58 protein-coding genes (1 of these 58 running past the window's edge) are annotated in these 54,944 nt (G+C 71.3%); 30 read left to right on the forward strand and 28 right to left on the reverse strand.

Features of this window, described 5'->3' with window-relative positions:
* The first annotated feature begins 629 nt into the window (after positions 1–629).
* A complete protein-coding gene (locus G472_RS0117645; RefSeq protein WP_029009432.1) occupies positions 630–2,147 on the forward strand; it encodes a M23 family metallopeptidase in 1,518 nt (505 codons plus the stop codon).
* 24 nt (positions 2,148–2,171) lie between these two features.
* Here the strand turns inward: G472_RS0117645 and G472_RS39490 are convergent, their stop codons facing one another.
* The 6 genes from G472_RS39490 to G472_RS33955 all read right to left on the reverse strand — a co-directional run bounded on the left by G472_RS39490 (position 2,172) and on the right by G472_RS33955 (position 9,463).
* Complete coding sequence (locus G472_RS39490) at positions 2,172–2,345, reverse strand: hypothetical protein (RefSeq protein WP_169732828.1); 174 nt, start codon at positions 2,343–2,345, stop codon at positions 2,172–2,174.
* Between the two features lie 78 nt (positions 2,346–2,423).
* Positions 2,424–3,374: a lipid II:glycine glycyltransferase FemX gene (locus G472_RS0117655; protein WP_029009433.1), complete on the reverse strand. Its 951-nt coding sequence runs from the start codon at positions 3,372–3,374 to the stop codon at positions 2,424–2,426.
* Between the two features lie 5 nt (positions 3,375–3,379).
* Positions 3,380–4,240, reverse strand: coding sequence for a flagellar motor stator protein MotA (gene motA, locus G472_RS0117660; RefSeq protein ID WP_029009434.1), 861 nt, complete (start codon positions 4,238–4,240; stop codon positions 3,380–3,382).
* 192 nt (positions 4,241–4,432) lie between these two features.
* Positions 4,433–6,403: an ABC transporter substrate-binding protein gene (locus G472_RS0117665; RefSeq protein WP_169732829.1), complete on the reverse strand. Its 1,971-nt coding sequence runs from the start codon at positions 6,401–6,403 to the stop codon at positions 4,433–4,435.
* Positions 6,404–6,611: 208 nt separating this feature from the next.
* Positions 6,612–8,435, reverse strand: coding sequence for a phosphoenolpyruvate carboxykinase (GTP) (locus G472_RS0117670; RefSeq protein ID WP_029009436.1), 1,824 nt, complete (start codon positions 8,433–8,435; stop codon positions 6,612–6,614).
* 299 nt (positions 8,436–8,734) lie between these two features.
* Positions 8,735–9,463: a pyridoxamine 5'-phosphate oxidase family protein gene (locus G472_RS33955; protein WP_051340963.1), complete on the reverse strand. Its 729-nt coding sequence runs from the start codon at positions 9,461–9,463 to the stop codon at positions 8,735–8,737.
* Positions 9,464–9,710: 247 nt separating this feature from the next.
* Between G472_RS33955 and G472_RS0117680 the strand changes: the two genes are divergently transcribed.
* The 3 genes from G472_RS0117680 (at position 9,711) to G472_RS33965 (ending at position 12,578) form a co-directional block, all read left to right on the forward strand.
* Entirely contained in the window at positions 9,711–10,412 is a 702-nt protein-coding gene (locus G472_RS0117680; RefSeq protein WP_029009437.1) for a response regulator transcription factor, read from the forward strand.
* Positions 10,381–12,081: a stimulus-sensing domain-containing protein gene (locus G472_RS33960; protein WP_051340964.1), complete on the forward strand. Its 1,701-nt coding sequence runs from the start codon at positions 10,381–10,383 to the stop codon at positions 12,079–12,081. Before G472_RS0117680 ends, G472_RS33960 begins: the two co-directional genes overlap by 32 nt.
* 128 nt (positions 12,082–12,209) lie before the next feature.
* The gene (locus G472_RS33965) at positions 12,210–12,578 is read left to right on the forward strand and encodes a hypothetical protein (protein WP_245593520.1); all 369 of its coding nucleotides are present in this window, start codon (positions 12,210–12,212) and stop codon (positions 12,576–12,578) included.
* Between the two features lie 8 nt (positions 12,579–12,586).
* Here the strand turns inward: G472_RS33965 and G472_RS0117695 are convergent, their stop codons facing one another.
* The 3 genes from G472_RS0117695 to G472_RS0117705 form a co-directional block, all read right to left on the reverse strand.
* Positions 12,587–13,780, reverse strand: a complete 1,194-nt coding sequence (locus tag G472_RS0117695; protein ID WP_035692888.1) for a cyclic nucleotide-binding domain-containing protein — start codon at positions 13,778–13,780, stop codon at positions 12,587–12,589.
* A gap of 118 nt (positions 13,781–13,898) precedes the next feature.
* Positions 13,899–14,753, reverse strand: a complete 855-nt coding sequence (locus tag G472_RS0117700) for a fructosamine kinase family protein (protein ID WP_156927164.1) — start codon at positions 14,751–14,753, stop codon at positions 13,899–13,901.
* 4 nt (positions 14,754–14,757) lie between these two features.
* Complete coding sequence (locus G472_RS0117705; RefSeq protein WP_029009440.1) at positions 14,758–15,231, reverse strand: low molecular weight protein-tyrosine-phosphatase; 474 nt, start codon at positions 15,229–15,231, stop codon at positions 14,758–14,760.
* Positions 15,232–15,299: 68 nt separating this feature from the next.
* Between G472_RS0117705 and cobB the strand changes: the two genes are divergently transcribed.
* The 3 genes from cobB (at position 15,300) to G472_RS0117720 (ending at position 17,125) form a co-directional block, all read left to right on the forward strand.
* The gene (gene cobB, locus G472_RS0117710; RefSeq protein WP_035692891.1) at positions 15,300–16,025 is read left to right on the forward strand and encodes a Sir2 family NAD+-dependent deacetylase; all 726 of its coding nucleotides are present in this window, start codon (positions 15,300–15,302) and stop codon (positions 16,023–16,025) included.
* Between the two features lie 86 nt (positions 16,026–16,111).
* On the forward strand, positions 16,112–16,669 hold the full coding sequence (locus G472_RS0117715; RefSeq protein ID WP_029009442.1) for a hypothetical protein: 558 nt from the start codon (positions 16,112–16,114) through the stop codon (positions 16,667–16,669).
* A 153-nt stretch (positions 16,670–16,822) separates the two neighbouring features.
* Positions 16,823–17,125: a hypothetical protein gene (locus tag G472_RS0117720; RefSeq protein ID WP_029009443.1), complete on the forward strand. Its 303-nt coding sequence runs from the start codon at positions 16,823–16,825 to the stop codon at positions 17,123–17,125.
* Between the two features lie 86 nt (positions 17,126–17,211).
* On the opposite strand, the gene acs is transcribed toward G472_RS0117720, so the two are convergent.
* Positions 17,212–19,155: an acetate--CoA ligase gene (gene acs / locus G472_RS0117725; RefSeq protein WP_029009444.1), complete on the reverse strand. Its 1,944-nt coding sequence runs from the start codon at positions 19,153–19,155 to the stop codon at positions 17,212–17,214.
* Between the two features lie 334 nt (positions 19,156–19,489).
* Between acs and G472_RS0117730 the strand changes: the two genes are divergently transcribed.
* Positions 19,490–19,750 carry a hypothetical protein gene (locus G472_RS0117730; protein WP_029009445.1) on the forward strand — a complete coding sequence of 87 codons (261 nt, stop codon included), beginning with the start codon at positions 19,490–19,492 and terminating at the stop codon, positions 19,748–19,750.
* Positions 19,751–19,825: 75 nt separating this feature from the next.
* On the opposite strand, the gene G472_RS0117735 is transcribed toward G472_RS0117730, so the two are convergent.
* The 4 genes from G472_RS0117735 to G472_RS0117750 form a co-directional block, all read right to left on the reverse strand.
* Positions 19,826–20,239, reverse strand: coding sequence for an EVE domain-containing protein (locus G472_RS0117735; RefSeq protein WP_029009446.1), 414 nt, complete (start codon positions 20,237–20,239; stop codon positions 19,826–19,828).
* Positions 20,240–20,256: 17 nt separating this feature from the next.
* Positions 20,257–20,541 carry a YciI family protein gene (locus G472_RS0117740; RefSeq protein WP_029009447.1) on the reverse strand — a complete coding sequence of 95 codons (285 nt, stop codon included), beginning with the start codon at positions 20,539–20,541 and terminating at the stop codon, positions 20,257–20,259.
* 93 nt (positions 20,542–20,634) lie between these two features.
* Complete coding sequence (locus G472_RS0117745; protein WP_029009448.1) at positions 20,635–21,048, reverse strand: hypothetical protein; 414 nt, start codon at positions 21,046–21,048, stop codon at positions 20,635–20,637.
* 3 nt (positions 21,049–21,051) lie between these two features.
* Complete coding sequence (locus G472_RS0117750; protein WP_029009449.1) at positions 21,052–22,059, reverse strand: NAD(P)H-dependent glycerol-3-phosphate dehydrogenase; 1,008 nt, start codon at positions 22,057–22,059, stop codon at positions 21,052–21,054.
* A gap of 158 nt (positions 22,060–22,217) precedes the next feature.
* Between G472_RS0117750 and G472_RS0117755 the strand changes: the two genes are divergently transcribed.
* Positions 22,218–22,895 carry a YiaD family glycine zipper/OmpA-like lipoprotein gene (locus G472_RS0117755; protein WP_029009450.1) on the forward strand — a complete coding sequence of 226 codons (678 nt, stop codon included), beginning with the start codon at positions 22,218–22,220 and terminating at the stop codon, positions 22,893–22,895.
* Positions 22,896–22,908: 13 nt separating this feature from the next.
* Here the strand turns inward: G472_RS0117755 and tsaD are convergent, their stop codons facing one another.
* Positions 22,909–23,982: a tRNA (adenosine(37)-N6)-threonylcarbamoyltransferase complex transferase subunit TsaD gene (gene tsaD, locus G472_RS0117760; protein WP_029009451.1), complete on the reverse strand. Its 1,074-nt coding sequence runs from the start codon at positions 23,980–23,982 to the stop codon at positions 22,909–22,911.
* Positions 23,983–24,147: 165 nt separating this feature from the next.
* Here tsaD and G472_RS37360 point away from each other — a divergent pair, with 165 nt between their 5' ends.
* The gene (locus tag G472_RS37360; protein WP_029009452.1) at positions 24,148–25,062 is read left to right on the forward strand and encodes a class I SAM-dependent methyltransferase; all 915 of its coding nucleotides are present in this window, start codon (positions 24,148–24,150) and stop codon (positions 25,060–25,062) included.
* Here G472_RS37360 and G472_RS0117770 read toward each other — a convergent pair.
* Together G472_RS0117770 and G472_RS0117775 are read right to left on the reverse strand one after the other, a co-directional pair.
* Positions 25,029–25,244, reverse strand: a complete 216-nt coding sequence (locus G472_RS0117770; protein WP_029009453.1) for a hypothetical protein — start codon at positions 25,242–25,244, stop codon at positions 25,029–25,031. The two genes, G472_RS37360 and G472_RS0117770, sit on opposite strands and share 34 nt — an antisense overlap.
* Positions 25,245–25,364: 120 nt before the next feature.
* On the reverse strand, positions 25,365–25,625 hold the full coding sequence (locus G472_RS0117775; protein ID WP_029009454.1) for an usg protein: 261 nt from the start codon (positions 25,623–25,625) through the stop codon (positions 25,365–25,367).
* Positions 25,626–25,951: 326 nt separating this feature from the next.
* On the opposite strand from G472_RS0117775, the gene groES reads away from it, so the two are divergent.
* The 10 genes from groES to G472_RS0117825 all read left to right on the forward strand — a co-directional run bounded on the left by groES (position 25,952) and on the right by G472_RS0117825 (position 37,608).
* Positions 25,952–26,242, forward strand: a complete 291-nt coding sequence (groES, locus tag G472_RS0117780; protein WP_029009455.1) for a co-chaperone GroES — start codon at positions 25,952–25,954, stop codon at positions 26,240–26,242.
* 57 nt (positions 26,243–26,299) lie between these two features.
* Complete coding sequence (gene groL, locus G472_RS0117785) at positions 26,300–27,949, forward strand: chaperonin GroEL (protein WP_029009456.1); 1,650 nt, start codon at positions 26,300–26,302, stop codon at positions 27,947–27,949.
* A gap of 177 nt (positions 27,950–28,126) precedes the next feature.
* The gene (locus G472_RS0117790; protein WP_029009457.1) at positions 28,127–28,531 is read left to right on the forward strand and encodes a HEPN domain-containing protein; all 405 of its coding nucleotides are present in this window, start codon (positions 28,127–28,129) and stop codon (positions 28,529–28,531) included.
* Complete coding sequence (locus G472_RS33975) at positions 28,515–28,892, forward strand: nucleotidyltransferase domain-containing protein (protein WP_035692893.1); 378 nt, start codon at positions 28,515–28,517, stop codon at positions 28,890–28,892. Before G472_RS0117790 ends, G472_RS33975 begins: the two co-directional genes overlap by 17 nt.
* A gap of 395 nt (positions 28,893–29,287) precedes the next feature.
* The gene (locus tag G472_RS33980; RefSeq protein ID WP_029009458.1) at positions 29,288–32,248 is read left to right on the forward strand and encodes a beta strand repeat-containing protein; all 2,961 of its coding nucleotides are present in this window, start codon (positions 29,288–29,290) and stop codon (positions 32,246–32,248) included.
* 143 nt (positions 32,249–32,391) lie between these two features.
* Positions 32,392–33,651, forward strand: a complete 1,260-nt coding sequence (locus G472_RS0117805) for a BaiN/RdsA family NAD(P)/FAD-dependent oxidoreductase (protein WP_425387992.1) — start codon at positions 32,392–32,394, stop codon at positions 33,649–33,651.
* Positions 33,648–34,316, forward strand: a complete 669-nt coding sequence (locus G472_RS0117810; protein ID WP_029009460.1) for a sulfite oxidase-like oxidoreductase — start codon at positions 33,648–33,650, stop codon at positions 34,314–34,316. The genes G472_RS0117805 and G472_RS0117810 overlap by 4 nt, the downstream gene beginning before the upstream one ends.
* Before the next feature lie 175 nt (positions 34,317–34,491).
* Complete coding sequence (locus tag G472_RS0117815; protein WP_029009461.1) at positions 34,492–36,210, forward strand: 2-oxoacid:acceptor oxidoreductase subunit alpha; 1,719 nt, start codon at positions 34,492–34,494, stop codon at positions 36,208–36,210.
* 19 nt (positions 36,211–36,229) lie between these two features.
* Positions 36,230–37,078 carry a 2-oxoacid:ferredoxin oxidoreductase subunit beta gene (locus G472_RS0117820; RefSeq protein ID WP_051340965.1) on the forward strand — a complete coding sequence of 283 codons (849 nt, stop codon included), beginning with the start codon at positions 36,230–36,232 and terminating at the stop codon, positions 37,076–37,078.
* Positions 37,075–37,608: a ferritin-like domain-containing protein gene (locus G472_RS0117825; protein ID WP_035692895.1), complete on the forward strand. Its 534-nt coding sequence runs from the start codon at positions 37,075–37,077 to the stop codon at positions 37,606–37,608. Before G472_RS0117820 ends, G472_RS0117825 begins: the two co-directional genes overlap by 4 nt.
* Positions 37,609–37,618: 10 nt before the next feature.
* Here the strand turns inward: G472_RS0117825 and G472_RS37365 are convergent, their stop codons facing one another.
* A complete protein-coding gene (locus G472_RS37365; protein ID WP_156927165.1) occupies positions 37,619–38,542 on the reverse strand; it encodes a helix-turn-helix domain-containing protein in 924 nt (307 codons plus the stop codon).
* A gap of 171 nt (positions 38,543–38,713) precedes the next feature.
* On the opposite strand from G472_RS37365, the gene G472_RS33990 reads away from it, so the two are divergent.
* Genes G472_RS33990 through G472_RS38895 form a run of 6 tightly spaced genes read left to right on the forward strand, consistent with a single transcriptional unit; the run spans position 38,714 to position 42,565 of the window.
* The gene (locus tag G472_RS33990) at positions 38,714–39,859 is read left to right on the forward strand and encodes an amine dehydrogenase large subunit (protein WP_051340966.1); all 1,146 of its coding nucleotides are present in this window, start codon (positions 38,714–38,716) and stop codon (positions 39,857–39,859) included.
* On the forward strand, positions 39,856–40,389 hold the full coding sequence (locus G472_RS33995; RefSeq protein ID WP_035692896.1) for a MauE/DoxX family redox-associated membrane protein: 534 nt from the start codon (positions 39,856–39,858) through the stop codon (positions 40,387–40,389). Before G472_RS33990 ends, G472_RS33995 begins: the two co-directional genes overlap by 4 nt.
* 30 nt (positions 40,390–40,419) lie before the next feature.
* Positions 40,420–41,028 (forward strand): methylamine dehydrogenase accessory protein MauD, encoded by a 609-nt coding sequence (gene mauD / locus G472_RS34000; RefSeq protein ID WP_035692898.1) that lies wholly within the window; start codon positions 40,420–40,422, stop codon positions 41,026–41,028.
* Positions 41,029–41,053: 25 nt separating this feature from the next.
* Positions 41,054–41,596 carry a methylamine dehydrogenase light chain gene (locus G472_RS0117850; protein ID WP_051340967.1) on the forward strand — a complete coding sequence of 181 codons (543 nt, stop codon included), beginning with the start codon at positions 41,054–41,056 and terminating at the stop codon, positions 41,594–41,596.
* Positions 41,593–42,048: a c-type cytochrome gene (locus G472_RS0117855; RefSeq protein ID WP_084536736.1), complete on the forward strand. Its 456-nt coding sequence runs from the start codon at positions 41,593–41,595 to the stop codon at positions 42,046–42,048. Before G472_RS0117850 ends, G472_RS0117855 begins: the two co-directional genes overlap by 4 nt.
* A gap of 1 nt (position 42,049) precedes the next feature.
* Positions 42,050–42,565, forward strand: coding sequence for a c-type cytochrome (locus G472_RS38895; RefSeq protein ID WP_029009467.1), 516 nt, complete (start codon positions 42,050–42,052; stop codon positions 42,563–42,565).
* A gap of 11 nt (positions 42,566–42,576) precedes the next feature.
* On the opposite strand, the gene G472_RS37370 is transcribed toward G472_RS38895, so the two are convergent.
* Entirely contained in the window at positions 42,577–43,161 is a 585-nt protein-coding gene (locus G472_RS37370; RefSeq protein WP_051340968.1) for a vitamin K epoxide reductase family protein, read from the reverse strand.
* Between the two features lie 184 nt (positions 43,162–43,345).
* Here G472_RS37370 and G472_RS37375 point away from each other — a divergent pair, with 184 nt between their 5' ends.
* Positions 43,346–45,691, forward strand: a complete 2,346-nt coding sequence (locus G472_RS37375) for a PAS domain-containing sensor histidine kinase (RefSeq protein WP_051340969.1) — start codon at positions 43,346–43,348, stop codon at positions 45,689–45,691.
* A 71-nt stretch (positions 45,692–45,762) separates the two neighbouring features.
* Here G472_RS37375 and G472_RS0117875 read toward each other — a convergent pair whose 3' ends face one another.
* From G472_RS0117875 to G472_RS34020, 5 genes are all read right to left on the reverse strand, one after another.
* Complete coding sequence (locus G472_RS0117875; protein ID WP_156927166.1) at positions 45,763–46,164, reverse strand: hypothetical protein; 402 nt, start codon at positions 46,162–46,164, stop codon at positions 45,763–45,765.
* 217 nt (positions 46,165–46,381) lie between these two features.
* Positions 46,382–46,519, reverse strand: coding sequence for a DUF1289 domain-containing protein (locus G472_RS38195; RefSeq protein ID WP_084536739.1), 138 nt, complete (start codon positions 46,517–46,519; stop codon positions 46,382–46,384).
* Between the two features lie 65 nt (positions 46,520–46,584).
* Positions 46,585–47,925, reverse strand: coding sequence for a methyl-accepting chemotaxis protein (locus tag G472_RS34015; RefSeq protein ID WP_156927167.1), 1,341 nt, complete (start codon positions 47,923–47,925; stop codon positions 46,585–46,587).
* A gap of 116 nt (positions 47,926–48,041) precedes the next feature.
* A complete protein-coding gene (locus G472_RS0117890; RefSeq protein ID WP_035692904.1) occupies positions 48,042–48,815 on the reverse strand; it encodes an OmpA family protein in 774 nt (257 codons plus the stop codon).
* Complete coding sequence (locus G472_RS34020; RefSeq protein ID WP_051340970.1) at positions 48,806–49,225, reverse strand: DUF4398 domain-containing protein; 420 nt, start codon at positions 49,223–49,225, stop codon at positions 48,806–48,808. Before G472_RS34020 ends, G472_RS0117890 begins: the two co-directional genes overlap by 10 nt.
* A gap of 178 nt (positions 49,226–49,403) precedes the next feature.
* Here G472_RS34020 and G472_RS0117900 point away from each other — a divergent pair, with 178 nt between their 5' ends.
* The gene (locus tag G472_RS0117900; protein WP_029009470.1) at positions 49,404–50,081 is read left to right on the forward strand and encodes an NnrU family protein; all 678 of its coding nucleotides are present in this window, start codon (positions 49,404–49,406) and stop codon (positions 50,079–50,081) included.
* A gap of 10 nt (positions 50,082–50,091) precedes the next feature.
* Positions 50,092–50,652: a DUF2249 domain-containing protein gene (locus tag G472_RS34025; protein ID WP_051340971.1), complete on the forward strand. Its 561-nt coding sequence runs from the start codon at positions 50,092–50,094 to the stop codon at positions 50,650–50,652.
* 27 nt (positions 50,653–50,679) lie between these two features.
* On the opposite strand, the gene bluB is transcribed toward G472_RS34025, so the two are convergent.
* Positions 50,680–51,396, reverse strand: coding sequence for a 5,6-dimethylbenzimidazole synthase (gene bluB / locus G472_RS34030; protein WP_035692906.1), 717 nt, complete (start codon positions 51,394–51,396; stop codon positions 50,680–50,682).
* A gap of 128 nt (positions 51,397–51,524) precedes the next feature.
* On the opposite strand from bluB, the gene G472_RS0117915 reads away from it, so the two are divergent.
* A complete protein-coding gene (locus tag G472_RS0117915; protein ID WP_029009471.1) occupies positions 51,525–52,610 on the forward strand; it encodes a COX15/CtaA family protein in 1,086 nt (361 codons plus the stop codon).
* 403 nt (positions 52,611–53,013) lie between these two features.
* Here G472_RS0117915 and G472_RS0117920 read toward each other — a convergent pair whose 3' ends face one another.
* The 3 genes from G472_RS0117920 to G472_RS34035 form a co-directional block, all read right to left on the reverse strand.
* On the reverse strand, positions 53,014–53,265 hold the full coding sequence (locus tag G472_RS0117920) for a type II toxin-antitoxin system Phd/YefM family antitoxin (RefSeq protein WP_029009472.1): 252 nt from the start codon (positions 53,263–53,265) through the stop codon (positions 53,014–53,016).
* A gap of 69 nt (positions 53,266–53,334) precedes the next feature.
* On the reverse strand, positions 53,335–54,147 hold the full coding sequence (locus G472_RS0117925; protein ID WP_029009473.1) for an endonuclease/exonuclease/phosphatase family protein: 813 nt from the start codon (positions 54,145–54,147) through the stop codon (positions 53,335–53,337).
* On the reverse strand, positions 54,144–54,944 hold the 3' portion of the coding sequence (locus G472_RS34035; protein ID WP_051340972.1) for a VTT domain-containing protein. The gene runs 1,407 nt beyond the window's last position; only the last 801 of its 2,208 coding nucleotides appear in the window; the start codon falls outside the window, past its right edge — the gene reads right to left on this strand; its stop codon occupies positions 54,144–54,146. Before G472_RS34035 ends, G472_RS0117925 begins: the two co-directional genes overlap by 4 nt.

Genomic DNA, 54,944 nt, shown 5'->3' on the forward strand with positions numbered 1-54,944 from the left:
TCAAGATGCGACTTGCGAACGACCCGACAATCCAATCCACTCCCGTGAACCGGACCACAGTGCCCATCCGCCTGCGCATCCCTTCTCACAACACGGTATTCAGTTTTCAAAGATCCCGCAGCCCCGCAACCGGAACCGCAACGGCCTCGCCCGCCTCGCAGAGAGGCCGGCAGCGCGCCGTGATGTCATCTGGTGCGGTTCGGAGACAAAAAGCGCAACGCCGAACCGGCGTTGCTTCGTCGACCTCGCGGCCGCCGCATCACCTCTCGAACCTCTGGGCTCATCACCCGTCCAACCCGCCGGCCAACCGGCCACCGCGTCGGTGGAGCGGTTTATAGGTCCCTCCCCACCGACCGCGCAAGCGCTTTTTTGCCGTGGGGTGAAGAATTTTTGACGGGCACCCGGCGCGTCGATGGTGGTAGGGAGTCGGCAGCACCGCCCGCAAGGTCAGAAACGGGTCTTGTGGATGGTACTTACAGTCCGCCGTTCGCATGCGGCGCCGTTGTCGGTTGACTCCGTCAATACCGGCGCGCATGGTCCATCGAAGAGACGCTGAACAAGGATGCACCGGCCGGGCGTTGCGCGCGACGGTTCTGCATGGTTTGAGCACGAAGATAGGGAGGAAGCCGGTGCGATTGAGGGACGTCTGCCTTCCCGCTCTTGCGTTGTGTGCCGCCGGAGCTGCCGGCTTCCTGGTACCCGCCGCTTTTCCGTCCGCCAGCGCGGCGGACCGCTCCGCCGCCCCTCCCGCCTTCATCCTGCCCCCGGTCAAGCCGGAGATCCCCGGCTCGTCGGCCGACGGTCCCGCCGCTGTCGGCGGCGGTGAGGAGGCTGCCGCCGGCGGTGAGGAGATCGCCGCCGAGGTGGTGCCGGCGGCGGCCGTACCGGACGGCGACGACACACCCGTCACTCCGGCGGTGCTGGTCACCGCCGACCCGCCTGCCGCCACCGTATCCGGCGAAGACGCCGACAGCGACGCAGAATCCAATCTCGACCGCCGGGTGTTCCTGGTCAGCCGGGGCGACACGCTGCTGAACCTCCTGGTCGGCGCCTCCGTGCCGCGCACCGAGGCGGCGGGGGCCATCCGGGCGTTGCGGGAGGTGTACGACCCCCGCAGCCTCCAGGTGGGCCAGCAGGTCACCGTGCTGTTCGAGCCGCGCCGCGGCGGTGCCCGGCAGTTCGTCGGGCTGGAGCTGGAGCCGGACGTGGTCCGCTCGGTCACCGTGGCACGAACCGGCGATTCGGGCTTCGAATCGGCCGAGGTGGAACGGGCGGTGGAGCGGCGCCGGGTCGGTGCGGCGGCCGAGGTCCGCTCCAGCCTGTTCGAGGCCGGTTCCGCCGCCGGAGTCCCGGTATCCGTGATGATGGCGGTGATCCGTCTCTATTCCCACGAGATCGATTTCCAGCGCGACCTGCAGCCCGGCGACCGCTTCGAGGTGCTGTTCGAACGGATGGTGACCGACGACGGCCGCGTCGCCGGGGACGGGGACGTGCTGTACGCCTCGCTGGTGCTGAGCGGCAAGGAAAGGCCGATGTACCGGTTCAAGACGCGGGACGGCCGCGTCGATTATTATGACCGCGACGGGGCCAGCATCCGCCGGGCCCTGCTGCGCACACCCATTGACGGCGCCCGGATTACCTCCGGCTTCGGCATGCGCCGGCATCCGATCCTGGGCTTCAGCAAGATGCACCAGGGGATGGACTTCGGCGCCCCGACGGGCACCCCCATTTACGCCGCCGGCAACGGGGTGGTGGAGGAGGTCGGTGTCAAGGGCGCCTACGGCAACTATATCCGCATCCGCCACAATTCCGAGATGGCCACCGCCTATGCCCATCTCAGCCGGTTCGCCGGCAACGTCCGGCGCGGCGGGCGGGTGCAGCAGGGCGAGGTGATCGGCTATGTGGGCTCGACCGGCCGGTCGACGGGACCGCACCTGCACTATGAGGTGCTGCGCCACAACCGGCAGGTCAATCCGGCCAGCGTCGACCTGCCGACCGGCGAGAAGCTGGACGGCCGCGACCTGCGCGATTTCCTGCAAACGGCGAAGGCGCTCGACCGGGCGTTCGAGGAGTCGAAGCAGGGTCTCCAGCTCGCCCGCACCCCGGCGGTCGAGGACAAGGGCTGCACCAACGAGACCGCCTGCTGACCGTCACCCTTACGGGTGCAGCGTTTATTGGCGCAGCATCCGCCGGATGGCGTCGGCAAGGATCTGAAGCCCCTTGTCGTCGTCCTGCGCCAGTTTCTGCAGGCGTTCGCGCATGCGCTGCACGTTGGAACTCTTGGCAGAGGCGCGCTCGATGGCGAGGTTCGCCTCCTCGGGCTTCATCATCTCATCGTCGGCCATGGCGGTCTCCCTGCTGAACGCCCCATCGTGATCCTTCCCGCCGCCGCCCGCAACGGGCGCCGGCGCGGCCCGTCGGTGTTACCGGTACAGGCCGACGGTTTCCGTCGCCTCGCCGCCGGTGCCCAGCTTGAACTCGGTCACGCCGGGGGCGGTGTCCGGATTGATGCCGCCGAGGTCGAGCCAGCGGAAGCCCCGCTGGCGCAGAGCCCCCATCGATTCCCAGAGAACCAGGCGCATGGCGCTGGTCTTGCGCCCGACGTCGTCGGACCAGCCGAGCTGATAGGTGGCGGTGGTCCCGTGCCCCAGGAACAGCGCCGACGACACCGGCTTGCCACCCTTCAGGGCCGCCGTCATCAGCACCCCGTCGTCGGTGTGCAGGGCGTTGCGCAGCCGCACCACAAGGGGGCCGGACATCTCGCGGTACTGCTTGACGCGCGCCTGGTCGTGCTCCTGCTTGACCAGCCAGGGCAGGTTCTTCGCCTCCGGGTCAAGGTCGAGGGTCAGCCCCGCCTTGCGGGCGCCCTTCAGCGCCTGCCGCCACCCGCGGGACAGGGCCGCGCCCAGTTCCTCGTCGCTGCGGGTCAGATCGATCCACACCGTGCGGTAGCCGGGCCCCACCTTGCGGAAGCCGCAGCGCACCATCAGCTCCGCCGTCATGTCCGACGCCGGCAGTTCCGGCAGGAAGCTCAGGCGGCTCAACGGGTTGTCCGGGCATTCCCGGCGCAGCAGCCGCAGCACCGCCTCCAGGACCGCCGGCTCCGGCGGGCCGTCGAACCACAGAGGGCCGCGGTGAAGCCGGCGCTGCACGAACAGCTTCAGGGCGCGGCGTTCCAGGACCTGCAGCATGCCGATGGGGGTGCCGTCGCGCTCGATCATCCCCAGGCGCGGCACATGGCCATGGGTCCGGCCCATGGCCCGGGCGTAGCCGAAGCACTGGGTCAGGGTCGAACGCTCGATCCGCGCGAAGGCGGCGCTCCAATCGCCGAGCGTGCCGTCGTTCCAGACGATGCGGACGGAGGGTGCGGTCATCACGCCTACGCCGGCGGCAGGGCCGCCGTCGCCTCTTCCACCTGGGCGAACGTTGGTCGGTATTCCGGTTCCAGCACGTTTCGTGCGTATTCCACGGAAATCGCCGGTGCGTAGCCCGAGAGGTGGGCGAGAAGACCGGTCTTCATGCACTGATAGTATTTGGTCTCGGCGTGGTACACGGCCTTCAGGCCGGCGGCCATCGGGCCGAAGAAGCCATACGCGAACAGCACGCCGGAGAAGGTCCCCACGAGGGCGGCGCCGATCAGCTTGCCCAGCACTTCCGGCGGTTCGGTGATGGAGCCCATGGTGTGGATCACGCCCAGCACGGCGGCGACAATGCCCAGCGCCGGCACGCCGTCGGCGACGGTCTGAATGGCGTCGGAGACGCGCTGGTGCTCGTGGTGGATGGTTTCGATGTCCTCCTCCATCAGATCGACCAGCTCGTGCGGGTTGTCGGCCCCCAGCGACATCAGGCGGAGATACGTGCACAGGAAGGTGATGGCGTGATGATCGCTGTAGAATTTCGGGAACTGCTGGAACAGGGGTGAGTCCTCGGGCTTCTCGATGTGCTGCTCGAGCGCCAGCAAACCCTTGGTCTTCGCGATCTTGAAGACCTGGTACATCATGGTGAGCAGTTCGAGAAAATCATCCTTCTTGTACTTCGGTCCCTTGAACAGGTGGCCGATTTCCTTGCCGGTGTGGCTGATGACGCCCTTGGGGTTGGCGATGAAGAAGGCACCGGCGGCGGCGCCGAGGATGATCAGGTATTCGAACGGCTGCCACAGCACCCCCAGGTGACCGCCGGCCATCGCGTACCCGCCGAACACGCTGAAGATCACGATGCCGAAGCCGATCATGACGAACATGGTAGAGAACTCCCAGCGGCTTGCTCCGGCTCGACGGTGTCGCACACGCAACCCCGCACCCGCGGCACCATGGACCACAAAACCCTAAGATTTGTGTAAACTTGGCAGGACATCGGGCCCGCCGACCGGCGGGCGCGGCGGATTCTAGCCACCGCGCGGGGGGCTGTCACGAAAGGAGTAGGCGGCCCCGCCCTACCGGGCGAAGAAATACTGGAACGGGTTGGTCGGTCCGGGCGTCGGATAGATCCAGGCATCCATCATGAAGGACGGCACGTTGCGAAAGTCCTCGCGGACCAGGCCATAGCCGGCGGGTGGCAGGGAGAAGCCGATCAGGAAGAACTCGTCGGCGGCGATGTCGAGAATGCCGTGCATCAGCCGGACCTGCTCGTCCGGATCCATGGTCTGCCGGATGCGGCGGTAGAGGTCGATTTGCCGCAGCACCGGCTCCGGCGGGGTTTCGGCCAGGCCGCTGCCCCGCCCTTCCAGCCAGTGCACCCACGCCAGCCCGAACACCGAATCGTCGGTCGCGGGCATGAAGGGGTGCGGTTCGATCAGGGGGTCGATGCCGCCGTCGGTGGCGGCCGTGGTCATGTCGAAGGCGATCTCCTCGCGCGCATGGTTGACGACGCCGCGCTCGCGCGCGGTCACCCGCGCGTCGATGCCGATGGCGCGCCAGTCGGCGGCGGCCAGGGTGGCGATCTCCACGAAACGGGCGCGGTCGCTGCGCACCAGGATCTCGAACCCCACCCGCTCGCCGTCGGGGCGCAGTCGGAACCCCTCGGCGTCGCGCCGGGCCAGGCCCAGGGCGTCCAGGGCGGCACCGGCCGCCGCGGGGTCGTAGGCAAGATGCTGGCGTGCCAGCCGCTCGTGATAGAAACGGGATTCCGGCCGGGGCGCCGGCTGATAGGCCTCCCCGTCGCCGCCGAAGACCCCGGCGACGATGGCAGCGCGGTCGACCGCCTGCGACAGGGCGACACGGAAGGCGCGCTCGCCGAACAGCGCCCGCTTCGCCGGGTCGCGGTGGGTGAGGTTGAGCCCCAGGGCCAGCGTGTTGTTCTCCGCCGACAGGGTCCGGAACGTGCGGTACCCGCCCGCCTCCAGGATGGCCGGCAGGGCGTCGCGCGGGATGCTCGCCTGTATGTTGCGGGTCTGCATGTCGATGCGCCCCTGTTCCACCAGCGCCCGCAGGCCGGCGGGCTTGTCGACGTGCTGCACCACCAGCTCGTCCACATAGGGCAGTTGCTGGCCGGCCGGATCGATCTTCCAGTAATAGGGGTTCCGGCGCAGCACGAAGCGCGGCGGCTGCCCGTCCTCCCAGCGGTCGATCACCCAGGCGGCCAGCGTCGGCACCGGCTCCGCCGCCAGGCTCTGCGCGCCCGCCTCGACCGGCCGGCGCAGCATGGCCGCGGTGCTCGACACGTAATGGTCCACATGGGCCTTCAGCCGGAACAGTTCCGCCGCGGTGCGCACGCCGGCGGCGGCGATCTCCCCCGCGATGCCGTCGGGGTTGTGGCGGGGATGGAACCGCGCCAGCGCATGCCGGGGGAAATCGGTCGGCCCCTTGGTGTCGTAGGCCGAGGCAAGGCGCGCCAGGAAGGTGCTGTGCGGCGTCCGGAAGACGAAGCGCACGGTGTGGGGATCGGGCGCCGTCACCCGGCCGACCTCGCCGCCGCTGGACATCCAGCCCATGTGGCGGGGAGACAGGTCGGGATCGGTCAGCACGTCCTCGTACCAGAACAGCACGTCGGCCGCCGTGAAGGGATGGCCGTCGGACCAGCGCATGCCGGGGCGCAGGCGAAAGGTGAACTCGGTGGCGTCGGCGTTCACCTCGAAGGACTGGGCGATGTTGGGCACCACCCGGCGCCAGGCGGGGTCCCAGCGGACCAGATGCTCGTACCCGACGGTGCGGTAGATCAGCAGGGCGTCGCCGTTGCCGATCATGCCCATCCGCCAGGAGCCGCCGTAACGGCCGATCTCCTCCACCGGCTGCACCAGCAGCGGCGTACGCGGAAGCCGCTCGGCCACCGGCGGCAGCGTGCCGTCCGCCACCGCGCCGGCCAGCACCGGCGAATCCTTGTAGAGGGGCTGCGCCGCGGCGGTCCCGCACCACACGGCCGCGGCGATGGCCAGCACCAACGACACTCCGCGGCTCGCCCGATGCATGCTTTCCCCCTCCATACGGTGCCGACCGTACGCCCGGCCGGTGCGGTTGCAGAACGGCCCGCCGTACGGCACATACGGGAGTATAGGGGTAACACGAACGGCGCTCGAAGGGAAACACCGCCGTCACGGACAACGGCGGGCCACCCGAAGATGGCCCGCCGTGCCGTTGAGCGTGGTATCGCCCTGCGTGAAGCGGTGCGTGGTGCCGTCAGCCGGCCCGCACCACTTCGGGCGCCGTCTCCAGCCGGGCCAGCAGCGCCGTGCGCTCCTGCTCGAACTCATCGGGCAGGTGCTTGCCGAACCGGGCGAAGAAGTCGGCCTGGTCTTCGGCCTCGGCCCTCGCCTCGTCGGTGTTGATGTCCATGATGCGATGGAACTGGTCTTCCGTGAAGTCCAGACCGTTCCAGTTGATGTCCCGGTAATGGGGCATGTAGCCGAACGGACTTTCCACCGGCGCGGCGGCGCGGCCGCGCACGCGGTCGACGATCCACTTCAGGACCCGCATGTTGTCGCCGAATCCCGGCCAGGCGAATTTGCCGTTCTCGTCCCGGCGGAACCAGTTGACGCGATAGATCCGGGGCAGGTCCTTCACCTTGCCCTCGAAGCTCAGCCAATGGTTCCAGTAATCGCCCATGTTGTAGCCGCAGAACGGCAGCATGGCGAAGGGATCACGGCGGATGGCGGCCTGGCCGACGGCGGCGGCGGTGGCTTCCGAACCCATGGTGGCCGCCCAGTACACGCCCTCGCGCCAGGTCTTCGCCTCGAACACCAGGGGGAAGGTCCGGGACAGCCGGCCGCCGAAGATGAAGGCCGAAATCGGCACGCCGGCCGGGTCCTCCCACGCGGGGTCGATGGACGGGCACTGGCTGGCCGGCGCGGTGAAGCGCGAGTTGGGATGCGCCGCGGGGCGGCCGCTGGCGGGCGTCCAGTCGTTGCCCTGCCAGTCGATCAGGTGCGCCGGCGGCTCGTCGGTCAGGCCCTCCCACCAGACGTCGCCGTCATCGGTCAGCGCCACATTGGTGAAGATGCAGTTGGCGTGCAGCGTCTTCAGGGCGTTGGGGTTGGACTTCAGGCCGGTGCCCGGCGCCACGCCGAAGAAGCCGGCCTCCGGGTTGATGGCGCGCAGGGTGCCGTCGGGCTGCGGCTTGATCCAGGCGATGTCGTCGCCGATGGTGCGGACCTTCCAGCCCTCGAAGCCCTCGGGCGGCACCAGCATGGCGAAGTTGGTCTTGCCGCAGGCGGACGGAAAGGCGGCGCCGACGTAGGTCTTCTCGCCCTCCGGGCTCTCGACGCCGAGGATCAGCATGTGCTCGGCCAGCCAGCCCTGCTCGCGGCCCATGGAGGAGGCGATGCGCAGGGCGAAGCACTTCTTGCCGAGCAGGGCGTTGCCGCCGTAACCCGAACCGTAGGAGACGATGGCGTGCTCCTCGGGGAAGTGGACGATGTACTTGTGCTCGGCGTTGCACGGCCAGGCCACGTCCTTCTGCCCCTCGGCCAGCGGCATGCCAACCGAGTGCAGGCACGGGACGAAATCGGAATCACCCAGCTCGTCCAGCACCTTCTGGCCCATGCGGGTCATCAGGCGCATGTTGACCGCGACATAGGGGCTGTCGGAGATCTGCACGCCGATGTGCGAGATGGGCGAGCCCAGCGGCCCCATGCTGAAGGGCACCACGTACATGGTGCGGCCGCGCATGCACCCGTCGAAGAGGCCGTCCAGCTTGGCCTTCATCTCCGCCGGGTCCATCCAGTTGTTGGTGGGGCCGGCCTCTTCCTTCGTCTTCGTGCAGATGAAGGTGCGGTCCTCGACCCGCGCCACGTCACCGGCGTCGGAGCGGCAGAGGAACGAGTTCGGCCGCTTCGCCGCGTTCAGCCGGATGAAGGTGCCGGAGGCCACCATCTCGGCGCACAGGCGGTCGTATTCCTCCTGCGAGCCGTCGCACCAGTGAACCCGCTCCGGCTTGCATTTGGTCGCGATCTCCTCGACCCAGTCCAGGAGCTTCTTGTTCCTCGTGCGAGTCAGTCCAGTCATAGCGTCCTCTTCCACGTGTCCCGCCGGCTCCGGCGCGCCCCGTCCCGTGGGCGTCCCGGTTGCCCGGGTGCAGCCGGGCGGGATTCTTGCTTGGTTGCGCGGCCCCGTCCGGGACCGCCTCGGTCGACCCGATCCGGCGTGCGCCACGCCGGACCGAACATCACACCCCGGCGCGGACTCGCGACGGTGGCGGCGCCGCGGGCGCTGCCCTCGGAAGGCGCCGCCCGGCGCGGGCTTGCCGCGGGCGGATCATGGTCGGTCCGGAATGCTGCACGGTCAGTTCTCCTGGTTGCTTCTTGTTATGGTCCGCCGGCATCGTCCGGCCGGCGGCCGTGTGAGGGGGGCGTCCCGGCCCCCTCCCGGCGGGTGCGCCGAACGAGGTCGGCGATGGCCGCCTCCGCCCCCTCGGCGTCCTCGGCGCGCCCGTCGAAGTCCCATCGCGCGACCGCGCCGTCACGGCGCAGGTCCGCCCCTTCCGGGTCGATCCCGGTCAGCGTCCACCCCTCTCCACGGGGGTATCCTGCCGCATCGGCTACCCCGGTTTCATTGAGCCTGATCAGAAGTTCGCCCTCCGCCGCCGCCAGGGCGGGGGGCACCCGGTCCAGCAGCAGATCGGCCGCGTCGATGCGGTGGACACGGCCGAAACCGGCGACGAAATGGGCGCGCTCCACCGCCACGCGGTAGATCGCGAAATCGGCGAATTCCATGGTGAAGGCGGCGCCGGGGTGGCGGGCGCGGAAGCGGGCGCGGTGGCGCGGCTCGTCGCTGCGCTCCGCCCGGCCCAGCACCGAGACGCGGCCGCCGGCCAGCGGCCGGGCAAGACCCGCGGTGGCGTCGAACAGCAGGCCGACGCGCCCGTCGGCGGCGATGTTGGCGGTGTGCAGGGCAAGCGTGGACAGCAGCAGCAGCGGCGTGGCGTCGTGGTCGAGAGCCACCAGCACCAGCGAGGGATAGGGCCAGCCGCCGTCGTCGCACGACAGCGTGGCCAGGGTGGCGCGATCGGTGGCCCGCAGGATTCGGCGCGCCACGCGGCCCGGCGGTTCGGCCGGTGTGTCGGGGCTGTGCGCCGCCCCCGCGCCGGAGCCCGCTCCGGGTGTGGGACCGCTCGGTGTTCGAATGGAACTCATGCCCTAAGCGTGCGTCCAACCCTGCGGCAAGACCTTTCAGGCCGCCGTTTTGGTGCCATATTGGCGCGTAGACTGCCGCGAAGGAAGGGAAAACTTGGCCGTCCCCCTTCCGCCCCGCCGCCGTGGCCCATCAGCCGGGAGCCCGCCCATGGCCCAGACCATCGCGCTCGTCGACGACGATCGCAACATCCTGACCTCGGTCTCCATGGCGCTGGAGGCCGAGGGATTCGAGGTGCGCACCTACACCGACGGCTCGGAGGCGCTGCGCGGCCTGACCCAGCGCCCGCCCGATCTGGCCGTGCTGGACATCAAGATGCCGCGCATGGACGGGCTGGAACTGCTGGCCCGCCTGCGCCAGACCTCTCACATGCCGGTCATCTTCCTGACCAGCAAGGACGACGAGGTGGACGAACTGACCGGCCTGCGGATGGGCGCCGACGACTACATCCGCAAGCCCTTCTCCCAGCGCCTGCTGATCGAACGCATCCGCGCCCTGCTGCGCCGCGAGTCGCTGTCCCGCGGGCCGGCCGCCGCGGCGGACCCGGGACAGGTGTTGACGCGCGGCTCCCTGGTGCTGGACAGTGCCCGCCACGCCTGCGCCTGGAAGGGCCGACCCATCGACCTCACCGTCACCGAGTTCCTGCTGGTCAAGGCGCTGGCCCAGCGCCCCGGCCACGTCAAGAGCCGCGACCAGCTCATGGACGCCGCCTACGGCGAGCACGTTTATGTCGACGACCGAACCATCGACAGCCACATCAAACGCCTGCGCAAGAAGTTCCGGGCGGCGGACCCCGACTTCGGCCAGATCGAAACGCTCTATGGCGTCGGCTACCGCTACAAGGAGCAGTGAGGGCGACGGGCGGCGGCCACGGCGGCGGCGCTGGCTGCCGTCACCGCTGACCCGGCGCATCCTCGCCGTCAATGTGCTGGCGCTGGCGCTGCTGGTGGGCGGGCTGCTCTACCTCGGCCCCTACCAGGACCGCCTGATCGCGACGGAGCTGGAGGCGCTGCGCACCGAGGCGCGCATCTTCGCCTCCGCCCTGGGGGAAGGCGCGGTGCAGCGCGCCTTCACCGATGCGGGGGAGGAGATCCACACTCTGTCGCCGGAGCTGGCCCGCCAGATGGTCCGCCGCCTGGTCGAGACGACCGAGACGCGCACCCGCCTGTACGACCAGGCGGGGACGCTGGTCTCCGACAGCCGGGTGCTGGTGGGGTCCGCGGGGACCATCCAGATCGAGGAGCTGCCGCCCCCCGACAGCCGCAGCGTGCCGGCCCGCGCGGCGGTGCGGGTGTACCAGTGGTTCACCGACGCCATTCCCGACCGCGCCGGCCTGCCGCTCTACCGCGAGGGGCCGGCCGACGGCAGCCAGCGCACCGCCGACGTGGACCGGGCGCTGGCCGGCGACATGGGTGCAACCGTGTGGCGCACCGACGCCGCGGCGGGTCGCGACGGGCCCGGCCTGGTGCTGACGGTGGCGGTGCCGGTGCAGCGCTACAAGCAGGTGCTGGGGGCGGTGCTGCTGTCGCGCAACGGCGCCGAGATCGACGAGGCCATCCGCTCCGTCCGCTTCGACATCCTGCGCGTCTTCGCGGTGGCCCTGGCGGTGACGGTGCTGCTGTCGCTTTATCTCGCCGGCACCATCGCCCGGCCGATCCGCCATCTGGCGGCGGCGGCGGAGCGCCAGCGCGGCGGACACGGCCGCCACGCCGAGATCCCCGACCTCACGCCGCGCGGCGACGAGATCGGCGATCTCTCCGGAGCATTGCGCGCCATGACGGGGGAGCTGTGGGCCCGCATGGACGCCATCGAACGCTTCGCCGCCGACGTCGCCCACGAGATCAAGAATCCCCTGACCTCCCTGCGCAGCGCGGTGGAAACCGCGACCATCGTCAAGGACCCGGAGCGGCGCGAGCGGCTGATGGCGATCATCGCTGACGACGTGCAGCGCCTGGACCGCCTCATCAGCGACATCTCCAACGCCTCCCGCCTGGACGCCGAACTGAGCCGGGCCGAGCCGGAGCCGGTCGACGTCGGCGCCATGCTGACCATGCTGGCCCAGCTCAAGGCGGAGCTGAAGGCCGACGGCACCCCGGACGGGCCGCCGCGCCTGACGGTGGAGCTGGCGCCCGACGCCGACCTCACCGTTCCGGGGCTGGAAGGGCGGCTGACCCAGGTGTTCCGCAACCTGATCGCCAACGCCCTCTCCTTCTCGCCGCCGGACGCGCCGGTCCGACTGGCGGCGCGGCGCGACCCTGCGGGATGCGTCGTCGTCACCGTGAGCGACGACGGCCCCGGCATCCCCGAGGGCAAGGAGGAGGCCATCTTCGAGCGGTTCTACTCCGAGCGCCCGGCCGGGGAAAAGTTCGGAACCCATTCCGGCCTCGGTCTCAGCATCTCGCGCCAGATCGTCGAGGCGCACGGCGGCACCCTCGTCGCCGCCAACCGCTATCGACCTGATGGCGGTATCGCAGGCGCGGTATTCACCGTCCGGTTGCCCGGAACCCGCTGGTCGACGTAAGGGTTGCGCAGCACCGGATTCCTATGGACAATGCTCCCTTCCGACCCCTTGTCCGGGCCGGGCGGGCGCCCCTCCCGGTGCCGGCCGGTGCCGTGCGGCTTCCGGGGCACCCACGGATGGAGGGGCCGATGGCCGTCACCCCCGTCGCCAAGGTCGTCGATCTCCAACGCTACCGCCTGGCACGGCTGATCCGTGACGCGGGTCGCCAGCAGGGGGAACTGGCCCGCATCATGCGGGCCTCCACCGAGGAGCGCGCCCAGCTCGCCCGCGCCCTGCACGGGGCCCAGCGCCACCTCGCGCGCATCGCCGATTCCTACAAGGTCCTGCTGGTCCGCCTGGAGGAGGAGAAGGACTTCCGCGAGGCGTGCCGGGAAGCTGCGGAACTGGACGACCTGGACGAGATGATCCGCCGCCGCGACGTCCTGGCCCGGCGGCTCGAGGACATCCGCCGCGACGCGCGCCGCCCGTTGCTGACCGACGACGATCCGGAAACCTGAGGGCGCCGTCACTCCGCCTGCGGCAGCGTCAGTGTCACCGCCGTCCCGGCACCCGGCCGGGAGTCGAGCGTCACGCGCCCGCCCAGCGGACCGGTGACGGTGTTGTAGACGATGGTGAGCCCCAGGCCCTTGTGGCCGCGGGCGCGCGCCGTGGTGAAGAAGGCGTCGAACAGGCGGGCCCGCGCCTCGGCGGGAATGCCGGGGCCGTGGTCCCTGACCGCCAGCGCCCAGGCGGGACGGCCGTCCAGCATGGCGGCGACGACGCTCACCTCCACCGCCCCGCCGGCCGCCGGATAGGCGTGGTGGGCGGCGTTGGCGAACAGTTCGAACAGGGTGCGTTCCAGGTGGACCCGGGCGCCGCGCCAGCGGCAGGGGCCATCGCCGGGCGCGGTCACCGCCACGGTGAGGCGGGCGGACGGGTGGTCCATGGCGAACAGCGCCGCCGCGTGTTCCGCCGCCTCGACCAGGTCGAGCGTCTCCGGCGGCTCGGTGTGCGGCCCGGCGGCGATGGCGGTGAACGCCTCCACCAGCGCCACCGCGCGGCCCAGGTTGGAGCGCAGCATGCGGGCGGGCTCAATGAAATCCGCCGCCGCGCCCTGCCCGTCTTCGGCCAGCGTCTCGATGTGGCTGGCGGTGGTGACGCAGACGCCCAGCGGCGTGTTCAGTTCGTGCGCCAGACCGGTGACCGCCTGGACGATCGAGCGGTGGCGGGCCAGTTCCGCCTCCGCCGCGCGCATCCGGCCGTCCAGATCCTCACGCGCCAGCCGGTCGGAAGCGTCGCGGAGCTTGCGGCACAGCTCGCGCATCAGCTTCGCCAACAGCTCCGGGGACGGCACCACCAGGTCGAGGAACTGCGTGCGCTCCAGCACGAAGAGGCGCAGCGGCGTCGCCGCCACCACGGTCGCGGAGCGCGGACCGCCGTCGATCAGCGCGATCTCGCCAAAGCAGTCGCCGGGGTGGCGGCGCGCCACCTCCACCGCGTGGCCGGCGGGGTCGCGGCGCAGGATGCGCACCACGCCGTCCAGCAGGACATAGAGGGCGTCGCCCTCCTCCCCCTCGCGCACCAGCACGGTGCCGGGGTCGACGGTGACGACGCGCCCGCGCGCCGCCACGGCGTCCCGTTCCTCCGCCGAAAAACGGTCGAACAGGGCGATGCCGTCGAGGACCCCGCGAGGGGCCGGGCCGTCCGAACGCGATTCCAAACGCGGTGCTCCGGTTGGGTCATGGCCGGCCACCATACCCCATGCGCGCCCTCGCTGTCGCGTCGGCCGGTGCGAACATTGCGCATCATGGATACGATTGTGTCGCCCGATACCTTTGCTATGGGCCGGCGAACCGGGTCACCGTACGGCGCACCGCGGCGCCGTAGGAACCGCCGAACAGGCGCACGTGCACCAGCAGCGGGTACAGGTTGTACAGGTCCCGCCGCACCTCGAAGAAGCCGGGGCGCAGCGGCCGGATGGCATCGTAACGGCGGAAGAATGGCGTGCCGAAGGTGGAGAACAGGGTGGTGAAGGCCAGCTCGATCTCCGCATCCGCGTGATAGAGCGCCGGATCGATGAAACCGGCGACGCGCCCGCCGCGCACCAGCACATTGCCGCCCCAGAGATCGCCGTGGATGAGGACCGGCGGAGCCGGGGTGCCGATCAGCTCGGGGAGGCGGGCGGCGAGTCGCTCCAGCCCGGCCATGAGCGCGGCGTCGATGCGCCCCTCGGCCAGGGCCGCCCGTCCCATGTGCAGCAGCCTCCGGTCGCGGAAGAAGGCGATCCAATCGTCGGACTCGCCGTTGAGCTGCGGCAGAGGTCCGATGACGGTATCGCGCGGGAAGCCGTAGCGGTCGGCGGTGACGCCGTGCAGGGCGGCGACCAACTCCGCCGCGTGCTCCTCCGCCGCCGGTGTGACGGAGTCGCCGCCGTCCACATGGTCCATCACCAGCAGGGTGTCGTCGGCGTGGTGCACCGCCGGCACCGGCAGAGCGGTGCGGGCGGCCAGGTGGCGCAGCATGAAGCCTTCCGGCTCAAGTCCCCGGCCCGCCTTGGCGACCAGCGTGCGGCCGTCGGCCAGCCGCACCCGCAGCAGCACCGCGTTGTGCCCGCCGGCCAGCGGCGCCACCGCCGCCACGGCGCTGCCGGCGGCCCGCTCGATGGCGGCGCGCCGGTCGGCGGTCAGGGTCATGGCCCTACAACCGCTCGCGGCGGATGTGGTCGAGCAGACCGCGCGCCCCGGCCTCCACCAGGTCGAGCACCTCGGTGAAGTGGTCGCCCTGGCCGTAGTAGGGATCGGGCACCTCGCGCCGCGGTGCCTCGGGGGCGTAGTCCAGGAACAGGCGGACGGTCGCGGCAGCGCCGTCGGGGGCGAGGTGGCGAAGCCGGGCAAGGTGCCCGCGGTCCATGGCCAGCACGTAGTCGAAGGTGTGGAAATCCTGTTCCGTCACCGCCCGTGCCCGCAGATCGGACAGATCGACCCCGCGCCGGCGCGCCGCCGACCGGCTGCGCGGGTCCGGCGGCTCGCCCGCGTGGTAATCGGTGGTGCCGGCGGAGTCGGTGGCGATGCGGCCGTCCAGCCCGGCCTCGCGGACCAGGTGGCGGAACACCCCTTCGGCGGTGGGCGAACGGCAGATGTTGCCGGTGCACACGAACAGGACCTTGACCATCCCGCCTCCCCCGCGTTTTCGTTGGCATCAACAGCCAATTCTTTACCACACCGGCCGCCGGAGTGCCCATGCCGCTTCACCGCACCGCGTCCATCGTCGTCCTCACCGGCGCGGGGATCTCGCGCGAATCGGGGCTGCACACCTTCCGCGACGCCGACGGCATCTGGGCCACGGTGCGGCTGGAGGACGTGGCGACGCCCGAGGCGTTCGCCCGCAACCCGCGCCGGGTGCAGGAGTTCTACAACGCCCGCCGGCGCGGCCTGCTGGACCCGGCGGTGCGGCCCAACGCCGCCCATGCCGCCCTGGCCGAGTTGGAGCGGCGCTGGGGCGGCGGCGTGCTGGTGGTCACCCAGAACATCGACGACCTGCACGAGCGCGCCGGCAGCCGCAACCTGATCCACATGCACGGCGAGCTGCTGAAGGCCGTCTGCGTCCGCTGCCGCACGGTGACGGAGTGGCGCGGCGACCTGTCGATGGAGGACGTCTGCCCCGCCTGCGCCCGTGCGGGAGGGTTGCGCCCGGACGTGGTGTGGTTCGGCGAGATGCCCTATCAGATGGACCGCATCGGCGAGGCGCTCGCCGGCTGTGACCTTTTCGTGTCCATCGGCACCTCCGGCAACGTCTATCCCGCCGCCGGCTTCGTGGCCGAAGCCGGCCGATACGGCGCCCAAACAGTGGAACTGAACCTGGAACCGTCGGCCGGAGCGACGGAATTCGCCCGCAGCATCCACGGACTCGCGACGGCGGTGGTGCCCGCCTTCGTCCGCAGCCTGCTGGACGGCGCCGACATTTGACCGGAACCCTCCGCCGCCCTCCCTGTTGCCTGACCCGTACGACCGGAACCCACCGGTCAAGCGGAGCAATCCGAAGGGAGTTTCCAATGCTGAAGCAGACCATGACCGCGACCGCCGCGCTGATGCTGGGCCTCGGCCTGAGCGCCGCCCCCGCCATGGCCGGGGGCGACGGCATGCACAAGAACCAGACCACCATGGAGCAGGGCTCCGGCATCGGCGGCGACACCGCCATGGGTGCCGAGGACCGCATCCTGCTGGACGAGCAGGGCGCCGCCGCCACCGAGGAGGGCTGGAGCCAGGAGAATGAGGGTTTCGCCGAGGGCGAGGCGTTCGATGACGACACCGCCGACGTCGGCGATCCGGCCGTGACCGAGGACTGGAACGCTGAGGCCGGGGCCGGGAACCAGGGCGTCGCCGGGGATGAGGGCTTCGCCGAGGGCGAGGGTCTCGGCACCGGCACCGACACCTTCGGTGCGGGTGATCCGGCCGCGTCCGACGACCTGCGCACGCAGGACGACAGCCTCGCGCAGGACCCCGCCACGGGTGATGACGTCGACACCTTCGGCGCCAACGAGCCCGGCGATGTGACCATCGAGCAGCCGAGCGCTGTCGACTCGGACCGGGATGATGTCATCGAGCAGTAACACCGACCATCGGCCGGACGTTACAAGTCGAGGGCCGGAGGCGTACGCCTCCGGCCCTTTCGTCATGTTCGGCGGCGATTCGGGAACAGGGGTGGTCAGGCCGGCGTTTACTGGTCAATTCCCGAATGGATCGGACCGGAAAGGACGCCTTCCATGCGCAAGGCTTTTACCCTCCTGTTGACCGCCGCCGCCCTGGCCTTCACGCCGATGCTGTCGGCCGCCGCCGCGGCCGCCACCAACGACCCCACCGCACCGCTCGACGCAGCCGACCATCGTCCGGCATCGGATGGAGACCTGAGCGAGCTGCCGACGCTTCCGACGGAGCGAGCCCTTCTGGACCCCCATGCCGATGTGGCCACCGCCGATCCCGAAGCGCTGGGGGTCAGCGAGCACCGGATGGAGATCTTCCCGGCGCCCGAGATCGACATCCTGCCGCTGCTCGGCGACGCCAAGTAGGACACACCGGGTTGCGAAACGGAACCGGGGGCCGCGAAGGGCCCCCGGTCGGCAGATCCACCGTCTATGGTCCGCGTGCGGGCGGATCAGGCGCGGTTCATGCGGTTGTCGACCAGCTCGTTGACCACCGTCGGATCGGCCAGCGTCGAGGTGTCGCCCAGCGCGTCGTGCTCGTTCGCGGCGATCTTGCGCAGGATGCGGCGCATGATCTTGCCCGAACGGGTCTTCGGCAGGCCGGGAGCCCACTGGATCAGGTCGGGCGAGGCGATCGGACCGATCTCCTTGCGCACCCAGGCCACCAGTTCCTTGCGCAGCTCTTCCGACGGCGTCTCACCGGCGTTGAGCGTGACGTAGGCGTAGATGCCCTGGCCCTTGAGGTCGTGCGGGTAGCCGACCACGGCCGCCTCGGCGACCTTGGGGTGGGCGACCAGCGCGCTCTCGATCTCGGCCGTGCCCATGCGGTGGCCGGACACGTTGATGACGTCGTCGACGCGGCCGGTGATCCAGTAGTAGCCGTCGGCGTCGCGCCGGCAGCCGTCACCGGTGAAGTACTTGCCGGCGAAGGTCGAGAAGTAGGTCTGGACGAAGCGCTCGTGGTCGCCGTAGACCGTGCGCATCTGGCCGGGCCAGGAATCGGCGATGCAGAGGTTGCCCTCGGTCTCGCCTTCCAGAAGCTGGCCCTCGTTGTCGACGACGACCGGCTTGACGCCGAAGAACGGCTTGGTCGCCGAACCCGGCTTCTGGCCGATGGCACCGATCAGCGGGGTGATCAGGATGCCGCCCGTCTCGGTCTGCCACCAGGTGTCGACGATCGGGCAACGGGCGTCGCCGACCACGTTGTAATACCACAGCCACGCCTCGGGGTTGATCGGCTCGCCCACCGACCCCAGCACGCGCAGCGAGGCGCGCGACGTCGTCTTCACCGGGCCCTCACCCTCGCGCATCAGCGACCGGATGGCGGTGGGGGCGGTGTAGAAGATGTTGACCTTGTGCTTGTCGATCACCTGCCAGAAACGCGACACGTCCGGATAGGTCGGCACGCCTTCGAACATCAGCGTCGTGGCGCCGTTGGCGAGCGGCCCGTAGATGATGTAGCTGTGGCCGGTAACCCAGCCCACGTCCGCGGTGCACCAGTAGACCTCACCGTCCTTGTAGTCGAAGACGTACTGGTGCGTCATCGAGGCGTAGACGAGATAGCCGCCGGTGGTGTGCAGCACACCCTTGGGCTTGCCGGTGGAGCCGGAGGTGTAGAGGATGAACAGGGGGTCCTCGGCGCTCATCTCCTCCGGCGGGCAGTCGGCGGACACGGTGGCGGCCTCTTCATGCAGCCACAGGTCGCGGCCCTCGGTCCACGCCACGTTGCCGCCGGTGTGCTTGACGACCAGCACGTTCTTGATGCTGGGCGCGGCGGTGACCGCCTTGTCGGCGTTGGCCTTCAGGGGCACCTTCTTGCCGCCGCGCAGGCCCTCGTCGGCGGTGATCAGGAAGTGGCTGTCGCAGTCGACGATGCGGTCCTTCAGGCTGTCGGGCGAGAAGCCGCCGAACACCACCGAATGGATGGCACCGATGCGCGTGCAGGCCAGCATCGCGTAGGCCGCCTCGGGGATCATCGGCAGGTAGATGGTGACGCGATCGCCCTTCTTGACGCCGTGCTTCTTCATCACGTTCGCCATGCGGCAGACCTGCTCGTGCAGCTCTTTGTACGTGATGTTCCTGGACACCGAAGGATCGTCACCTTCGAAGATGATGGCGATCTGGTCGCCGCGCGTCGCCAGGTGGCGGTCGATGCAATTGGCGGAGACGTTCAGCGTCCCGTCGTAGAACCAGCGGATGTGGACGTCGCCGTTGAAGTCGACGTCCTTGACCTTCGTGTAGGGCTTGATCCAGTCGACGCGCTTGCCGTGCTCACCCCAGAAGGCATCGGGGTCCGCGATGGACTGCTCGTACATGCGCGCGTAAGCAGCCTCGTCGACCCAGGCCGCCGCGGCGACCTCGGGCGTGACCGGGAAAAAGGTGTTCGTGTCGGTCATTTGTACGCGTATCCCCCGCTGACTTCTGGTTAGGCCCTTCGGGCACTCCGGAACGACCGGTTGCCGCCCCGTTTGGCCGGCATTATCCACACAAGGCCGAGCCGCGACAAGTCGCACGGGCCGATCGTTCCTCGCGGTCGCGTTCCGCGGGACGCCCTTATGCTGCAATGCAGCGCGACCGTCCCGGCAAGCCGTTGACGCAGCGCGGGAAAGGGTGCGTCGTCATGCCGCACCGCCTTTGGCATCATACCCTCCGCCGAACGCTTAAGACCCCATTAACCGACGGGCGTTAGGGTGACGGCTGACGGTCTCATCACAGCCCACGGTCCTTTCCATGACCACCAGCACCAGCGCGGACGGTTCCTCCGACGGCAGCGACCTGACCGGCCGCCTGACGCGGATCACCAACCGCACCAACCTGATGGTGATCGACGCGACGCTGAGCGCCGTGCCGCAGGACGCCGCCGGCTACGCCACCGCCGCGGCCGAGGTGCAGGCGCTGGCGCGCCGCATGGCGCGCGCGGTGAACGACTTCGCCGAAACCATCGAAATCCGCGCCGAAGCCATCGAGATCCGGCACGAACCGGCGGTGTGATACGGCCGTCTGCGATCCGCGTTTCCGGCACCGGCCCGGAACGGGGGCGTTCCGGACCGGACGATGGGTGCCGGGCTACGCGTCGATCCCTGCGAGGGCGCACACGTGCGCCCACTCGTCGTCGCTGACCGGACACACGGACAGGCGGGACTGGCGCACCAGGGCCATGCCCTGCAGCAGCGGGTCGGCCTTCATCTGCTTCAGGGTCACCGGCGTTTTCACCGGCATCAGCGCGCGCACGTCGACCATGCCGAACCTTCCCGCGGGGTCGGAGGGGTCGGGGTAATACTCCCGCGCCACCTCCACCACGCCGACCACCGCCAGCCCGTCGTTCGAATGGTAGAAGAAGGCGCGGTCGCCGACCCGCATGGCCTTCAGGTTGTTGGACGCCTGGTGGTTGCGCACGCCATCCCAGTGGGTGGTGCCGTCGGCGACCATGCGGTCCCAGGAATACTTGAAGGGCTCGGACTTCAGCAGCCAGCGGGCCATGGCACCGGTCCTTCCGCTCAGCCCTTCGGGAAGACGCGGCGCCACGGCCGGATCTCGACGCGTTCGAACAGGCCCGCCGCGGCGTAGGGGTCGGCGGCGGCGAAGGCGTCCGCCGCAGCGCGGTCGGCGCAGTCCACGATCAGCAGGCTGCCGACCATGCCCGTGCCGTCGTCGCTCAGCAGCGGCCCGGCCGCGAACAGACGGTCGGCGTTGGCCTCCAGATAGGCCAGATGGGCGGCCCGGTTGGCGCTGCGCACCTCGGCGGCCCCGGCCTTGTCAACGCAATGGAACATGAACAGCATGGTGTCTCCCTCCCCTTTCGGACGGGGGACCCTAGCGCAAGCGGCAGCCCTCTGGCAAACGCCCGCACCGGTGGCAGGGGGAACACCGCCGGCTCACCGCGTCAGCATGGCGCTTTCCTTGCCGCAGAGCACGAAGACGCGGGAATAGACCTTGAGCAGGGCGCGGATCAGGGCGTCGACGGGCGCGCTGCCCATGGCGCCGGGGTGGGCGGGGTCGACGTGCAGGACGGCGCTGTCGGGGGTGTCGTTGAAGGCGGCCAGCGCGTGGATGCGGTCGGGCCGCAGATCGTCGGGAAAGCCCGCGTCCATCAGCCAGAAGCACTCGAAGTTGCGGCACGACGGCGGCCGCTCGGCGTAGACGGTGCAGCCGGTCCCGCGGTCGCAGCTCGCGCACCAGCGGGCGGCGGGCTTCTTCAGCTCGGGCACCCCCATCAGCTTGCAGCACAGGGTGCAGTCGCCGCAGGTGCGCCCGGCCGGCGGAGTCGTTCCATCGCTCGCGTCGCTCACGTCCTATCCTTCCTCTTCGCGGAACGGCCGCGACAGCAGCCCGCGGATGGTCTCGTCCACGCCGGCGCCGCCGGTCAGGATGGCGTCGACGGCCCGGCAGATCGGCATGTCCACGCCCAGTTGGCCGGCCAGGGCCACCACGGCGCGGGCGGTGTAGACGCCCTCCGCCACCGAGCGCCGCTCGCCCAGCACGTCGTCCAGGGCCCGCCCCTCGCCCAGCGCCGCCCCCAGCGACATGTTGCGCGACTGCAGGCTGGAGCAGGTGAGCGTCAGGTCGCCCAGGCCCGACAGGCCCATCAGCGTCTCCGGCCGGCCGCCCAGCGCCACGGCCAGGCGGGTGATCTCGGCCAGGCCGCGGGTGATCAGGGCGGCCCGCGCGTTGTCGCCCAGGCGCCGGCCGACGACGACGCCGCAGGCGATGGCCAGCACGTTCTTGACCGCGCCGCCGACCTGCGCGCCGATCACGTCGTCCGTCAGATAGGGCCGGAAGGTCAGGCTGCCCAGGGCTTCCAGCAGGCGTGCACCCAGCGCCGCGTCGGCGCAGGCGAGCGTGACGGCGGTCGGCAGGCCGCGCGCCACCTCCGCGGCAAAGGTCGGGCCGGACAGCACGGCCAGCGGCGTGCCCGGCGGCAGCACGGCGGCCACCGCCTCGGTCATCAGCGCCCGGGTGCCGATCTCGATGCCCTTGGCGCAGATCACCGCCGGCGTGCCGGGCTTCAGGTGCGGCGCCAGGCGCGCGGCGACGCTGCGCAGGTGCTGCGCCGGGGTGACCAGCAGCACGGCGTCGCAGCCCGCCGGCCCCGCCGGGTCGGCGGTGGCCTCCAGCTCGGCCGGCAGGGGCACGCCCGGCAGATAGTCGCGGTTCTCGCGGTCGCGCCGGATGGCCTCCACCACCGCCGGCTCGCGCGCCCACAGCACGGTCTCCCGCCCGGCGCGCAGGGCCGCCAGCGCCATCGCCGTCCCCCACGCGCCGCCGCCGACGACGCCGACCCGCCGTACGTCCTCCGTCATGCCCCGCCCTCCCCGCTGCGTCCGGTCCGCCATCCATAGGCGAGCGGACGCCGGACCGCAAAAGCAAAACAAAACGGCGGCTGAAGCGTTGTAGTCACGAACCCGTCCGCCCCGGCGCCGGACGGGCCGCTTCACATGGGGAAAAAAAGGAGACCACCATGCCGCAACGCACGACCGCCACCGCCGCCCTTCTCGCCGCCGCCCTCGCCACCGGGCTTGCCGGCTGCCAGACCGGCGGCCAGCAGGGCGGCATCGGCAACACCGGCGGCGGCGCCGTCCTGGGGGCGCTGGGCGGCGCCGCGGTGGGCGCGCTCACCGGCCGCGACGCCGTGGAACGGCGCCAGCGCGCCCTGATCGGCGCCGGCATCGGCGCGCTCGCCGGCGGTGCCGTCGGTTACTACATGGACAACCAGGAACAGCAGCTCCGCCGCGAACTGGCGGGCACCCCGGTGGCCGTGGAGCGCCAGCAGGAGACCATCGTCCTGACGGTGCCCAGCGGCGTCACCTTCGCCCATGATTCGGCGGCCCTGATGCCGCAGGCGCAGCAGTCGCTGGACGAGGTGGCGCGGGTGCTGACCGCCAACCCGCAGACCACCATCGACATCATCGGCTACACCGACAGCACCGGCAACGCCGCCTACAACCAGCGCCTGTCGGAGCAGCGCGCCACCGCCGTGGCCAACCACCTGATCAGCCGCGGCGTGCAGCCCGCCCGCATCCTGGCGGTGGGCCAGGGCATCAACAACCCGGTGGCCAGCAACGCCACGGCCGAGGGCCGCGCCATGAACCGCCGGGTCGAGATCCGCGTCAACCCCTACCGCCAGCCCATGGCGTAGGCGTAGGCGCAGGCTAAGCCTTCACCCCCGCCCCGACGCCGGGACGGCCGATGGCCGGCCCGGCCGCGGGGTCCAGCGGCCAGCGCGGGCGGGGGGCGAAGTCCAGCGGGTCGCTGCGGCCCAGGCGCAGGTGCTCGACGCCGGCCCAGGCGATCATCGCCGCGTTGTCGGTGCACAGCCGCAGGGGCGGTGCCACGAAGGGCAGTCCCTCGGCGGCGGCCAGGTCCGCCAGGCGGGCGCGCAGCGTCCGGTTGGCCGCCACCCCGCCGGCCACCACCAGGGCACCGCCCTGCGGGTGCGCCTCGCGGAACAGGCGGATGGCGCGGCGGCAGCGGTCGGCCATGACCTCCGCCACCGTCGCCTGGAAGGCGGCGGCGAGATCGTTGCGGTCGGCCTCCGGCAGCGGGTCGGGCAGCCCTTCGGCGATGCGCCGCACCGCCGCCTTGAGGCCCGAGAACGAGAAGTCGCAGCCCGGCCGGCCCACCATCGGCCGCGGCAGGGCGAAACGGCCGGGGTCGGTGGCCAGGGCGGCCGCCGCCTCCACCCGCGGGCCGCCGGGATAGCCCAGCCCGATCAGCTTGGCGGTCTTGTCGAACGCCTCGCCCACCGCATCGTCGATGGTGGTGCCGAGCCGGCGGTAGCGCCCCACCCCCTCCACCACCAGAAGCTGGCAATGGCCGCCCGACACCAGCAGCAGCAGATAGGGGAAGGCCACCCCGTCGGTCAGGCGCGCCGTCAGGGCGTGCCCCTCCAGGTGGTTGACCGCGACGAAGGGCAGGCGGCGGGCGGCGCAGATGGCCTTGGCCGTCAGCACGCCGACGATGACGCCGCCGATCAGGCCGGGCCCGCCGGTGGCCGCGACGCCGTCCAGCTCGTCCAGCCCGACACCGGCCTCGTCCAGCGCGCGGCGGATCAGCCCGTCGAGGTGGTCGAGGTGCGCGCGCGCCGCCACCTCCGGCACCACGCCGCCATAGGGGGTGTGGTCGGCGATCTGGGACAGCACCACGTCGGCGCGGATCTCCCGCGCGTCGGTGACCACGGCCGCCGCCGTCTCGTCGCAACTGGTTTCGATGCCGAGGACGATCATGCGCGCAACCCTAGATCGGATCGCGTCAAATCGGAACCGATTTGACGCGATCCGATCGCTTACCAAAATGCCGGAGCAACATGCGTTTCACACAAAACGCATGTTGCTCCGGTCGGTCCCGGCGCCGTGGTATAGAGTCTTGTCCCCCGACGAAAGCGTGATCCCATGAACCGGGGCGTGCCGCCCGACGACGCCACCATCGTCTATTACGACGCCGAGTACCCCTCGCTGGAGGACGGCGACGTGCGCGCCGACGATGTCGCCCGCCTGGCCCGCCAGTCGGTGCTGGGCGACATCGCCTTCTACAAGGAGGCGGCAGTGCGCGCCGCCCCGCCCGGCAGCGGCCGCGTCGTCGCCGACGTGGGCTGCGGCACCGGGCGCCTCGCCCTGCCGCTGGCGCGCCTGGGGCTGGAGGTCTTCGCGGTCGACGTCTCGCCGGCCATGCTGGACCGTCTGCGCGCCAAGCTGGCGGCCGAGCCGGAGGCGGTGCGCGCCCGTGTCCGCGTGGTCTGCCAGGACGCGGCGTCGCTCGACCTGCCGCGCCGCGACATCGCCTTCGCCGCCCTGCCCTTCAACGTGCTGATGCTGATCGCCGGCCTGGACGACCAGCGGCGCACGCTGGCGGCCCTGGCCCGCCACATGGCGCCGGGCGGGGTGCTGGCGCTGGACCTGATGAACCCGCTGATCCTGCCCCTGGACGCCCAGCCGACCCCGGCGGTGTCGCAGCCCTGCCGCGACCCGCGCTCGGGCAACAGCTACGTGCGCCATTCCATGCACGGCCGCCTCGACGCCGACCAGCGCCAGCGCGTCTACGGCGTCTACGAGGAGATGACGGCGGACGGCGGCGTGCGCATCACCGACTACGCCTTCCACTGGCGGATGGTGTTCCGCTGGGAGGCCGAGCTGATGCTGAACGAGGCGGGCTTCACGGTGGATCGGGTGGCCGGCGATTTCGAGGATACGGACTGGGACGTCGACAGCCGCCGCATCGTCGTCACGGCGCGCCGCCGGCCGGACGGCGGTGATGCCGCGGATCGGCCCGCCGGTCAGCCGAACCAGCCGAGCACCCGCAGCAAATAGACGGCCGTCCCGGCGAACACCGCCAGCCCGCCCAGCGTGGCGGCGGCCAGCACCGCCTCGGCCACGGCGGCGGCACGCTCCGCCCGCTCGTCCTCCGGCACCGCGACGTCCGGCCGGTCGGCGTCGCGATCGCCCGTCATGCCCGCGGCACGGCCGGCTGCGTCGCCCTTCCCGACGTCCATGGCATCCCCCTTCCGGCCGCGCTCCGGGCGCGGTTGTCTAAAACTGTAGACAGTCCGCGGCCCGGCGGCTGTGACGGCCGTCACAGGGGATTGATCATTCGTGTACCCGGGGGCGGATTTTCAATGGAGACGCCATTCCGCGGCGACGCGCAGACGGGCGTCGGCGACCAGGGTGCGGTTTGCCAGGCGCACGGAATGCAGCTTGCCGTCCAGGTTGGCGTGCCAGAAATCCAGGAACCGGCGCAGCACGGGAAAATCGGGGGCGAGGTCGAGGTCCTGCCAGACGTAACTTTGCAGGAGGCCCGGGTGGTCGGGCATGTGGTACAGGATCTCGGCGGTGGTCAGGCGGTAGTTGCGAAGCTGAAGCGCCAGATTGGCCATGCGCGGTCTCCTCTCAACACATCAGGCGTTTGCGATGCGTCCGGCAGCGTCTCCCGATCGGGCGTGGCGCCCGTTTTGTGTCATTTCGGAGAAAGCGTGCCATCGCCGGGCACAACGCGCAAGGGAGCTTTTTGTTCATTATCAATGCGTTAGCAGCAGAACTCGGCGTCTGCTGCCGGGATCGGCGCGTTTTCGCCGCACGAGCCTCTTGAATCGTCCGGGGTACTCGATTAGCTGTCTGGCACTCACCGGCGCCGAGTGCTAACACCACCCGGCACCGGCACCGCATTCCTTAAAGCGCCTTAGTCTACCAGGAGGCAAGCATCATGAAGTTCCGTCCGCTGCACGACCGCGTCGTCGTCAAGCGTCTGGAGTCCGACACCAAGACCAAGGGCGGGATCATCATCCCCGACACCGCCAAGGAGAAGCCGCAGGAGGGCGAGATCGTCGCCGTCGGCCCCGGCGCCCGCGACGAGAACGGCAAGATCGTCGCCCTCGACGTCAAGGCCGGCGACCGCATCCTCTTCGGCAAGTGGTCGGGCACCGAGGTGAAGATCGACGGTGAGGACTACCTGATCATGAAGGAGTCCGACGTCATGGGCATCATCGAAGCCTGATCGGCTTCTGACGCTCCTGATCGTCCAATCACTTAGAGAATTCAGAGGAATCGAGCAATGGCTGCCAAGGAAGTCAAGTTCTCCACCGGTGCGCGCGAGAAGATGCTGCGCGGCGTGGACATCCTGGCCGATGCGGTGAAGGTCACCCTGGGCCCGAAGGGCCGCAACGTCGTCATCGAGAAGTCGTTCGGCGCGCCGCGCATCACCAAGGACGGCGTCACCGTCGCCAAGGAGATCGAGCTGGCCGACAAGTTCGAGAACATGGGCGCCCAGATGGTGCGTGAGGTCGCGTCGAAGACGAACGACCTGGCCGGCGACGGCACCACCACGGCGACCGTTCTCGCCCAGGCCATCGTCCGCGAGGGCGTGAAGGCCGTGGCCGCCGGCATGAACCCGATGGACCTGAAGCGCGGCATCGACATGGCGGTCGAGACCGTCGTGAACGACATCAAGGCGCGCGCCAAGAAGGTCACCACCAACGGCGAGATCGCCCAGGTCGGCACCATCTCCGCCAACGGCGAGGCCGAGATCGGCGAGATGATCGCCCGCGCCATGGAGAAGGTCGGCAACGAGGGCGTCATCACGGTCGAAGAGGCCAAGTCGCTCGAGACCGAGCTTGAGGTCGTCGAGGGCATGCAGTTCGACCGCGGCTACCTCAGCCCGTACTTCATCACCAACGCCGACAAGATGATCTGCGAGCTGGAGAACCCCTTCATCCTGCTCCACGAGAAGAAGCTGTCGGGCCTGCAGGCGCTCCTGCCGGTTCTGGAGTCGGTGGTGCAGTCCTCCCGTCCGCTGCTGATCATCGCCGAGGACGTCGAGGGCGAGGCCCTGGCCACCCTGGTGGTGAACAAGCTGCGCGGCGGCCTGAAGGTCGCGGCCGTGAAGGCGCCGGGCTTCGGTGACCGCCGCAAGGCGATGCTGGAGGACATGGCCATCCTGACCGGCGGCCAGGTCATCAGCGAAGACCTGGGCATCAAGCTGGAGAACGTCACCATCGACATGCTCGGCACCGCCAAGAAGGTCGTGATCTCCAAGGAGAACACCACGATCGTCGACGGCGCCGGCTCGAAGGAGGACATCCAGGCCCGCTGCACGCAGATCCGCGCCCAGATCGAGGAGACCACCTCGGACTACGACCGCGAGAAGCTGCAGGAGCGTCTGGCGAAGCTGGCCGGCGGCGTGGCCGTCATCCGCGTCGGCGGCGCCACCGAGATCGAGGTGAAGGAGCGCAAGGACCGCGTCGACGACGCCATGCACGCCACCCGTGCGGCGGTCGAGGAGGGCATCGTCGCCGGTGGCGGCACCGCGCTCCTGTACGCCGCCAAGGCCCTGGAGTCGCTGAAGCCGGCCGATGACGACCAGCGCGTCGGCATCGACATCGTGCGCCGCGCCCTGCAGGCCCCGATCCGTCAGATCGCCTACAACGCCGGCACCGACGGCTCCATCATCGTCGGCAAGCTGATCGAGCAGAGCGACACCAACTTCGGTTACGACGCCCAGAAGGGCGAGTACTGCAACATGGTGCAGGCCGGCATCATCGACCCGGTGAAGGTGGTGCGCACCGCTCTGCAGGACGCCGCCTCGGTGGCCGGTCTGCTGATCACCACCGAAGCCATGGTCGCCGAGAAGCCGGAGAAGAAGGCTCCGGCCATGCCCGGCGGCGACATGGGCGGCATGGGCGGCATGGGCGACATGGGCTTCTAAGCCCGCCGCTCACCTCCGTGACGAACGAGAGGGGCGCTCCCGCAAGGGGGCGCCCCTTTTTCGTGGGTGCGACGACCTCATGCGGCAGAGCGATGCTGCGGCATGGATCGAGGGGCATGCCCGCTTGACACCGCACACGAGACGCGGTGCCCTGGAGGTCATCGAAGGAGGTTCGGCATGTCCGAGCGTGTCGCCGCGTGGATACGACAGTCCCTGGCCGACCTGGCTCATGCCCGCAAGGCACTTGCGGAAGACAGCCACGATTGGACCTGCTACGCCGCGTCCCAAGCGGCGGAGAAGGCCCTGAAGGCAGGACTCCTGGCACTCGGTGCCGAGTCGGTTTGGGGACACAACCTGGTGGCCCTGCTCGACCGCATCGGCAAGGAAGCCGCGCTGGAGATCCCCCGAACGGCACTGGACGATGCCCGCGTCCTCACCCAATTCAATGTCATGGCGCGCTACCCCGTGGGTGACGAGACGATAGCTCCGTCCGACCTGCTGACCCGGGCGCAGGCGGTGGAGGCCGTAGCCGCGGCCGAGCGCATGATCGATCTGGTGCAGACCCATGTCCTGGGCACCTGACCACCTTCCCCCCGTCACCGTAGCGGCGCGTGCCCGCCGGCGCGAAGCGGTCGTCGCTTCCCTGCGCGAGGCTCTGGCGCACCGCCGTCCGGCGGGCGTACGCGAAGTCGTCCTTTTCGGCTCCTGGGCGCGGGGCACCTTCGACGGCCGCTCGGACATCGACCTCCTGGTCGTGACCGATGATGACGGCATCGCATTCGACGTCCGCGGCTTGCCGGACGCCGAGCGGATCGACGCCGTGGTCATCCCGGCGGCCCGCTTGGCGGGCTTTCTGGCCAATGGCCACACCTTCTACCGCACGGCGGTGGCCGACGGTGTGCGGATCTATCCCTCCGCCCCCCATCTCCGGGGACCCGTTTGAACGGGGCCGGCACCGGGTGATCGGCAGCGCGGCTGCACCTATCCCTGAACCGGTTGTTGATCGGGCGCTGAAAGCGCTGCCACCTCCGTGATGAACGGCGTCCGAATCGGACCGGCGGTGCCAATACCGTCACCGTATCGCCCCTGAATACTTGCCCTTGTCCCCGGCCATGATGCGTTCGAGCACCCCTGATGCGGTGTGTTCGGCGGCGGTGATGCCCGTGACCGACCGGGCAGGGAACACATACTTGCGTCCGGCGCATGACGTCGATGCCGACGGCGAATTTTAACCTCTCGTTAAACTTGCCCCGGGAGACATAATAGGAAAGGGTCGTCGCAATAAACTGTCGCATTGGCCCGCTGCGCGAGCCCGCAACCGTCGTCGAGGATCGAGGCATGGCCGTCCACACCGTCACCAACACCGACGACAGCGGCCCCGGTTCGCTGCGGGACACCATCGCCGCCGCCCAATCCGGTGACCGGATCGATATGACCGGCCTCATCGGGAACATTATCCTGTGGAGTCCGCTTCCCGCCTTTTCCGGTGAGTTGCATTTCGCCGGGCACGTGATGATCGACGGCACGTTCACCGGCACCGGCACCTTCGTCAAATACGGCTCGGAGACGATGACGCTGACCGGTAACAACACCTACACCGGCGGCACCAGGATCGACGCGGGCACCCTGCGGATCGGCGACGGCGGCACCACCGGATCGATCAGCGGCGCCATCACCAACAACGCCGCGGTGGTGTTCGACCGCTCCAACAGCGTCACCCACTCCGGCGCGATCTCCGGCACCGGGACGGTGACCAAGCAGGGGGCCGGCACCCTCAGTCTGGCGGGTGACCTCACCCACACCGGCGGGACCACGGTCAGCGACGGCGCCCTGAGGATCGGCGCCCTCGGCAGCAGCGGCGGGTCGATCAGCGGCGACATCATCAACAACGCCGTCGTCATCTTCGCCCGCGACGTCGATATGGTCTACGCCGGAAACATGTCCGGAACCGGCGCGCTGACGACCATCGGTGCCTCCGGCGCCCTGATCCTGACGGGTGACAACACCCACACCGGCGGCACGATGGTCACGTCCGTCCCGCTGCGGATCGGAAACGGCGGCACCACCGGTTCGGTTTCCGGCGCCATCAACAACCAGTTCACCGTGGTTTTCGACCGCGCCGACTCCTTCACGCACGTCGGCGCCATCAGCGGCAACGGCACGGTGACCAAGCTGGGCGCCGGCACCCTGACCCTGACGAACGCGAACACGTACACCGGCGGCACCACCGTCAGCGCCGGCACCCTGCGCATCGGCGACGGCGGCACCACAGGATCGATCAGCGGCGCCATCACCAACAACGCCGCGGTGGTGTTCGACCGCTCCGATGCCCTCACCCACGCCGGCGCCCTCTCCGGCACCGGCAGCGTGACCAAGGAAGGGGCGGGCACCCTGACCCTGGGGGGCAACTACACCCACAGCGGCGGCACCACCGTCAACGCCGGCACCCTGCGCATCGGCAACGGCAGCGTCACCGGATCGGTCGGCGGTGCCATCACCAACAACGCCGCGGTGGTCTTCAACCGCGCCGACAGCACCACCTACGCCGGCGTGATCTCCGGCACCGGCAGCGTGACCAAGGAGGGCGCGGGCACGCTGACGCTAACGGACGCGAACACCTATTCCGGTGGCACCACGGTCAGTGCCGGCACGCTGCGCATCGGCGACGGAGGCACCACCGGAGCCGTTACCGGTCCCATCACCAACAACGCCACGGTCACCTTCAACCGCTCTGACAGCGTCACCGTCGATGGCGCCATCTCCGGCACCGGGTCGGTGATCAAGGACGGCACGGGCACCCTGACCCTGACGGGCGCCAACACGCACACCGGCGGGACCACGGTCAACGCCGGCACCCTGCGCATCGGCGACGGCGCCACCACCGGGTCGATCGGCGGCACCATCACCAACAACGCCGCGGTCACCTTCGACCGCTCCGACGATGCCACCTTCGACGGCAACGTCGTCGGCACCGGCACGCTGACCAAGCTGGGCGCCGGTACCCTGACCCTGACGGGTGCCAACACCCACACGGGCACCACGACGGTCACCGGGGGAACGCTGCGGGTCGACGGCTCCCTCGCCTCGGGCGTGACGGTGGCCGGCGGCGGCACCCTGGGCGGCAGCGGCGCCATCGCCGGCGGGGTGACGGTGCAGAGCGGCGGCACGCTCAGCGCCGGCGCCAGCCCCGGCACCCTGACCACCGGCGACCTGATCTTCACCACCGGTGCCGTCTTCCGGCAGGAACTCGCCGGGACCGCCATCGGCACCTATGACCGGATCGTCGTCAACGGCACGGTGGCGCTGGGCGGCGCCACCCTGTCAACGCTGCTGCTCGATTCCTTCGTGCCGCCGGCCTCCGCCACCTTCACGATCATCGACAACGACGGCGCCGACGCCGTCTCCGGCACCTTCGCCGGGTTGACCGAAGGGGCGAGCTTCACCGCGGGCGGCTACGTCTTCACGATCAGCTACGTCGGCGGCGACGGCAACGACGTGACGCTGACCCACACCCCGCCCGCCCCGCCCCCGCCACCGCCCGATCCGGCGCCCTCCGATCCCGCCCCGGCCCGGCCCGGCCCGACAACGGCGAGCGACCTGCTGAGCGGCGGCAGCGGCCCCGACCTCATCAGCGCCATGGCGGGCGATGACACGGTCTTCGCCGGCGACGGCGACGACACCGTGTTCGGCAATCAGGGCGACGACGTGCTGTACGGCAACCGCGGCGACGACGTGCTGTTCGGTGGCCAGGGCAACGACACCGTCTTCGGCGGCCAGGACGCCGACCGACTGTACGGCAACCTCGGCGACGACGTGCTCTATGGCAACCTCGGCGATGACGCGCTGTACGGCAACCAGGGCAACGACGTGCTGTTCGGCGGTTCCGGGGCGGACACGCTGTTCGGCGGCCAGGGCGACGACGTGCTCTACGGCGGCGCCGGCGACGACCTGCTGGTGGGCAACCGCGGCACGGACACGCTGTACGGCGGGGCGGGAGCCGACGCCTTCCGCCTGGCGGCGCCGGGGGACGGAATCGCGGTGATCGCCGACTTCGAGGCGGGCATCGACCGGATCGAGGTGGTCAGCGCCAACTTCGGGCGGATCGCCGCGGGCACCCTGTCGGCCGCCCTCTTCGCGCTGGACAACCCCGCCTCGGCCGAGGCCGCCTTCGTCTTCGACACCGCCACGGGGGTGCTGTCGTTCGACGCCGACGGCACCGGCGCGGGCGCGGCGGTGGCCATCGCCACCCTCAACGTCCGCACTCTTGGCCACACCGACATCGTGGTCATCGCCGGCTGACGGCGGCTGGAACCGGAGGGTGCCCACGCGAGGGGCTTGCGGTTCGGGGCGGCCGGTGCACCTATGGCAGCGGCGCGCCGGGCGCGCCGGGCGCGCACGGCACAGGCCGTCGCAAACACCCCTGAACAGGTTGGGACACGGCGTTGAGCGACACTCTCCAGGGCGACATCCGGTGTGACGTGGCGGTGGTGGGGGCCGGACCGGCCGGGCTGATGGCGGCGGAGCGGCTGGCCGGCGCCGGCCTGACCGTGCGGGTGTTCGAGCGCATGCCCACCCCCGCGCGCAAGCTGCTGCTGGCCGGGCGCGGCGGGCTGAACCTCACCCATTCCGAACCCCTGCACGCCTTCCTCGACCGCTACGGCGCGCGGCGGCGGATCATTGCCGGCTGGCTGGAACGCTTCGGGCCGGAGGACCTGCGCGCCTGGGCCGCCGGGCTGGGGGTGGAAACCTTCGTCGGCACGTCGGGCCGCGTCTTCCCCGTGCAGATGAAGGCGTCGACGCTGGTGCGCGCCTGGCTGCGCCGGCTCGCCGGGATGGGGGTGACGCTGCACACCCGCCACCGCTGGCTGGGATGGAGCGAGGACGGCACCCTGCGCTTCCTGGACGGCGCGGGTGCGGCGGTGAGCGTCCACGCGCGCGCCGCGGTGCTGGCCGCGGGCGGGGCGAGCTGGCCGCGCACCGGCTCCGACGGGACCTGGACGGACATCCTCGCCGCCCGCGGCGTGGCGGTGGAGCCGTTGCGCCCGGCCAACGTCGGGTTCGAGGTGCCATGGTCCGATCACCTGCGCGAACGCTTCGCGGGGCAGCCGGTCAAGCCCGCGGCCCTGACCCTGGGGGGCCGGCGCGTGAAGGGGGAGTTCGTCATCACCGACACCGGCGTCGAGGGCGGCGCCGTCTACGCCCTCAGCGCCCCCTTGCGCGACGCGGTGGAGCGCGACGGCTGGGCGGCGCTCGGCCTCGACCTGCTGCCCGACCTGGAGGCGGCGGAGGTGCGCCGGCGCACGGCGCGGCGCGGTGCGGAATCCCTGGCCACCTTCCTGAAGAAGGCGTTCGCCCTCACCGGCCCGCGCGCCGCCCTGCTGCGCGAGTTCGCCACCCGCGACGAGCTGGCCGATCCCGCGGCGCTGGCCCTGCGCCTGAAGGAGCTGACGATCCCGGTCACCGGGGTGCGGCCGCTGGACCGCGCCATCTCCTCGGCCGGCGGCGTGCGCTTCGACGCGGTGGACGAGCGGCTGATGCTGACGGCGCTGCCCGGCACCTTCGTGGCGGGCGAGATGTTGGACTGGGAGGCGCCGACCGGCGGCTACCTGCTGCAAGCCTGCTTCGCCGGCGGCGTGCGGGCGGCCGAGGGCGTGGCGGAGTGGCTGGCGGACGGAAACCGGCAGGGGGAGCAGCGGTCATGACCGACGAGATCAACCGCAAGCTGATCGCAACCAAGGAGCAATGGGCGCGCGACGGCCGCGGCCTGACCGGCGCGACGGCGGACCCGGCCCTCGACCGCCTGCCGCCCGGCCAGCACACGGTGAAGACCTGGCCGGTGCTGGACCTGGGCGTGCAGCCGCGCATCGACCCGCGGCTGTGGCGTCTCACCGTCGACGGGCTGGTGGAGAACCCCGTGGTGTGGAAGGCCGACGACATCGCCGCACAGCCGCAGGCGGAGAGCGTGTCGGACATCCACTGCGTCACCACCTGGTCGCGCTACGACAACCGCTGGCGCGGCATCGCCGCCCGCCACCTGCTGTCGGTCGTGCGTCCGGCGCCGGAAGCGCGCTTCGTGCTGTTCCAGTCCTACGACACCTACACCACCAACATACCCCTGGCCGCCTTCGACGACGCGGACGTGCTGCTGGCCACCCATTGGGAGGGGGAGCCCCTCACCCTCGACCACGGCGGGCCGCTGCGCGCGGTGGTGCCGAAGCTTTATTTCTGGAAGAGCGCCAAGTGGGTCAAGCGCATCACCTTCGCCGCCGAGGACCGGCCCGGCTATTGGGAGGTGCGCGGCTACCACAACGACGCCGATCCGTGGAAAGAAGAGCGGTACGCCGACGATGCCGATCCCCTGATCTGATCCGGCAACCGCGACTCATTCGCATTTCCTGCGTCAAAACGCGCCCTTGCACGCCCCCGTTGCGCCAGATCATTTCCTCACCCTTGTGAACCCGCGTAAGGACCTGACCGGTGGTGCAGGTCCGGCCCTGCCCGGTCAGCGGGGAGTGCATGGCCAGGCGATGAAGGAAGCGACGATGACGGTGGATTCGGTCACGATTGCCCTGGTGGGCAGCGGTGGCGCCGGCGTGATGACGGCCGGCCAGATGCTGCTCGACGCCGCCGCCCATGTGGGGTGGTACGGTCTGATGTCCCGCTCGTCCGGGCCGCAGATCCGCGGCGGGGAGGCGGCGGCGTTCGTCCGCCTGTCGCCGCGGCCGGTCGCCGGGCCGGGCGACCGCTTCGACCTGATCGTCGCCTTCGACTGGCAGAACGTGGAGCGCTTCGCCGCCGAACTGCCCCTGTCGGAGCGCAGCGTCATCGTCACCGACCCGTCCCAGGGCGCGGTGCCCGCGGTGCTGGCCGCCAGCGGCGCCCGGCAGATCGAGCTGCCCATCAAGGAGTGGGCCGCCTCGGTCACCGGCGGGCGCGTCAACATGGTGGGGCTGGGCGCCATCGCCGCCGTCGTCGGCCTGCCGCAGCAGGGCATCGCGGCCGTCGTCGACCGGGCACTGGGCAAGAAGGGTGCGGCGGCGGTGCAGGCGTCGCTGGCCGCCGCGGAGGCCGGCGCCCGGGCGGCGGCCGGCTGGAACCTGGGGCTGGAGCTGACCGCCCCGCAGGAGAGCGGCACCGGCCCGCGCTGGAACATCTCCGGCAACGAGGCCGCCGCCTTCGGCGCGCTGAAGGCGGGGGTGCGCTTCTGCGCCGCCTATCCCATCACCCCCGCCACCGAGATCCTGGAGTGGCTGGCCCCCAACCTGGCCCGCACCGGCGGCACGCTGGTGCAGGCGGAGGATGAGCTGGCCTCCATCAACATGTGCATCGGCGCCTCCTACGGCGGCGTGCCGTCGATCACCGCCACCGCCGGCCCCGGCCTGTCGCTGATGATCGAGGCGCTGGGCCTGGCGGTGGCGTCGGAAACCCCGGTGGTGGTGGTCGACGTCATGCGCGGCGGCCCCTCCACCGGCATCCCCACCAAGTCGGAGCAGTCCGACCTCAACATCGCCGTCTACGGCCTGCACGGCGACGCGCCGCACCTGGTGGTCGCCCCCAACTCCATCGCCGACTGCCTGACCGCCACCCAGTGGGCGGTGCATCTGGCGGAGGCGTTGCAGACCCCCTGCATCGTGCTGTCCGACCAGGCCATGGGCCAGAGCCGCGCCGTGGTGGACAAGCCCGCCGCCATCCCGCACCGGGCCGAGCGCCTGCTGGCCACCGACCTGACGGAGGGGTTCCGGCGCTATGCGGTGACCGACAGCGGCGTCTCGCCGACCGCCGTTCCCGGCATGCCCGGCGGCGAGCACACCGCCGACGGGCTGGAGCACGCGGAGAACGCCCTGCCTTCCAGCCAGGCCGCCGACCACCACAAGCAGCTCGACAAGCGCCTGCGCAAGCTGACCGGCCACGACTACGGCGCCCTGTGGGCCGACGTGGAGGGTGAGGGCGAGGTGGCGGTGCTGACCTGGGGTTCCGCCACCGGCCCGGCGCGCGAGGCCGCCGCCCGGCTGCGCGCCGGGGGCACGCCGGTGCGCCTGGTGTCCCTGCGCCTCCTGTCGCCCATCGACCCGGCGCGGGTCGCCGCGGCGCTGGACGGCGTCACCCGCGTGCTGGTGGTGGAGCAGACCCACGGCGCGCAGTTCCACAAGTACCTGCGGGCGCACCTCGACCTGCCGGGGCAGGTGACGGTGCTCAGCCGCCCCGGCCCCCTGCCGATCCGCGCCCACGAGGTGCAGGCGTCGCTGGCTTCCCTGATCTGACCCGCGCGGGAGAACGGACATGGACACGCACATCAACGACGGAGCGGCCCCCGCCGCCCCGACCGCGCAGGACTACAAGTCGGCGGTGAAGCCCATCTGGTGCCCCGGCTGCGGCGACTATTCGGTGCTGGCCGCGGTCACCCGCGCCTTCGCCGCCATGGGACTGGAAAGGCACAACACCGCGGTGGTGTCGGGCATCGGCTGCTCGTCGCGCATCCCCGCCTACACCTCGGTCTACGGGTTCCACGGCGTGCACGGCCGGGCTCTGGCCGCCGCCTCCGGCCTGAAGCTGGCGCGGCCGGACCTGACGGTGGTGGTCTTCGGCGGCGACGGCGACGGCTTCTCCATCGGCGGCAACCACTTCCTGCACGCCTGCCGGCGCAACATCGACATGACCTACGTGGTGATGGACAACCAGGTCTACGGCATGACCAAGGGCCAGGCGTCCCCCACCACCGAGTCCGACTGGTGCGAGAGCAAGCTGACCCCCACCGGCCCCGGCGTCTCCCCGATCCAGCCGGTGCAGCTCGCCATCGCCTGCGGCGCCAACTTCGTGGCCCGCGGCTTCTCCGGCGACCCCAACGGGGTGGCGAGGCTGATCACCGAGGCGATCAACCATCCCGGCTTCTCGGTGGTGCAGGTGCTCAGCCCCTGCGTCACCTTCCGCCCCGAACAGCGGGAATGGAAGAGCACCGTGCGCCCCTACGGCCGCGAACCGGCGGCGGACCCGGCGCTGGCCATGCGCAACGCCCTGGAGGACGACGGGTTCGGCCTGGGCATCTTCCTGGCCGGCCAGCGCCGCCCCTACCGGCCGGAGCGCGCCGACACCGTCTCCATCGCCGCCATCGAGGAGGAGTTCGCCGTATGACCACCAAGGTGACCAGCGGCGCCTCCGGCGTCGGCCTGTTCCTCGCCCACGCGGTGGAACTGGAGACCGAGGCCGCCGACCGCTATGAAGAGCTGGCCGACAGCATGGAGGCCCACAACAACGCCGAGGTGGCCGCCCTGTTCCGCGACCTGGCCGCCTGTTCGCGCAAGCACCGGGACGAGGTGCGGACCATCGCCGCCGAGTTCGGCCCCCTGCCCTCCGTGGCGCCGTGGGAGTTCGAGTGGAACGCCACCGCCGAGTCGCCGGAGGCCGCCGCCTTCGAGAACACCCATTACCTGATGACGGCGCACCACGCCCTGAGGATGGCCCTGCAATGCGAGACGCAGGGCTGTAAGTACTACGCGGGCGTCGCCGCCGAGACCCGCGACCCCCGCGTCGCCCACCTCGCCCGCGAGTTCGCCGACGAGGAGGCCGGCCACGTGGAGCTGGTGAAGCAGTGGCTCCGGCGCTACCCCACCCCGCCCGAGGGCTGGGACGACGACCCCGACCCGCCGAACGTGTCGGACTGACCGGGGCGGCTCACCCCGCCGCCCGCCGCACCGTGCGCGAGGGGGGCTCGCCGTATTGCGCCGCGTAGTAGGCGGAAAAGCGGCCGAGGTGCCAGAACCCCCATTTCATGGCGATCTCCGACACCGTCGCCCCGCCGGCGGTGCCGGACGCCAGGTCGCGGCGCGCCCCGTCCAGCCGGCGCTGGCGCAGCCAGGTGCCCGGCCCGACACCGACCGACGCCAGGAAGGCGCGGCGCAGCGCCTCCCCCGACACCCCCAGGCGGCGGGCCAGCTCGGCGGCGGTGACGGGCTCCTCCGTCTCGGCGGCGACCAGATCGCGGGCCCGCCGGAACAGCCGGAAATCGGCGCCGGTGGCGGAGTCGCCGGGGCGGCCGGCGGCGGCGATGCGGCCGAACAGGTGGGACAGCTTGTCGGCGACCAGACCCACCAGCACCGGGGCGTGCTCCGCCGCCCCCGGCACCTCCGCCACCGCGGGCCCCAGCAGCAGCGACAGGAACCAGGCCCCGGCCATCTCCGCATCGGGAAAGCTGCGGGCGACGCACAGCGGCTCGGCCGGCCGGGGCGGCGGCTCCGGCAGGCGGGCGTCGTCGACGGTGACGATCAGCAGATCGCTCGGCCCGTCCACCGCCACATGGATGTCGGCCCCGCCCTTCAGCATCATCACGCTGTCGTCGGCGAGGCGCGCGGCGTTGGCACGGCCCAGCGCCCCCGGCGCCAGCGGCTGCACGAACACGGTGTGGCCGGGGGGTGCCGCTACCCGTTCCTCCACCGCCACTCCCACCCGTTCGCGGGCGATGGTCAGCCCGGGCAGGCGCAGCGACTCGATCGATCCGCGGTAACCGCCCGGCCGCAGGGGCATGTAGCGCTGCGACCACCCATCAAGTCCGCGCTCCTGCTCGCACGCGTCCGTGTATTCCCGACGACTGAACTGCAACGACCGACTCCGAACGGTTCCCTGCGAAGCGGAAGCATCGGCGTAAGCCTATTATTTCGTCAAGTCCCGTGAGTGCTTATAAAATGTGCAGACATATCCGGGAAAACCGGATAGCGCCGCTCCGGTTGCCGGGCGTACCGTCTTTGGCATTCCAAGCAGGGAGGCACCGACGTGGTCCATTTGGAACGAATTGCCCTGTGCGCCCTGCTGGCCGTCGCCGGCACCCCGGCCCTGGCGCAGCAGGCGGAGTTCACACCGGAGCAGCTCACGGTCAGGGACGCCATCGACCCCGGCCCGAACGTTCTGGTCTATCAGCAGGAATGGAAGGGCGCCGGGTCGATCGCCGTGTTCGGCAAGAACGACCTTGCCTTCAAGGGGCTGATGACCAGCGGCATGATGGGGCAGATGGTGGTGGCCCCGGACGGACGGCGCGCCTACGGCCAGTCCACATTCATGAAGCGCATCGTCTACGGCGACTTCGAACAGGTGGTGCAGATCTACGACGTGCCGACCCTGTCGGTGGTCGGTGAGATCGCGCTGCCGCCCAAGGCCGCCATGACCCTGGGGTACGAGCCGATGTTCCGGCTCAGCGCCGACGGCGCGTTCCTCTACGTGCAGAACGGCACCCCGGCGGCGTCGGTGACGGTGGTCGACACGGCCAAGGGGACGGCCGTGCAGGAGATCCCGACGCCCGGCTGCTGGGGCATCTACCCGTCCACCGCCGGCCACGCCTTCTCCACCATCTGCGGCACCGGCACCTTCCAGACCTTCGCCCTGTCGGCGGAGGGCACGGTCACCGGGAAGACGCAGAGCGCGGCGATCTTCGACGTCGACACCGACCCGATCTTCATTTCCGGCGCGCGGGTCGACGGCGATCTGGTCTTCGTGTCGTTCAACGGCACGCTCCACCGCCTGTCCGATGCGGACGGCACGGTGAAGGCCGTGGCCTCCCGCAGGATCACCGACGGGGTCGAGGGGGCGTGGGCGCCCGGCGGCTACAACCTGATCGCCTACGCGGCGAAGGCCGGCGTCCTCTTCGTGGGCATGCACGCCAACGCCGGCGACGGCAGCCACAAGAACCCGGCGGAGGAGATCTGGGCCTACGACGTCAAGGGCGGCACGGTGCTGTCCCGCTCCCCCGTGGAGCACATCGCGTCCCTGACCGTCAGCGACGACGACGCCCCGGTGCTGTTCGGCCTGTCGGAGGAGCCCAAGCTCTACCGCTTCACCAGCGATCCCGCGGCGGGCTTCACCCTGACCGCGGCCGGCACCGCCGCCATCACCGGCTTCGCCTCGGTCGCCGCGGTGACGCCATGACGGCCGACGGCTGGACCGGCCTGGCCGCCGGCACGGCGGTGGTGTTCACCACCCTGCTGTTCGCCCGCGCCGCCCTGCACAAGCTGTGGGACTTCACCGCCTTCACCGGTTACGTGGCCGATTACCGGCTGGTGCCCGACGGGCTGTCCCGCGCCGCCGCCATGACAGCGCTGGGTGCCGAGCTGCTGTGCGTCGCCGCCCTGGTGGTGCCCGGCGGGCAGGCGGCGGGGTCGCTGCTGGCGGTCGCCCTGCTGCTGGGCTACGCCGCCGCCATGGGGGTCAACCTGCTGCGCGGCCGCGACCGCATCGAGTGCGGCTGCGGCGGTGCGGTGCAGCCCCTCGGCCGCGGCTTGCTGGTGCGCAACGGCGCGCTGGCCGCCGTCGCCGCCGTCGGATTGGGTGGCGCCCCCTACGCCCTGCCGGCCGGTGCCGCCGTCGCCACGCTGCTGGCCGGCGCCACCCTGTGGGTCGGCTACGTGCTGGTCGAACAGCTTCTCGCCAACGCCGCCTATCTGCGGCGCCGCGCCTGACGCGGCCGTCCGCATCGGAGGAATAGGGACATGGATACGGTAACCATTCTGACGTTCGCCCTGGGCGTGCTCTGGCTGGTGGTGATCGCGCTGATCATCGCCCTGTTCGCGCTGGCCCGCCAGGTCGGGGTGCTGTTCGAGCGGATCGCGCCCATGGGCGCGCTCATCAACGATTCGGGCCCGCGGGTGGGCGAGGCCACGCCGCGGTTCGCCCTGCCCAGCCTGACCGGCGGCACCGTGACCATCGGCCCCGGCGCGGAGCGGTCGACGCTGGTGTTCTTCGTGTCGCCGACCTGCCCGGTGTGCAAGAAGCTGCTGCCGGTCCTGCGCTCGGTGCGCCAGAGCGAGCGCGCCTGGCTGGACGTGGTCCTGGCCAGCGACGGCGAGGAGGAGAAGCACCGGCGCTTCATCGAAACCGCCGACCTCAAGGCCTTCCCCTACGTGGTGTCGACCGAGCTGGGGCTCGCCTACCGCGTCGCCCGCCTGCCCTTCGCGGTGCTGATCGACGGTGCCGGCACCGTCCGCTCCAAGGGGCTGGTGAACACCCGCGAGCAACTGGAAAGCCTGTTCAACGCCCACGAGATGGGTGTGGCCTCGATCCAGAGCTATCTGGACGACGCCGCGGCGGCCCGCACCTGACCCGCACGAGAGACGGAGGATCGACGTGACCAATCTGTTCGACGCCATCCTGGACCGCTTCGACCGGCTGACCGAGCGGGGCACCCGTGCGGTCGCCAAAACCAGCGGCCGGCGCAGCTTTCTCGCCCGCGCGGGGTCGGCCATGCTGGGCGGTGCCATGATGCCGCTGCTGCCCTTTGACCGCACCTTCGGCCAGGCCTTCGCCGCCACCCCCGGCGGTGCGGTGGACGAGGCTCTGCAATGCGAGTACTGGCGCTACTGCGCCCTGGACGGCAACCTGTGCAGCGCCTGCGGCGGCTCGCTGACCCAGTGCCCGCCGGGCTCCGAGGCGTCCAAGGTGGCGTGGGTGGGCACCTGCCGCAACCCCAACGACGGCAAGGACTATCTCGTCTCCTACAACGACTGCTGCGGCAAGCCGATCTGCGACAACAGCCCGTTCTGCCTGACCTCCAAGGGCGAGCGGCCGGGTTACCGCATGGGCCTGCACAACGACATCAATTGGTGCATGGCCAACACGTCCAAGGGCTACCATTGCACGGTGGCCGTGCTGGTCGGTCTGGCGGAATGAGGCGGCCGGCCCGCGTACCCGCGGTGATGGCGGCGGCGATCACGGCGGCGGCGGTGTTCGCCGCCCCGGCCGCGGCCGCCGACGGCGCCCGGGTCTTCGCCGAGGTCTGCGCCGCCTGCCACCAGGACGGGGGCGTCGGCGCCCCCGGCCTGGCGCCGCCGCTGGTGGACGCGCCGCTGTGGCAACGCCTCGGCGACGCGGCGCCGGCCTATGTCGCGGGCGTGCTGCTGGGCGGTCTGTCGGGCACCATCGAGGTGGCCGGGGAGCGCTACATCGGTCTGGTGATGCCGCCCCAGGACGCGCTGGACGACGCCAGCCTCGCCGCCGTCGCCACCTATGTGCTGCGCGACCTGAACGGAGTTGCCGTCAGCGTGGACCCCGGGGTGATCGCCGGCCTGCGCGGCGCGATCCCCTCGCACGGCGCGCTGCGGACGATGCGCAAGGGAGGGTGAGATGGAGGGCGATCCGATGCACCGCCGCCCCGGAAAGCGCCGACGGCCGGCGGCCGTCCCGTTCCTGGCCGCGGCCCTCGCCGCGGCGCTGACGGCGGGAACGGCACCGGCGACGACGGCCGCTGCCGCCGCGGAGCTGAAGCCGCGCACCAACTACATCCTGCGCTGCACCGGCTGTCACGGGATGGACGGGGCCGGCCTTCCCGCCGGCGGCATCCCGGACTTCCGCGATTCCGTGGGGGCGTTCACCGGCGACGACGAAGGGCGCACCTACCTGCTCCACGTCCCCGGCGTGATCGGCGCCGGCCTCACCGACCGGGAGATCGCGGCCGTCCTCAACTTCATCATGGACACCTGGGCCGGCCGGTCGCTGCCGGACGACTTCCGCCCCTTCACCGGCGGCGAGGTGACCGAGCGGCGCGCCCGGCCGGTGGAGGACGTGGTGGTGCTGCGCCGCTCCATCGTCGCCCGCCTGCGCGAGCGCGGGGTGGAGACGGCCGACTACCCCTGGCCGTAACGGCCGCCCGCCTACCGGCCCAGCCCCATGCCGCGGGGCGGCTGGCGGGCGGCACGCAGGCTTTCCGCCGCCTGCGCGGCTTCGGTGAGGGTGAAGGCGAAGGTGCCGAAGTGCATCAGCGCGTCGGTGACGCAGTAGGGACACCAGGCGCGGTCCACCTTCGGCATGGTGTGGAACAGGTACTTAGCCGCCACCGCCGCCTGTGCACCGGCGAAGACGGCGGCCAGCATGGGCAGCCAGGGTCGGGTGCGCACCCGCTCCGGCGGGCCGGCGGCGGCCAGCATCAGGTTGCCGGCGTGCATGGCCAGCGTGATCGGCCCGTCGGGCATGCCGTAGCCCCACGCTTCGTCGCTGGAATTGACCTTCGCCGTGTCGAAGTGCGGCCGGCGCACCGGCGGGTCGGGCAGGCGCCGGAGCAGGCCCGTCTGATAGAGCGTGACCGCCGCCATGCTCGCCATGCCGATCAGCGAGGTGGCGACGGTGGCGCGGCGCAGCGCCATCCCGGTCCCGCCGCGGCGCCGGATGCGACGGCGCAGATCCTGTGGCGGCAGCGGACCGGCCAGGGTGCGGTGCATGGCCTGCTTGACGTCGTGCATGATGGCGTTCCTTCCCCGCGGCGGTCTCCCGCTCCAACAGCCGGCCGCCGCGGAAGGTCACGGGCAGCGCCCGGCGGAGCAGGGTGCCGGACAACGACGGATTTCCAAAGACCGGCGCAACGACTATGCTCGGCGCACGTCCGGCCGCTCTTCGGCCGGACGTCGCAGCCACGGAGGACAGCGGGTGCCGACCAGTCCGCACCGCCACGGGACCGCCACGGCGGCGTCGGCCCGCGCCGACGCGCGCGCCGCCACGGTCGGCCGCGGCAAGCCGAGCCTGCAATCGGTGGCGGTGGCGGCGGCGCTGGCCATGGCCTTCCTCGTCATCGGTTTGAGCTGGAGCATCGGCGGCGCCTTCCGGCAGGTGCTCGACGTCGCCGAAGAGGCGCAGACCGCCATCATCCCCCGCATCAACCGCCAGCAGGAGTACGCGGTCGTCGCCGCCCGCCTGGGCCAGCTCGCCGAAGCGGTGCTGAGCGCCCGTTCCTCCGAGTCGCGGCAGCGGGCCCTGGGGGAGGTGGAGACCCTGGCCGGCCGCTTCGCCACCGATATCGACCCCGCCCTGCTGACCCGCCTCAACCTGGCGGTGCATGCGGTGCGGCGCACCGCCGAACGGGCGGACCTGCTCGACACCCTGGGCGGCGGGATCGCGGCCACGCGGGACCGCGCCGATGCGGTGTTCCTGCGCGTCCTCGGCTCGGGCACGGCGCTGGCGGCGCAGGAGCCGTTCTTCCGCATGCTGGAGGTGCTGGGCGAAGCGGCGGCGGCCCCCGACCAGCCGCGGCTGGAGGTCCTGGAGGAGCGCTTCCGCACCCTGGCCGCCACCGTGCGCATCGCCCTGGCCACCTCGGAGGGGGCGGAGATCGAGGCGCTGTTCCGCGACATCGACGCCCTGACCGACCTGTACGTGCGCCGCCGCGAAATGCTGGTCAACGAGGCGGAGATGGCGCTGGAAACGGACAAGGCGCACGCGCTGCTGCGGGAACTGACCGAGAGCCTGCGCGCCGACGCCGCCTCGGGCACCGACCGCATCGCCGAGCTGCTGATCGACAACGGCCGCAACGGCATCCTGGTGGTGTCGGTCGGGCTGGGGGCGGCGGCGGCGGTGCAGCTCGCCCTGTTCATACTGCTGCGGACCCATGTGGTGCGGCCGATCCGCCTGGCCAGCGAGGCACTGGCCGAGGTCCAGCGGGCGCGCCGGGTGGTCCGGCTGCCGCCCGCCCGCTTCGCCGAGATCGACGCCATCACCAGCGGCGTCGAGCGCTTCGGTGAAGCCCTGGTGGACGCACACGAGTACGCCGACGCCCTGAAGGCGGGGGAGGCGCGCCTGCGCACCATTCTGTCGGCCTCGCCCTTCCCGGTGGTGATCGCCCGGGTGTCCGACGGCTCGGTGCTGTTCTTCAACCGCCAGGCGGAGGCCCGCTTCGGCGTCGACGGCGCCCGCCTGACGCTGACGCGCGATGCGCGCTTCTTCGCCGACCCGGCCGACGCCCACCGGCTGATGCGGCGACTGGAAGAGGAGGGGGCGGTCGGCGACCTGGAGATGCGGCTGCTGACGGCGCAGGGCCGGCCCTTCTGGGCTCTGCTGTCGGCGGTGGAGATGCGCGACGGGGACGAGCCGGCGTTCCTGGTGGCGATCAACGACATCACCCAGCAGAAACGGTCGGAGCAGGAGGCGCACGCCGCCAAGCAACGCGCCGAACAGGCGCTGAGCGACCTGCGCCACGCCCAGGAAACCCTGATCCAGTCGGAGAAGATGGCCTCGCTGGGGGCGCTGGTCGCCGGCGTCGCCCACGAGGTCAACACCCCCGTCGGCGTCGCCCTGACCGGCATCACCCACCTGGCCGACGCCACCCGTCAGTTCCGCGGCCGCATCGCCGAAGGGGCGGTCCGGCGGACCGATCTGGCGGAATACATGGACACCGCCGCGGAGGTCTGCGCGCTGATCGAAACCAACCTCCACCGCGCCGGCGAACTGATCCAGAGCTTCAAGCAGACCGCCGTCGACCAGACCAGCGAGGAGCGCCGCGCCTTCGACCTGAAGGACTATCTGGATGACGTGCTGACCAGCCTGCACCCGCGGCTGAAGAAGATGCAGCACGGGGTCGGCGTGCAGTGCCCCGAGGGGTTGATCGTCGACGGCTATCCCGGCGCCCTGTTCCAGGTCCTGACCAACCTGACCATGAATGCCCTGACCCACGCCTTTCCCGACGGTCAGGCGGGACGCATCGATCTGAGCGTGACCCGCTGCGGGGCCGACGAGGTGGAATTGCGCTTCACCGACGATGGCTGCGGCATTCCCGATGCCAACCGGCTGCGGATCTTCGACCCGTTCTTCACCACCAAACGCGGTGCCGGCGGCAGCGGGCTGGGCCTGCACATCGTCTACAACATCGTCACCAAGCGCCTGCGCGGCACCATCCGCGTGGAAAGCGAGGAGGGGAAGGGCACCACCTTCATCCTGCGCTTCCCGCTGCGCATGGCGCCTGCCGCGGGTGCCGACCGGCAGGACGCAGCGCCGGTGGCCTGATGCGGCCGGCGCAAACAGGGCGCGCGGGGAAAAGCCCCCGCGCGCCCCGGACACCCGTTTCCTGCAGGCGTTTACTCGGCCGTGCCGCCGCCCATGCCGCCGTCGACACCGGAGCCCTCGGCCCCCATGTCGGCGCCCGACGTGCCGCCGGCGGTCGCCTCGGGACCGCAGTTGGGACGGCCCGGCGGGCAGTGGGTGCCGGTCGCCGTCTGGTTCTGCTGCGGCGACAGCGCCGAGGTGCCGGCGCGATCGACGTTCGTCCCCGTGCCGGTCATGCCCGAGAGGTCGCCGGACCCGATGGTCTCGTCGTGCGGGCCGACCACGTTGCCGCCGACGGCCGTGTCCGACTGGGCCACCGTGCCCGCGCCGGCCGTGCCCATCGCCGTCCCGCCCGACAGGCCATCGCCCGCCGCCAGGACGGACCCAGTGCTCAGCACGAACGCCGACACCGCCGCGATCAGAAGGTTACGCATCGTCTGCTCCCACATGTGAAATCGGTCTGTGTTCGTTGGCGGAGCCGTTCGCGGCCCGCCCCGGTCCGCGGCCAAACAGTTGGTTCGCCGCGATCCCCGGCATCGGCCACCCGCGCCGGGCTCCGTTGTCGTCAACACGGGGAATCGGTGTCCGTCCCCTTTCGCAAAAGGGGTAACGGCACGCCGGGGAGCAGGGGGATAGAGGGACGCGCCCCCGTCAGGCGGAGGCGTCGGCGGCGTCCGGGGGAGCGGCGGACACGCCGTAGATCTCGTCCTCGGTGCGGCCGCAGCCCTGGCAGCGGCCGTCCTCACCGATCATGCACACCCCGATGCAGGGGTTCTCGTCATCATCCATCACGGTCGCCGCCAATCCACGCGGTGCAGGCACGCCGTGCCATGTGGCACCGGGCACGGCCCCGGTCAAGCCCCCGGCAGGGCGCGGCGCAGCGCCTCCTCCGGTCCGAAGTCCTGGCCGGTGGGCGGCGCGGCCAGGCGCTCCAGGGTCGCAATCACCTCTGCCGCACCGTCGTCGCCGCCGATGCCGGCGTCGCGCAGCGCCGCCGCGGTCCCGGCCAGGATGGTACCCGCGCGGTCGAGACCGTCGGCCGTCCGCCGTCCGTCTGCCATGTCCCCCGCCCCGTCGTCGATGGCGTGCAGCCGCCCGACGAGGTCATCGAACAGGCGCTTCTCCTCCTCCGCCTTCCGCAACCGGGCGGCGCCGTCGATCTGCGCCGCCAGGACCGTCTGGACCCGCCCCAGCCCGTGGCGGATGACCTGCGCCGCCTCGTTGGACTGCCGCGCCAGGTCGCGCACCTCGTTGGCGACGACGCGGAAGCCGTGGCCGTACTCGCCGGCCCGCGTCGCCTCGATCGAGGCGTTGAGCGCCAGCATGTTGGTGGCGGACATGATGCGCGCAACCGCGTCGATGGAGTCCTCCAGCCCGCGCATCTCGGCAGCGATCCGTTCGAAGCGATCGCCGTCGGCGGCGATCTCCGCCTCGCGCCGCTCCCGGTACGCGTCCAGGCCGGACAGCAGGGCCCGCCCCGCCGCCGCCCGGCGGTGGACGGTTTCCAGGGCGGCGGCGGACTCCTGCCGGGCGGCGGCGGCCAAGTCCGAAAGATCCGTCGCCAGCGCCTCCAGATGGCCGGCGGCGTCCGTGAAGGCGCCGGCGATGCCTGCCCGGCCGGCTGCGGCGGCCCGCAGACGGTCGGCCAGATCGCCGCACAGGCCGGGAAGGCGCTGCATGGCCTGCGTGGCCGCCGCGGCGGCGGCGGCGCATTCCTCGGCGAACCGCAGGCGGGCGGCGCACAGGTCCGCCGGATTGTCGGGCGGGTCGCCCGCGCCGTGCCGGCGCAGCAGACCCCGCCAGGTCTCGGCGTCCTCCACCAGCAGCGTGACCAGCCGGCGGGCGTCCGCCGCCGCCATGCGCCGGCCGCCGATCGTCACCCACTCGTCCGGCCGCAGGTTGAACAGAGTGGTGAGGGATGCCCGATGGCTTTCCAGGGCGTAGTATTGCAACGCCATGGTGACGATGATGACGCTGAGCATGCCCAGCGCCGCGGCCGGCCCCTCGGGCACGCCCAGGGCGTCCAGGGCAGCGTTCCAATAGGGGTTGAGCGTCACCACCACCAGCATCAGGGGCGCGCCGATCACACCCAGCAGCACCGCCTGGGCGCGGAAGAAGCCGCGACCGGTGATGCGGGCCCCCGCCGACTCCGCGTCCGTGGTTGCCGCCATCACCGTCCCCATCATCGCCGTCATGACGCCCACCGCCGCACCGTTCGACAACATTTTCGTAATATGCAAAATGCTGCGGCCCCGTGTCCTGCGTCACGGGGCCGCAATCGGTGATCTGAACGGTGGGACGGGGCCGCGGGTCAGCGGACTTCGGCGACGGTCCCCTGGTCGGGCAGAACGATCTCCACCCGTCGGTTGGACTGGCGGCCCGCGTCGGTGGCGTTGGTCGCGACAGGACGGGCGGCACCGTAACCGGCGATGGCGATGCGCTCCCGGCCGACCCCGCGGTCGATCAACGCCTGTTGCACCGCCGCGGCACGGTCCTCCGACAGGCGCAGGTTGACGGCGGAGGAGCCGGTGCTGTCCGTGTGCCCCTCGATGCGGACGGTGCGCCCGGGGTAGCGGTGCAGGAACTCCGCCAGACGGTCGATGCGCGTCAGCGCACCCGGCGTCAATTCGGCCCGGCCGGTGGCGAACAGCACGTCGCCCAGCGTCATCACCAGTCCGCGTTCGGTCTGTTCGGCCTGCAGGGCGCGGAGCTGCTGTTCCAGCGCGGTGTTGCGGGCCTCCAGGCGCGCGGTCTCGGCGCCGGCGACGGTGGCGCGGGCCGATCGCATGGCCGCGGTTTCCCGCGCCACCTCGGCCTGGCGGGCAGCCACGTAGGACCGGTGCGCCACCTCGTCGGCACCGTCGCCCGAGGACTGGGCGGCCTCGGCGGCGCGCAGGGCCGTTTCCGCCCGCCGCAGCTCCAGCGGGGCGCGCTCGGCCACCGCCGGATCGGTGGCGGCGGCCATGTAGGCTTCGCGCGCCTGCAACAGCGCCGTGGGGTTGCCGGGGTCCGACGCGCAGCCCGCGAGCACGCCGCCCGCCAGCAGGGCCGGAAGCACCGGTGCCAGGCGGAACGTCAACGCCATGTGGAGCCTCCTCCGATCGGGTTCGCGGGGGCCGGGGCGGCGGACCAGCCGCTGAGCGCCTGCGTCTCCCGGCTCACGGCCACGGCCGCCTCGCTGGCGGCCGCCTGCTCGGCGCGCACCGCGGCCAGTTCGGCGTCGGCGCGGGCCTGCTCCGCCAGCCGGCGTGCGGTGGTGCGGTGGTCGTCCTGCATGGCGGCGTCGGCGGCGGCCAGCTTGTCGCGCGCGTTCTGCAACTCGATCGGGGCGTGCTGCAGGGCGCCGGCGCGCTCGGCGGTGTCGATGGCCTGGGCGGCGGCGCCCATCTCGGCGGTGGGCGGCGGCGGGCCGCCGGCGCAGGCGGCCAGACCCAGCGACAGCAGGGCGGCGGCGGTCAGCGCGCGGCCGCCGCTCATGGTGCGGCAGCGTGTCATGGTTCGGCGTGTCCTTCGGTCCGTGCAGCCGGAAACGGCTTCCGCCGCCACCAACGTGGGTCCGGGGCGAAAGTTCCCGGCCCGCCGATGGTCCGCTTGACCCGCATCAAGACATCGGCGACGGATCCGGTGTTGATGGACGGGACCGGATGCCGCATTCCCCTGCCCAGCGAACGCCATGTCGACCACCCTCTATCTCCTGTCCGCCGCCGCCCTGTTCGCCGGGCACGCCGTGCCTTCGTGGCCGGGGGTGAGGCCGGCGCTGATCGCGCGGATGGGGCGCACCGGCTTCATCACCCTGCACTCGCTGCTGTCGCTGGTGACGCTGGCCCTGTTCGTCCACGCCTATCGGACGGCGGAGGTCTACGGCCATGTCTTCTTCCCCGCCGACGGGGCGGCGATGGCGGCGGTGGTGCTGATGCCGGTGGCGGTGTTCCTGGTGGTCGCCCGGCTGATGCGCCCGTCCGGCGAACCGCAGACGCCGCGGCCGCCGGCCGGCATCTACCGCATCACCCGCCATCCCGGCAGCATGGGCCTGCTGCTGTGGGCGCTTCTGCACCTGCAGGCCACCGGCGATCTGCGGCGGGTCATCCTGTTCGCCACCATGGCGGCCATCGCGCTGTTCGCCATCGTCAAGAACGACTGGGTGCTGCGCCACGCCGGCACGCCGGAGGCCGGCACCTTCCGCACGCGCACCTCCGTCATCCCCTTCGCCGCCATCCTGTCCGGGCGCCAGCGCCCGGTGGTGTCGGAGATCGGCGTCACCCCGTTCCTGGCGGCGCTGACTGCGTACGCCGCCCTGCTTCTCGCCCATCCCCGGGTCTTCGGGGTGGATCCCCTCTACTGGCTGCCGTGAGACGTCCGCCATGCCCAACGACACCGACTGGTTCGTCCAAGCCGAACGCCACTGCGGGGAAGCGCTCGACGTGCGCCCGCTGCTCGCCCGCGGCCAGGACCCCTTTGCCCGGGTGATGGAAGCCTCCGACCGGGTGGAGCCCGGCGCCTTCCTGATCCTGGACGCCCCCTTCGACCCGGCACCGCTGCGCCGCGTGCTGGCCGGCAAGGGCTTCACCTCGCTGGGGCGCGAGGTGGCGCCCGGTCACTGGCGGATCTGCTTCCGCCGCGACGGCGGCGAGGAGGCGGGAGCCGCCGCCGGCCCCGCCGCGCCGGTGCGCCTGCCCGGCGAAACCTGGCGGGAAGGGCATGTCACCCACATCGACCTGCGCGGCCTCGCCCCGCCCGGCCCGCTGACGGCGGTGCTGCGGCTGGTCGACGGCGGCGAGGCGGAGATGATCATGGTCCACCATGACCGCGACCCCGCCCTGCTCTATCCCGAGCTGGAAGCCCGCGGCTGGGAGTGCATGGCCCGCCAGAACCACGGGGACGAGATCCGCCTGATCCTGCGGCCGGCCCGCACCGCGCCCTGACCGGCGCCACGCCGCGGCCGGCGGCGGTCACCCCGGCGGGGCCAGATGGTCCAGCAGCGGCTCCTCGCCGGTGCGGCCCTGCCAGCGGTCGAACCACACCACCTCCGCCAGGGGCGTGCGGGACCGCCACCCCGCGGTCTCCAGTTCCGGCCGGTCGCGGAAGCCGGCGACGTAGCCGACGCAGAGATAGGCGATGGGCTGGATCTCCGGCGGAATGCCCAGCGCCGCACGCAGATCGTCGGGGCGCAGGATGCTGACCCAGCCGACGCCCACCGACTCCGCCCGGGCGGCCAGCCACAGGTTCTGCACGGCGCAGACCGCGCTGTAGAGGTCCATTTCCGGCTGGTGGGTCCGCCCGAGGACGACGGGCCCGCCGCGGGCGCGGTCGCAGGTGACGCAGATGCCCACCGGCGCCTCGACGATCCCCTGGAGCTTCAACGAGCGGTAGAGACGCTGACGTTCACCCTCGAACAGGGCCGCCGCCTCGTCGTTGGCGGTCGTGAAGGCGTCCAGCACCCGCCGTTTGACGGCGGCGTCCCGCACGACGATGAAGTCCCAGGGCTGCATGAAGCCGACCGACGGGGCGGCGTGGGCGGCGCCGAGGATGCGCGCCAGCACCGCGTCGGGCACCGGGTCGGGCAGGAACGGCCCGCGCACGTCGCGGCGCTGGCCGATGCACCGATACACGGCGTCGCGCTCGGCCTGCGAAAAGGCGGGGTCGGCTTGGGTCGGGCCGGTGTCCATGGCGGTCCCTTCGTGGACGTGCGGCGATCCTGGCACGGCGGGCCGCCGGTGGCCAAGCCGTTTGACGGACGGGGCCAGACCCACCATGTTGCGTTGCGTACCCCGAATGCCCTGCGGAACCCGCCCCCGTGACCTCCCTCGCCGAGACCGCCTTTCCCCGCGCCCCGCGCCCCGCCCCCCGCCCCGTCGCCCTGTGGCTGCTCGCCTGCTGCGCCATGGTGTTCGCCATGGCGGTGATCGGCGCCATCACCCGGCTGACCGAATCCGGTCTGTCGATGGTGGAGTGGAAGCCGCTGATCGGAATCCTGCCGCCGCTGTCCGAGGCGGAGTGGGAGCGCGTCTTCGCCCTCTACCGCGAGACGCCGGAGTACCGGGTCTACAACGCCTGGATGGACCTGGACGGGTTCAAGCGGATCTTCTTCTGGGAGTGGTTCCACCGCCTGTGGGGCCAGCTCATCGGCTTCGCCTATCTGGCCGGCTTCGTGTGGTTCCTGGCGCGCGGCGCGGTGCCGCGGGCGACGCAGCCGCAGCTCTGGGGCCTGTTCGCGCTGGGCGGGCTGCAGGGGGTCATCGGCTGGTTCATGGTCATGAGCGGCCTGGTCGACCGCCCCGACGTCAGCCATTACCGGCTGGCGCTGCACCTGGGCGTGGCCTTCCTGATCTACGCCCTGATGCTGAAGGTGGCGCTGGGCCTGCTCGACCCCGCCCCCCTGTCGGGCTGGCGCGGCGGCACCCGGCCGCTGCGCCGCCACGCCGGCTGGGCGCTGGGGCTGGTGAGCATCACCATCGTGTGGGGCGCCTTCGTCGCCGGCATCAACGCCGGCCTGGCCTACAACACCTTCCCCACCATGGCCGGCCGCTGGATTCCGCCGGAGATCGCCACCCTGCAACCCTGGTGGTTGAATCCCTTCGAGAACACCGCGGCGGTGCAGTTCATCCACCGCTGGCTGGCCATCGTCGCGGCGCTGGCGGTGCTGGCCCTGGCCTGGCGGGTGCGCGCCGCCTCCCTGCCCGGCCGCGCCGGCATGGTGGCGGGCCTGCTGGCGGCGATGGTGCTGGTGCAGGTGGGGCTGGGCATCGCCACCCTGCTGACCGTGGTGTGGATCCCCGTGGCGGCGGCCCATCAGGCCGGCGCGCTGCTGGTGGTCACCCTGCTGGTGTGGCTTCTGCATGAACTGCAACCGCCGGCCACGGGCCGGCCCGGCGGGGGGTGAGGGCGGCACGCAGGAGTTCCGCGGGGGATTCCCGTTGTTAGGCCGTACGCGGAACGACGCCGCCCCGGCGCGCCCTCAGCAATGTGAGGAACGTCGCCTTGATGTCCTCCATAAGCGCATGGGGCAGCAATCCATGAGCCACGCTTCCGGCGTCTCCCGGGCGCAGGGGGCGCAGATCGGGTCCGGGCCAGACAAAGGGTTGGCGTCCGTCAGCACGATCCATGACCGCGCAGCGTCGAGAACCGGACGTTGCTTCTTGGCGTGGGGAGTGACCGGGATCACGGCACAGGGGCGGTCTTCCACCCCTTCTTCCTGCCCACGGGCATGTTCATGGTGCCACCGTTAGCTGTAGCGAATGACCGGGCCCTTTACCGGTGTCGGGGAACGTCACCGCAACCGGAACCTATAGCTCGCCGTTGAAGGCCATGGATTCCGGGACGGGGGTCGACGCCTCCAGAGCTGCGATGTCGGCGTCCGCGAAATCATCGAGACTCAGCGCGTGCCGATCACGCCGCTTGAGGCGTTCGTGCTCTTCCCTGGAAATCAGCACCGTGCTTTCCCGGCCATGCCGGGTCACGGTCACCGCCTCACGCAGCGCCGGATCCTGATAGCGCCCGATGCTGCGCCGGAACTCCGCAGCGGAAACCTCATGCATGACGATCACCTCGCTGATCCCGGAAGAAAAGGCCCATCGGACGTCATCATCAATCCGTGCGTTGTGCCCTCAGGGAACCGCAACCACCGCCCGCACCGGCAGGTGGTCGGAGGCGCGGCGGGTCATGGTGGTGCGGACCACCTCGAAGGCGGGCAGGCGCAGGCCGCCGCGCACGTAGATGCGGTCGAGGCGCAGGGTGGGCATGCGGGCGTGGAAGCTGCGCGGGCTGGCCCCGTCGTCGAAGAACTGGTCGAGGCGGCGCAGCCGGGCCGAGTTGGGCGCCCATTCGTTGAGGTCGCCCATGAACAGGGCGGGCAGATCGGGGTCCCGCTCGATCAGGGTGAGCACGCGGGCCACCTGCTTGGCGCGCTCCCACGGGTCGAGGCCGAGGTGGGCGACGACCACGCGCACCGGCCGCCCCTCCACCTCCACCACCATGTCGATGCCGCCGCGCGGCTCCCGGTGGGGGACCCGCAGGTCGATGGGTGCCACCGAGCGCACGGGCAGCCGGGTCAGGATGCAGTTGCCGTAATGGGCGCGGGCGTTGTGCTTGGTCGGGGCGGGATAGGCGGTCAGGCCGGTGGCCCGCGACAGGTACTCGAACTGGTCCAGGCCCGCTTCGCCGCGGTGGTGCCAGCCCACCTCCTGCAAGCCGACGAGGTCGGCGTCGAGGCCGCGGATCACCTCGGCGATGCGGTCGGGGGCGAAGCGCGCATCCAGGCCGACGCAGGAGTGGATGTTCCAGGTCGCCGCCGCGAAGGAGGCCATGCCCTCCGGCACCGCCTCCTGCCGCCCCTCGGGCGGGCGGGAACGGCGGCGGATGCGGGCGGCCCGCAGCGCCGCGGCCAGTTGCAGGACTCGCTCTCGACTCACACGGATCACGGTCGCTTCGCTCCCTTCGTCTTGCCGCGCGCCCGGATGCCGGACAGGACGCGGCCGGCCAGCCATCCCGCGGCCACCGCCAGCACGCCGGCACCCGCCAGCAGCGCCACGTCGGCCGCCGTCGGATCGTACAGCGTCCGCCGGAGCTGCTCCCCCAGCAGGCTGAACGCCAGCGTTCCCGGCGCCAGCCCGATGGCGGTGCCGATCACGAAGTCCGGGAAGCGGACCCGCGACGCCCCGGCCGCCAGATTGATTACGGTGTACGGGGCGACCGGCACAACCCGGATCGTCGCCACCGCGAGGATTCCGCTGTCCGCCAGGGACCGGCTGGCCCGCATCAGCCGCCGCCCGCCCAGCCGCTCCAGGGGCCGCCGGCCCAGACGACGGCCCACCCAGAAGGCCGCCGCCGCCGAAGCCAGCGCCCCGGCCATGGCGGTCAGGAAGCCCGTCAGCGGCCCCAGCGCGATCGCCGTGGCGGCGACCAGCACGGTCAGCGGGAACAGCACGAATCCCGCCGCCACATAGACGCCGACCAGCAGCAGCGGCGCCAGCGCCGATTCCCCCAGCGCCTGCAGGGTGTCGAGCACGGTGTCGAGCGACGCCCAGGCGGACAGGTCGCTCCACCGCCACAGGGCCGCCAGCCCGCCGAGCGCCAGCAGCGCCACCAGAAGGACCGCCCACTGACCCCAGCGCCGCGGAATGGTCGACGGCAGGGCACGGCCGATCAGTTCCGTCGCCGCCCGCGGCCGGTCGGGGTCGAGCAGGCGCGACTCCGCCACCAGCCCGGCGATGGGGCC

Origin of the sequence: Azospirillum halopraeferens DSM 3675, from assembly GCF_000429625.1 — a bacterium.
GTDB classification, from domain to species: domain Bacteria; phylum Pseudomonadota; class Alphaproteobacteria; order Azospirillales; family Azospirillaceae; genus Azospirillum; species Azospirillum halopraeferens.

Excerpts from the sequence above, each read along its gene's own strand:
- G472_RS0117810 (WP_029009460.1), top strand. The coding sequence starts at position 33,648 with ATGACCGACGAGATCAACCGCAAGCTGATCGCAACCAAGGAGCAATGG.
- acs (WP_029009444.1), bottom strand. The coding sequence starts at position 19,155 with ATGACCGACACGAACACCTTTTTCCCGGTCACGCCCGAGGTCGCCGCG.
- G472_RS0117775 (WP_029009454.1), bottom strand. The coding sequence starts at position 25,625 with ATGGCCAATCTGGCGCTTCAGCTTCGCAACTACCGCCTGACCACCGCC.
- G472_RS38195 (WP_084536739.1), bottom strand. The coding sequence starts at position 46,519 with ATGGATGATGACGAGAACCCCTGCATCGGGGTGTGCATGATCGGTGAG.
- G472_RS0117655 (WP_029009433.1), bottom strand. The coding sequence starts at position 3,374 with ATGACCGCACCCTCCGTCCGCATCGTCTGGAACGACGGCACGCTCGGC.
- G472_RS0117665 (WP_169732829.1), bottom strand. The coding sequence starts at position 6,403 with ATGCATCGGGCGAGCCGCGGAGTGTCGTTGGTGCTGGCCATCGCCGCG.
- G472_RS0117740 (WP_029009447.1), bottom strand. The coding sequence starts at position 20,541 with ATGCTGTTCATGTTCCATTGCGTTGACAAGGCCGGGGCCGCCGAGGTG.
- mauD (WP_035692898.1), top strand. The coding sequence starts at position 40,420 with ATGGATACGGTAACCATTCTGACGTTCGCCCTGGGCGTGCTCTGGCTG.
- G472_RS0117900 (WP_029009470.1), top strand. The coding sequence starts at position 49,404 with ATGTCGACCACCCTCTATCTCCTGTCCGCCGCCGCCCTGTTCGCCGGG.
- G472_RS37370 (WP_051340968.1), bottom strand. The coding sequence starts at position 43,161 with ATGCACGACGTCAAGCAGGCCATGCACCGCACCCTGGCCGGTCCGCTG.
- G472_RS0117735 (WP_029009446.1), bottom strand. The coding sequence starts at position 20,239 with ATGGCCCGCTGGCTGCTGAAGTCCGAGCCCTTCAAGTATTCCTGGGAC.
- groES (WP_029009455.1), top strand. The coding sequence starts at position 25,952 with ATGAAGTTCCGTCCGCTGCACGACCGCGTCGTCGTCAAGCGTCTGGAG.
- G472_RS33980 (WP_029009458.1), top strand. The coding sequence starts at position 29,288 with ATGGCCGTCCACACCGTCACCAACACCGACGACAGCGGCCCCGGTTCG.
- G472_RS0117815 (WP_029009461.1), top strand. The coding sequence starts at position 34,492 with ATGACGGTGGATTCGGTCACGATTGCCCTGGTGGGCAGCGGTGGCGCC.
- motA (WP_029009434.1), bottom strand. The coding sequence starts at position 4,240 with ATGTTCGTCATGATCGGCTTCGGCATCGTGATCTTCAGCGTGTTCGGC.
- cobB (WP_035692891.1), top strand. The coding sequence starts at position 15,300 with ATGCCGCTTCACCGCACCGCGTCCATCGTCGTCCTCACCGGCGCGGGG.
- G472_RS34015 (WP_156927167.1), bottom strand. The coding sequence starts at position 47,925 with ATGACGGCGATGATGGGGACGGTGATGGCGGCAACCACGGACGCGGAG.
- G472_RS38895 (WP_029009467.1), top strand. The coding sequence starts at position 42,050 with ATGGAGGGCGATCCGATGCACCGCCGCCCCGGAAAGCGCCGACGGCCG.
- tsaD (WP_029009451.1), bottom strand. The coding sequence starts at position 23,982 with ATGATCGTCCTCGGCATCGAAACCAGTTGCGACGAGACGGCGGCGGCC.
- G472_RS0117820 (WP_051340965.1), top strand. The coding sequence starts at position 36,230 with ATGGACACGCACATCAACGACGGAGCGGCCCCCGCCGCCCCGACCGCG.
- G472_RS0117705 (WP_029009440.1), bottom strand. The coding sequence starts at position 15,231 with ATGGTCAAGGTCCTGTTCGTGTGCACCGGCAACATCTGCCGTTCGCCC.
- G472_RS0117680 (WP_029009437.1), top strand. The coding sequence starts at position 9,711 with ATGGCCCAGACCATCGCGCTCGTCGACGACGATCGCAACATCCTGACC.
- G472_RS0117750 (WP_029009449.1), bottom strand. The coding sequence starts at position 22,059 with ATGACGGAGGACGTACGGCGGGTCGGCGTCGTCGGCGGCGGCGCGTGG.
- G472_RS0117670 (WP_029009436.1), bottom strand. The coding sequence starts at position 8,435 with ATGACTGGACTGACTCGCACGAGGAACAAGAAGCTCCTGGACTGGGTC.
- G472_RS0117700 (WP_156927164.1), bottom strand. The coding sequence starts at position 14,753 with ATGACCCTGACCGCCGACCGGCGCGCCGCCATCGAGCGGGCCGCCGGC.
- G472_RS0117770 (WP_029009453.1), bottom strand. The coding sequence starts at position 25,244 with ATGGACGTCGGGAAGGGCGACGCAGCCGGCCGTGCCGCGGGCATGACG.
- G472_RS34025 (WP_051340971.1), top strand. The coding sequence starts at position 50,092 with ATGCCCAACGACACCGACTGGTTCGTCCAAGCCGAACGCCACTGCGGG.
- G472_RS33965 (WP_245593520.1), top strand. The coding sequence starts at position 12,210 with ATGGCCGTCACCCCCGTCGCCAAGGTCGTCGATCTCCAACGCTACCGC.
- bluB (WP_035692906.1), bottom strand. The coding sequence starts at position 51,396 with ATGGACACCGGCCCGACCCAAGCCGACCCCGCCTTTTCGCAGGCCGAG.
- G472_RS0117715 (WP_029009442.1), top strand. The coding sequence starts at position 16,112 with ATGCTGAAGCAGACCATGACCGCGACCGCCGCGCTGATGCTGGGCCTC.
- G472_RS33995 (WP_035692896.1), top strand. The coding sequence starts at position 39,856 with ATGACGGCCGACGGCTGGACCGGCCTGGCCGCCGGCACGGCGGTGGTG.
- G472_RS37360 (WP_029009452.1), top strand. The coding sequence starts at position 24,148 with ATGAACCGGGGCGTGCCGCCCGACGACGCCACCATCGTCTATTACGAC.
- G472_RS0117790 (WP_029009457.1), top strand. The coding sequence starts at position 28,127 with ATGTCCGAGCGTGTCGCCGCGTGGATACGACAGTCCCTGGCCGACCTG.
- G472_RS0117720 (WP_029009443.1), top strand. The coding sequence starts at position 16,823 with ATGCGCAAGGCTTTTACCCTCCTGTTGACCGCCGCCGCCCTGGCCTTC.
- G472_RS0117730 (WP_029009445.1), top strand. The coding sequence starts at position 19,490 with ATGACCACCAGCACCAGCGCGGACGGTTCCTCCGACGGCAGCGACCTG.
- G472_RS0117920 (WP_029009472.1), bottom strand. The coding sequence starts at position 53,265 with ATGCATGAGGTTTCCGCTGCGGAGTTCCGGCGCAGCATCGGGCGCTAT.
- G472_RS0117875 (WP_156927166.1), bottom strand. The coding sequence starts at position 46,164 with ATGCGTAACCTTCTGATCGCGGCGGTGTCGGCGTTCGTGCTGAGCACT.
- G472_RS0117855 (WP_084536736.1), top strand. The coding sequence starts at position 41,593 with ATGAGGCGGCCGGCCCGCGTACCCGCGGTGATGGCGGCGGCGATCACG.
- G472_RS0117755 (WP_029009450.1), top strand. The coding sequence starts at position 22,218 with ATGCCGCAACGCACGACCGCCACCGCCGCCCTTCTCGCCGCCGCCCTC.
- G472_RS33975 (WP_035692893.1), top strand. The coding sequence starts at position 28,515 with ATGTCCTGGGCACCTGACCACCTTCCCCCCGTCACCGTAGCGGCGCGT.
- G472_RS0117825 (WP_035692895.1), top strand. The coding sequence starts at position 37,075 with ATGACCACCAAGGTGACCAGCGGCGCCTCCGGCGTCGGCCTGTTCCTC.
- G472_RS34020 (WP_051340970.1), bottom strand. The coding sequence starts at position 49,225 with ATGACACGCTGCCGCACCATGAGCGGCGGCCGCGCGCTGACCGCCGCC.
- groL (WP_029009456.1), top strand. The coding sequence starts at position 26,300 with ATGGCTGCCAAGGAAGTCAAGTTCTCCACCGGTGCGCGCGAGAAGATG.
- G472_RS33960 (WP_051340964.1), top strand. The coding sequence starts at position 10,381 with ATGGCGTCGGCTACCGCTACAAGGAGCAGTGAGGGCGACGGGCGGCGG.
- G472_RS39490 (WP_169732828.1), bottom strand. The coding sequence starts at position 2,345 with ATGGCCGACGATGAGATGATGAAGCCCGAGGAGGCGAACCTCGCCATC.
- G472_RS0117890 (WP_035692904.1), bottom strand. The coding sequence starts at position 48,815 with ATGGCGTTGACGTTCCGCCTGGCACCGGTGCTTCCGGCCCTGCTGGCG.